This window comes from Congregibacter sp., assembly GCF_047617445.1.
Lineage (GTDB): Bacteria > Pseudomonadota > Gammaproteobacteria > Pseudomonadales > Halieaceae > Congregibacter.
This window is the reverse complement of record NZ_JBLGBE010000009.1, coordinates 1-57,671: the sequence shown is the minus strand read 5'-3', so window position 1 is coordinate 57,671 and position 57,671 is coordinate 1. Positions and strand designations below refer to the sequence as shown.

The following is a 57,671-nucleotide window of genomic DNA, read 5'->3' as shown; positions in this document are numbered from 1 at the left end:
GGCGCAACGACTGTCAGGATTCATTTACCGGTTACAACTCCGTATTCGGCGCAGCGTCATTTGGTGTGGTAGGTGGTTGCTGGAACGTTGATTCAGCAGGCGGCTATGCGCCGGTGCAGGATGGTCGCGTTGCCGGTAACTTCCAAGGCTTTGGTGGTGATTCGCTCAATACGATTCAGCAGTCGAATAGCTACCTGATTACACCGGAAGATAAAATTACCCTGAATATGGTCGGTCATTTCGACATTAACGAAAATATGACGGCATTTGGTGAGTTCAAGTACGGTTGGCAGGAAAACACCAACCAGGAAAGGCCTCAGTCTTTTTGGGACCTGTTGTTTGGTGCGCCGGACAACCCCTTCCTCCCCGCATTTATTCAGCCCGTCGCTGACGAATTAGGTGGGGTTGCGATTACGCTTGACCCCATTGGACTCGGACCTACTGAGCGTATTACGGAACGTGAAACCTTCCGCTTTGTGGGTGGACTGGAAGGCACCTTCTCCAATGGCTGGACCTACGAGGTCTCCGCTACCTACGGCAAATTTGATCAATCCATCCAACGTAGCAATGAGGTGATTGTTGATCGCTTCCTCTCTGCGATTGATGCGGTGACGGATCCTGCGACGGGCAGCGCCGCCTGCCGCTCCTCTGTGGATCCCAGTGCCCCAGTAGTGGCCACGCCCTTTGATATTCCAGTTTTTGATCCTGGGTATTATTCGTTCACACCCGGTGATGGCCAGTGTGTTCCACTGAATATTTGGGCGGGTGAAACAGGCATTACGCCTGAGGCTGTAGACTTTGTGACGCGCGCAACAAGTGAAGATGCGACCCTGGAGCAAACCGTGTTTGCGGCAATTGTTACGGGTGATTCCGCCGATTGGTTTGAGCTTCCGGCCGGTGCCGTAGGCTTCGCTGCGGGTATCGAGTATCGCAAAGAAGAATCCGAAACCTCCTTTGATTCCTACGCTCTGGGTATCATCCCCGAAGGAGCGCCCTTCGCGGCGGGTACAGAGCTTTCCGATGTAAGCGGTAATAGCAATCTCCTGTTCCGCCCAGCGCTGTCCAACAGTAATGAGGTCGGTGACTACGATGTAACGGATGTGTTCTTCGAAGTTAACGTTCCCTTGCTCTCGGGCGTGCCCTTCGCAGAGTCGCTGGTGTTCGACGCCGCTGTTCGGGCCTCGGATTACAGCACTATTGGCGAGGCGTACACCTGGAAGACCGGTCTTTCATGGACGCCTATAGAGGATATTCGCTTCCGCGCGACTGTCTCACAGGCGGTTCGCGCGCCAAACATCAACGAGTTGTTTGCGCCGACTACCGGTACTAACTTCCGTCCTATTGATCCTTGTGACGCCGCTCAGCTTGCAGCGCTGTCTGGCTCTATCGGTGCGCAGACCCAAGCGAACTGTGTGGCGGATTTCGCAACCTTTGGGCTGAGTCCTTTTGATGCTGAAGGTAATTACGTTTATGCAGATCCCTTGTCTGCATCGTTTGGTGGTACGCAAGGCGGAAACCAGGACCTGCAGGAAGAGACGGCTGATACCTACACCATCGGCGTAGTGCTCCAGCCAACGTTCCTTGAAGGGCTGACTATAAGCGTGGATTACTGGTCGATCGAGATCGAAGATGCGATCGAAGAAGTGACCGCTCAAAACATTGTGGATGCCTGTTACCAGGGCACCTCGTTGAACGAGGCCTTTTGTAGTCAGTTTTCACGTAATTCGAATTCATCTTCGGTGCAGTTTGGTGGCTTTAACTTCTTGCAGGTTTCGCCAATCAACTTTGCCAACCTTGAGTCGGACGGTGTGGACTTCCAGGCCGCTTACGACTTCTCTTTGGGTGAGCACGGCTTTAAAGCTTCTGTGGGTGGCACTTACGTGAACAGTCTGAACCGCTTCTCCGATCCTCTGGATTCCTCGGTGGTCGATGTCGAGTTGGGTGAGGTGAACCGACCCGAGCTCGCAGGTAACATCTGGCTGAACTGGTATTGGAAAGACCTTACGGTTCAGTGGCAGAGTCAGTATCAGGACGAGCAGCTGCTAGCATTCGTAGAGATTGACACTTTCCAAGAGCTCTACGGCGACTCGGTAATGCAGGATGAGTACTGGCAGCACGATATAGCCGCTACCTTTAGCATTAAGGAGACTATGAGTGTCTATGGCGGTGTGCGAAACCTGACTGACGAGCAACCGTTCATTACGAACCGAGGCTATCCAGCCAGCCCACGTGGAACCTACGTTTACCTTGGCTTCAACATGGTATTTGGTGGGTTCTAGTACACAGCCGGTCCTGTAAGCGACCTAAAAACCAGCCGCCTCGCGAAAGCAGGGCGGCTTTTTTTGTCTCGCGTTGAGTCTCTGAAGCTTGGGGTTAGTTACGCTAAACGACGGTAGACCCTGGTCACCAATTCTTCCGCAATGAGCATGCCTGCTACGACGGCGATAAAAGCCAGTACACCGTGCATCGCGCCGGCGAAGTGAATACTGTCACCGAGCACACGATCCACGGCGCCGAGCATGACGAACTTTGATCCGAACAATATTAGCCAGGCGCTGAAAAAGCGCAGGAAGGCCCACAGTCTGCCGCTGCGCTGATCAAACCATCCGGCGACGCGATGTTCCAGTGCCAGGGTTCCCTGCAGTAGTAGTTGTAGCAACACGGCAGCGATGAGCGAAGTGCTGAAGTTGTCGATGGATACCCGCGACCAATACTCGGCAAACAGATTGATGACTACAAGGTCCGCAAGTAATGCAATCAGATAGCGAGTAAGTAATCGCTGGCGCGTTGTTGGGATTTCCGCAGTCGCGGCGACTATGTGGTGATGAGTTTTGATGGGGTGACCCTATGTCGATGATTAGCGAATTGAGCTTAGGATATTAGCTGCGCATGCTTGTGCTTTGCCAGACCTTCCGAACTAAGCCATAAACAGTTTTGCTGCCACCACCGCTATGGGAAACCCCACGAGGGTGCGCATGACAAATATGCTCAGCAAAGTGAGCACATTGACCTTCAGAGCGCTGCGCAAGAGCAGTGAGCCAACTTCTGACAGATAAATCAGTTGAGTCAGAGATACGGCGGCGATGACGAAGCGTGTCAGTTCGCTTTCTACGCCTTGTCCAATAGCAGCGGGTAAAAACATGTCGAGGAACCCCACCATAAACGTGGGAGCTGCGGCGCGTGCATCCGGTAGGCCAAACCATTCAAGTACAGGAATGAGCGGCGCAGAAAGAATCTGCATTACGGGGGTAAACTCTGCAAGTGCCAGACCCAAGGTGCCGATGAGTACTACCAGTGGCACCAGTCCCATCCAGATATCCATCACGTGCTGTGCGGACGTAGCCAGGTACTCTGTTGGGTTCGGGCCGGAGGCTGCGCGTTTGCGCGCGGCCGACGTCGCTCTCGACAATAGGCTCACGCCCTCGGCGTTCTCTATGGGTTTCTCTTGCGCGGTAGTCTCGCCCGGGAGCGGACGGATGCCGCGCAGCGGCGGCAATCGGGGCAGTAGTATGGCGCAGCACAAACCGATGATCACGATGGTCGCGTACACCGAGAAAAAATGTTCACGCAAACCGATAAACTCAATCACGAACAAACAAAATGGCAGGCTGGTCACGGAGAAGTTGGTGGCAATAACGATGGCTTCTCGACGGGAGTAGTGGCCCTGTTCGTATTGACTAATAGTGATGAGTACGCCCACGGCAGCAGCGGCGAGCCAACTTGCCAGGGCATCCACCGCAGCGCGTCCGGGTAAGGTAAACAATCGGCGAAATAGCGGCTGCAGTAGCGTGCCAAAAAACTCCATCAGTCCGTAGTCTGTGAGCATGGGGAGTAGAAATGACGCGCACAGGAATATCGTGACGATTGTCCCGCCCAGAGAGAACAGGGCCACGGCGCCCGTATATTCATTCCAGACAAACTCTGGGCCCACTTTGAATACAATCAGCCAGGCACACAGAGTGCTCAGTAGTCGCAGTGCGATCCAAAAGAGCGGAACGCTGAAAACGCGCGTTATGCCATGTTCTCGATAGCGCGCCTGAAGATTGGGACTGAGTGCTCCAGCGATGGTTAGGAGTGCAGAGAGTGTGACAATACCGAGTAGCAACGCAGGCATCGCATCGCCGATAGCAGCCCTCAGTGCGTCAGCTGCGACACCCAAAAGTATTGTCCAGGCCCCATCGTGGTAAATGGGGCAGAGGAAAACGATCGCGCCAATTAGCGATGGGAGAAGAAACCGCCGCAGGGGCGCGAGCTCAGTACTTTGGAGTGTGGGCTCGCTCATGACGGCAGTGCCTCGGGGTCGCTGCAGCTCAGGTGGTGATTCAGCAAAGCGCTATCGCGCAAGATCCACGACGGCTCTTCCGCGAACCTTCCCCGCGAGGATGTCCGGGGCACGAGATAATACTTCGCTAAACGGTAGGTCGAAGGACAGAGCTTCCAGCTTATCCATGTCCAGTTCCTTTGCGAGACGGTTCCAGGCGATGAGTCTGCGTGCCATGGGGGCCTGCACTGAATCAACGCCTTGCAGACGAACACTGCGTAGAATGAACGGCATGACAGTGGCTGGCAGGTCGGCACCCTGGGCAAGGCCACAAGCGGTAACTACGCCGTCATACCGCGTTTGGGCGATGGCATTGGCTAAGGTATGGCTTCCCACACAATCAACGACGCCAGCCCATTGCTCTTTCTGCAAGGGCTTGCCACGCTCCGACAGCACGGCGCGATCGACTATGTCCGCTGCGCCCAGAGAGTCTAGGAATTCGGCTTCGCTCATTCGGCCGGTCGATGCTACGACCTCGTAGCCCAGGCCCGCGAGCAGACTGATCGCGATAGAGCCCACTCCACCGGCAGCACCTGTTACGAGAATGGGACCGTCGCCGGGCGCAGGGCCATTGCTCTGCAGTGCCATAACGCTAAGCATGGCTGTGTAGCCAGCGGTGCCAATTGCCATTGCCTGAGCATTCGAAATTGAGTCAGGTAGCTTCACCAGCAGATCTCCGCTGACGCGTGCTCGCTGTGCATAGCCGCCGTGGAGGTACTCAGACGCGCCGTAGCCATTCATTACGACCCTATCACCAGCGCTAAAGTCGGCGTGTTGCGAGTCGATGACAGTGCCTGAGTAGTCGATACCCAGTACCAGAGGGTGACGCTGCGCGATGGGCGCCGCGCCGGTTATCGCTAAACCATCCTTGAAATTTAGGGTCGAATAGTCCACGGATACCGTGACGTCGCCCGCGTCCAGGTCGTCGAGGGTGAGAGTTTCGTAATCGCAGCTGTAGGAGTGATCCTTGCGAGCGACAAGCGCGTTAAAGCTGTCTGACATGTTCAATCCTTAATGAAGGGCTACAGGGTCGCCCAGAGTTTGCAGCCACTGGGGAGCATTGAATACCGATTCTTTTTCGCCCAGTGCAATCTGATAATCGCGGGCGAGGTCATCAAGCGCTTCTTGCAAGAGGGCCGTCGCTGCTGCGGAGCGTTGTGCCGTAGCTCCGGCCAGATCATCAAGTCGTACACGTTGTCCAGGCTCGAGCAGGTAAAGTCGTACGCCTGAAGGGTCGGGGACCTTTGGCGCCAGTCTGACGCGATCCAAGTTGAGTTCAACCACCACCACACCGTTGCTGCCTATGGCTTCTATTTCATGCTCGTTGCCATGTATGATCAATCCAGCACCCTCGCAAAGGCCAAACCCAAAGCGCTGCTGCTCCGCGGTGCAGGCTATGAGGAGGCGCCCCAGGCGATGTCGGCGGAGGAAGTTCTGGTCAATGAGTCCCAAACGCGTAAGGCCTATGCCGCGCTCAACCACCACACCGGAGAAACTGGCATCCTCGGAACTGCCATAGCGCCAGGCCGCGACACTATCGCCTTCGGCAATCATGCGTGCGCCCAGCGCGGTTGCGGATGCGGCGACCGCTATCAACGGTGTGCCTCGTTCATAGGCCGTCACGATGCTGTGCAGCACTGGTGTGGCTTCTGCACAATGTAGCAATGCTTCTGTCACGCGTCGCTGATCACCGCCGGTAAATAATAGACTGCCCATGCGATCGATGGTTTTGAGTAGCGCCCGATCACGGCTTGCCCGTTCAATGTTGTGCAACGATATTGGTAAGAGCTCAGCCTGAATATTTTCTTTAGCCAGCCAGTCGAGGTAGCGCTGGGCCATCGCGGTAGGTTCGCCGGATGCGGTTGCAAGTACACCCACCGGTTCACGAAGCTCGCTCAATAGGGTGTTACGCGTGGCGCAAGGCCAGTTGATGGGCGTGCTGCCTAGCAGCACCAGGCGCGCCCCGGGCGAAGGATCCGGACGCAAGACCTGTGTGCTTTCGTTTAACGGGCATGCATCCAGCGCTGCGCAGTGAATATCCAAACCAAAATTCAGAGCGGTATAGCGAATCTCTCCGCTGCGCACCGCACGCAGCGCCCTGGAGCGTCGAGGCCGCCGTTGGATATGTAGCGTCACCTGGTTTCCCTGCGGTGCGTCAAACGCGCTGGCGCTGTCCTTGCTGTAAAACGTGGGATCGCTCTCCACGAGTCGCAGCATCAGGTCATGAAGTCCATAGCTGGCGAAAGCGTTCCTGCGCACCGGTGCTGGAGAGCGGTAGGATGCTCTTCCTACTCTGGTGCGGCGTTTGTCTGCTGCGGGTATGGGTCTGCCCCGCTGTAAGTCAATCGCATCGCCATCATCCAGAAATGACACTCGTGCACTGCGAACCGCAAACTCACCGTCTTCGAAGCTGGCTTTGCGCAGGTCGATAAACAGAATGCCGGTTTCGCCTACCACTTCGCCCCGGGAGCCCTGAACGATGAGTGCACTGTTCTCATCGATGCCGAACGCCAATGACTCGCCCGACAGTTGAGCGGCTTTGATAAGACGACCTACACGTCCGCGCTGTAAAAAATGCTGGTCGACCATACCCCAGCTAAAAAATCCAAGGCCTTCGCCGAGTCGAAACGCGTCAAAATCGTCCTTCGCGCTTTCCCGCATATCGACGCCGCGGCTGATTGCATTGAGGGATGTACCGCCGAGAATCATTGGGCCAGACATTATGGCCGCCCCTGCGGAGCTGCCGGCGATAAGCCCGCCAGTTAGGTAGAGTTCGCGAATTGCCTTGAGCGCAGGCGTTTCGATACCTTCTTGAATCAGCGTTTCGACGATTCGTGATTGATCGCCGCCAGTGAAGAACACACTTCCAAAAGCCTGGAGCCGTTCGATCAAGTGAGGGTCATGCGCAGACTCGCGACGGTTCTCGTAGAAAACAGGAATCAGTTCGGCGTAAAAGCCATGAGCTCGAAATTCATCCACGGTTTCGGCGCCTACATCTTCCGGAACGCCCGAAGCCATGGAGCAGATGGCAATGCGGCCATTGCAGCGTTCATACAGCGCCTTAAATAGCGCTGTGTTGTCCGCTTCGAAACGGCCGCCGATAAGAGCCAGGGAGCCCAGAGCCTGGCGGTCTTCTCGGTGAGTAGTTTGAATGAGATCGGGCGTCAATGTGCGTACCGGGATAGAAGGTTCGAATGTGATAAAACACGTTTCTCATTATCACCAATGTGGGGTGATTTAGCGAACATCCAGCGCTTTCAAGCGACCACTTCTGCGGTTAGAGTAGGCAATACCCAGAAGGATTCGGAGTTTTCCCATGCAGTTCCTCGATACCAGTGTGTACCGCGGCCCCAATGTTTATGCGCTTTTTCCAGTAATTCGGCATACGGTTGATCTTGGTGTGCTCGAGGAGTGGCCCACAGCGCGGCTAGGGCCTGAGTTTGTGGACGCGCTTGTTGCGGCTCTTCCCGGTCTTGCAGATCACGGATGTTCCTACCAGGAGCCCGGCGGATTGATCCGTCGAATGCTTGAGGATGAAGGCACCTGGCTGGGTCATGTGTTGGAGCACATGGTGCTGGAGTTGCAAGGTATTGCTGGCTATGAGGTGTCTTTCGGTAAAACGCGATCGACGGACGAGACCGGTGTCTACGATATGGTCTTTGAGTTTGAAGAAGAGTTTGCGGGTATTCAGGCCGGAAAACTCGGACTGGATTTGCTGCACTCGCTACTGCCCAGGGACCTGAGGCCAACAGACGCCCCCGAGGACTTTGACTTTGCTCAGGAACGTGATCAATTTATCCGTGCCTGCCAATCTCGTTCTCTCGGTCCGAGTACGCACTCGCTTGTAAAGGAAGCTGAGGCACGAGGCGTGCCCTGGATACGTTTGAACGAGCAGAGTCTTATTCAATTGGGACACGGCCGCTATCAGCAGCGATTACAGGCAACGATCACCAGCGCTACGTCACACATTGCAGTGGAGCTGGCTTCCGAAAAGAATGAAACCAATCGCATTTTGGGTAACCTGGGTCTGCCCGTTCCCCGCCAGGCATTAGTGTATCGCTTACGACGAGCCATCGCTGCTGCCGAGCGTATTGGTTATCCGGTGGTTCTAAAGCCCCTGAACGCGAACCATGGTCGAGGCGTGACCACCGACATACAAAATGAAGAGCAGGTTGAAAAGGCCTACGACAAAGCCAAAGAGCATAGTGACGGCGTCATCGTCGAAACTTTTCTGGATGGTCTCGATCATCGGCTGCTTGTGGTGGATGGACAGTTGGTCGCGGCCGCGAAGCGCGTACCCGCGCACGTGGTGGGCGATGGCAGCTCCAGGGTGGAAGAGTTAGTGGCCAAGGTGAACGAAGACCCTCGTCGAGGTGTAGGTCACGAGAAAGTGCTCACGCGGATATCGCTTGATGCGGCGGCTGAACGCATGTTGATGCAGTTGGGTATGAGCAGTGAAAGCGTTCCAGGAAAGGGTGACATTGTTTACCTTCAGCCTACGGCGAACCTAAGTACCGGCGGAACGTCTGTGGATGTCACAGACGTGATTCACCCGGACAACAAGAGCATGGCTGAGCGCGCCATTCTTGCGCTGGGCCTTGATGTGGGCGGCGTGGATTTTATTACCACTGACATCACGCGCTCCTACGGAGAAGTCGGTGGTGGTATTTGTGAGTGTAATGCCGCTCCGGGTTTTCGCATGCACGTCGCACCCTCACAGGGGGAACCTCGGAACGTGGCTGGGCCGGTCATCGATATGTTATTCCCTGAGGGGAGTCCTTCTTCAATACCTATCGCGGCGATTACCGGCACCAACGGCAAAACAACCACCTCACGGATGCTTGCGCACATCCTGAAAATGTCGGGGTTGACTGTAGGCCAGACGAGCACTGATGGAGTTTATATCGACGGTAGATTGACCGTAGCGGGGGATATGACAGGCCCCAAAGCTGCGCAGATCGTTTTGCGTGATCCCTCGGTGAATGCCGCGGTTATGGAAACAGCCCGGGGGGGAATTTTACGTAGCGGTCTTGGCTACCAACGCTCTAACGTCTCCGCCTGCCTGAACATCGCTGCCGATCATCTGGGCCTCAACGGCGTGAACTCCCTCGAGGACCTTGCCGAGGTCAAGCGTGTTGTCGTCGAAGTCGCCCGGGATGCGGCGGTGCTCAACGCTGACGATGTTCACTGTCTTCAGATGGCGGATCACTGCACGGCGAAGAAGCTCTGCTACGTCACCATGAATCGTTCGCACCCGCTGGTGCGCGAGCACATCAAGGCGGGCGGAACTGCATTGGTTCTCGAGCAGGGGATCAACGGGGGCATGATCACTCTGTACGATGAGCAGGGGCACAACCTTCCCTTGCTGTGGACTCATTTGATCCCGGCCACTTTGGAAGGCCGCGCGATGCACAACGTGCAAAATGCTATGTTTGCAGCGGCTCTGGCTTATCACATGCATGTTGACTTGGAGAATATCCGGCAGGGATTGCGAACTTTTGATAGCACCTTCTTTCAGTCGCCCGGTCGTTTGAATGTTTATGACAAGCATCCGTTCAAAGTGATCCTGGATTATGCTCACAACCCCGCGGCTGTAAAGATGGTTTGCGACGTCGTTGATCGTTACGAAATTGGTGGTCGTAAAATCGTGGTGCTGACCATGCCCGGTGATCGGCGTGATGAGGATATCGTGGAGGTTGCCGGGATCGCTGCCGGTCACTTTGACCACTATATTTGCCGACGCGATGATAATCTTCGGGGCCGCAAACCCGGCGAAGTTCCGGGTTTGCTCAAGCAAGGCCTTTTGGATGGTGGCGTTCCGGAAGACTGCATTCAAATTATTGAACACGAAGAAGAGGCCAATCAGGCGGCGCTGGATATGGCGCTAGGCGGTGACCTTCTGTTGATTCTCGCAGATCAGGTTACCCGGTCTTGGAAGCAGATTATTTACTTCCAGCCTGGAGAGAACGTTGTGAGCGAGCAGGGCGAAGGTCCCGTTGTTGAAATTCCTGAAGAGTTTATCGGTAGTTTCTCGTTCTCGGACGATCTGGAGTTGATCCGCGATGAGCGCGGTGTGCGCATAGCCCGGGAGAGCGACGACTAGATCCTCATGCGCTTGCTCGACTCTCGGCGTCTTACAGGCGCAAACTTTTTACTGCCAGGCCCCGGCGCGGTGCTGGATATCTCGGTCGCAGACAGTGATCGAGCGTTGCTAGTGGCCGCTTGGAGGCGCCACGCGCTACGTTTGCTGGCGGAGCTGGACTGGGAAGATCAGGAGTTAATAGCGAGGCCTTTTTCCGGTGGTGTCAGTCTTGCATTGTCCGGGCCGCTTGATGGCCTCTATACAGCAACAGAGCTTAACGAAACCGCTTATGAAGCGGCGCGAGACTTGATCGAGGGGGGGCAGCGACATCTTCTGGTGCGCGCAGCTCGCTCCTTGCGCGCGGAATATCGCGATGAAGAAAGGCCGAGACTACAGCGGCTATTGGCCGCTGCGACGGAACACTCCACGCCTGTCGTTGTGGACGAAGAATTACTGACCCTGGGTACCGGGCGTCACAGTCAAAGCTGGGATCTTTCTGACTTACCCCATCCGGAGGATGTGCCGTGGCGACGCCTTAAAGCGGTGCCTACGGCGCTCATAACCGGGACGAACGGTAAAACCACCACCGTTCGTCTGCTCGCTTCGATTGCCAAGGCCGCTGGGCGAGTCGCAGGTGTCAGTTCAACAGATTGGCTGGCCATGGGTGAGGAGTTATTGGATCGCGATGACTATGCCGGACCCGGAGGCGCCCGCATTGTGCTGCGCGATCAGCGTTGTGAATTGGCCTTGTTGGAAACAGCCCGGGGAGGATTGTTGCGACGAGGCCTCGCGGTAGAAAGAGCAGATGTTGCAGTGATTACGAATATTGCGGCGGATCATCTGGGTGATTTTGGTGTCGAGACTGTTGAAGATCTCGCGGACGTGAAATGGTCTGTCACCGCGGCACTCGACAAAAAGTCCCGCCTGGTTCTCAACGCAGAGGATCCCTTACTCATGCGCAGAGCACCGGGTTCTCCAGCGCCGCTGTCTCTCTTTTCCTTGTCTCCAACAGCGCCGGCGTTCAAGGCGCATGTGGCGGCTGGCGGCCGGGGCTTTACCTTGCGGCGTGGACGCCTGGAACGCATTGATGGGGCTGCGACTACCGGTTTTCTATCGGTGAAAAAGATGCCCCTGAGCTACGGGGGTGTGGCTAGACACAATATTGCGAATGCTCTGGCTGCGGCAGCAGCAGCTGATGCGCTAGGCATTGAGCTATCAGTAATCGCCAAGGGCTTATGCGCGCTTGGTAATGAGGATAATCCTGGTCGGGCCAATCTGTATACCGTGGAGGGGGCAACCTTCCTCGTAGATTTTGCGCATAACCCTGCAGGGCTTGAAGCGCTCATGCCACTGATTGAGGGCTTGCCGGCCAAGCGCAGAGCCTTGATTACTGGGCAGGCCGGTGATCGTGGTGACGGGGATATTCGCGCCTTTGCCGATGCGTCGTCTGCACTACATTTTGATCGCATATGGATCAAGCGTATGGATGGTCTTGCCCGGGGTCGGGCCAAAGGCGAGGTCGCGGCATTGATGCGTGATGCATTTATTGCTCAGGGCCACGCCGCCAAAAGTATTAGCGTTAGCAAGACAGAGCTGGATTCAACACGCGCGGCTTTGCGCTGGGCAAAGCCGGGTGATTTAGTGGTGTTGCTGTCCCACGAAAAACGCGACAAAACGCGGGAGCTGCTTGAGTCCCGGGTTTCCAAAGGAGTTGTCTGATGTATCTAATAAGCGGAGCTGAATGCTTCGATCCATCGCCGCGGGGACAGGTAGATGTTCTGGTTGCTGGTGGGGAAGTGATTGCCATCGTTGAGCCAGGGACGTTAAACGTTGACGCCGAGCGGATCGATGCCACGGGCAAGATACTTGTGCCGGGCCTTGTGGACGCACTCACCCACCCCTGCGGCGGTGGAGGCGAAGGTGGTTTTGCCAATCGCACGAAAGAGATCGATGTCGAGACCTTTGTTCGAGCTGGCGTCACTGCACCTGTGGGAGCTTTGGGCACGGATTCCATCGGACGCTCTCTGGATGTGTTGTTCGGTAACGTGATGGGCATGCGAGCGCAGGGTCTAAACGCCTTTATGTTGAGCGGTGCCTACCGCGTGCCCGCACCAAGTCTTACGGGAGATATAGCGCGAGATATTTATTTAGTGGGACCTGTTGTAGGTGTAGGCGAGGTGGCGATTGCCGATCACCGCGGTACACAGCCTACCGCGCAGGAATTGCGTCGTCTCGCCGCCGAAACGCAGCTGGGTGGCATTCTTGCCGGGGAAGGGGGCACGGTACTGGTGCACGTAGGTGCCGGCGATTCTCGCCTCGCATTGTTGCGAGAGACTATCGAGGGTAGCGATCTCTCGCCCTCGGTCTTGTATCCCACGCACGTGAACCGGTCTACAGCCTTACTTGATGAGGCCGCCGACTGGGCCCTGCGTGGCGGCTTTGTTGATATTACTGTGTCGACCACCAAGGAACTCATTGCTGCTGGCGATATCACCGCTGAGCAAGCGCTGCGCCGTTTGCTGGAAGCTGGCGCTCCTGCAGAAAAAATCACCATGTCCTCAGACGCAGGCGGGTCCCTGCCGGTCTACGTCAATGGGGAGCTTGTGGGTCTGACCGCGGCTTCACCGGGTTCGCTCCCTGACCTTCTTATTGGTTTGTTGGCTGATAACTCGGACCTTTTCCCGCTGGCGCTTGCGGCAATGACGCGCAACCCTGCTGCGGCATTACGACTCAACACTGGGGGTGAAATACGCGAAGGATGTCGAGCTGATTTACTGCTTTTGGACCCTGCTACTGGCGTAGATTCTGTGATGTCCGGCGGGGACTGGTTGCTTCGCAGCGGCGACTATTTGATTTGAGTGTCATCGACTAATGGGTACTTTGCCTGACCCACTGATTTTTTGTGGGTTTTGGGCTACCATTGTTAGATCGCACCGGCTGACCGTGCGTCAACATCGTCAGCAAAAAATCGTAGGTCTTTTGGGCTCTACGTAATGACCACTCAGTGTGCTGATGGATAGCTGACAATGAACTTTGACACTTTGGGCCTTTCGCCGGACCTAGCGAGAGCGGTTAACGACCGCGGCTATTTAAACCCCACGCCCATACAAATTAAATCGATACCTCTGGTGCTTGACGGTCGAGATGTACTTGCGGCTGCGCAGACGGGCACAGGGAAGACCGCAGCCTTTGTTCTCCCCATTCTTCAGCGTTTAGCCTTCGTAGGTTTAGCTCGGCGGAAGCAGGTTCGCAGCTTGATTCTGACACCAACACGAGAACTAGCGTCCCAGGTGCATGAATCCGTGGAGGCCTACGGCCAATATTTGGATTTGCGCAGTGCGGTAGTGTTTGGCGGGATAAGAGCTGAGCCACAGATCGCAGCCCTCGAGCAGGGGCTGGACACTTTGGTCGCTACCCCGGGCCGACTGTTGGACCTTGCGCAACAGGGTGCTGTGGATTTTAGTGCTCTGGAAGTACTGGTGCTCGACGAAGCAGACCGCATGTTGGATATGGGGTTTATACACGACATCCGGCGAATCGTTGATCAGCTCCCAAAAAACAGACAAACACTCATGTTCTCCGCGACGTTCTCCAAAGAGATACGATCGCTGGCCGCCCAGTATTTAGTGGATCCGGTAAGCGTCGAGGTGGCACAGGCAAACAGTACAACGGAATTGGTTGAACAGATGGCATACCCCGTTGATAGTGATCGTAAGACTGATCTGCTCATCCATCTGCTCAATGACCATCACTGGTCTCAGGTGCTGGTTTTTTGTCGCACCAAGCATGGTGCTAACAGCCTCTCTAAGAAGCTTGTGCAATCTGGGTTTAAAGCCGCGCCTATCCATGGCAATAAAAGCCAGAACGCCAGGCAGCGTGCGCTAGATGAGTTTAAGAGTGGGAAGTTGCAGCTTTTGGTCGCCACTGATATTGCTGCTCGAGGTTTGGATATTGATCAACTGCCAGAAGTAGTGAACTTCGATTTACCGTCAGTTCCAGAAGATTATGTTCACAGAATCGGGCGGACGGGGCGGGCGGGGGCGAGCGGACGCTCTCACTCTTTGCTATCTCCCGAGGACGTACCACTTCTTCAGTGCATTGAACGTCTGATTCGTAAGGCAATTCCCCGAGTACAGGTTGCGGGATTTGAACCCATCGATACGCCGCCGTCGCCAGAAAACAAGGGCGCGATCGCGGGCAGGGGCCTTGAATCAGTGCCGGTGACTCGGCCACAACAACGGCCTCGGCGTCGTCGTGGTGCTGCTGACACCTCACAAGGTGCGCTTAAAAGTAGCTTCGAAGCGCCTAAAAAAACCGGTTCTGTAGGCTAAGTTTTCCCTCCGTTCTATATGTGTTTTACTCTTTGATTATTGATTAATTTCTGGAGTGGCAACATGAAGACACGCGCGGCAGTCGCCCTGGGCGCAGGAAGGCCTCTTGAAGTAATGGAGGTCGATCTCGAAGGTCCTCGAGCAGGAGAAGTGCTGGTCGAGATCAAGGCGACTGGTGTGTGTCACACCGATGCGTTCACCTTGTCGGGGGATGATCCTGAGGGGGCCTTCCCCGCAATCCTTGGGCACGAAGGCGCCGGAGTGGTTGTAGAAACGGGCCCGGGTGTCAAAGGCCTGGTGCCCGGTGACCATGTTATCCCGCTGTATACACCTGAGTGTCGCGAATGCGACTTCTGCTTGAACCCAAAGACAAATCTTTGTCAGGCCATACGCGAAACCCAAGGCCAGGGTGTCATGCCCGACGGTAGCAGTCGCTTTTCTTTGCAGGGCAAACCTTTGCTGCACTACATGGGCTGCTCGACGTTTTCGAACTACACGGTGCTTCCTGAAATTGCTCTGGCAAAAGTTCGTAAAGACGCTCCCTTTGAGAAAATTTGTTACATCGGCTGTGGCGTGACCACCGGCATTGGCGCGGTCGCGTTCACCATGAACGTAGAAGCGGGGGCGACCGTAGCGGTGTTTGGTTTGGGTGGGATCGGACTCAATGTTGTGCAGGGCGCACGGATGGTTGGTGCGTCGCGAATCATTGGGGTTGATCTTAATCCTGATCGCGAAGCTTTAGGTCGTAAGTTCGGCATGACCGACTTCGTAAACCCCAGTGAAGTTGACGATATTGTTGGCCACCTCGTCGAAATCACCGGAGGCGGAGTGGATTACAGTTTTGAATGCATCGGCAACGTCAACGTGATGCGTCAGGCACTGGAGTCTTGTCATAAGGGTTGGGGGCAGAGTTGCATTGTCGGTGTCGCAGGAGCGGGAAAAGAAATCTCTACGCGGCCCTTCCAATTAGTGACTGGACGGAGTTGGCGCGGAACCGCATTTGGTGGCGCTCGAGGCCGAACCGATGTGCCTCGTATTGTTGACTGGTATATGGACGGACGTATCAATATTGATGACTTGATTACCCACACGATGCCTTTAGATGAGATCAACACAGCTTTTGATCTAATGCACTCCGGCGAGAGCATACGCTCCGTCGTGTTGTACTGAGGTCCATATGCAATTAGTTGCGTCGATACGAAGTTTTGCTGGGCAGCAGTTGCGCTTCCAACACCGTTCGGCGGTTCTGAATTGCGAGATGCATTTTTCGCTGTACCTGCCACCACAGGCTAAGAACGGTTCTGTGCCGCTGTTGACTTGGCTGTCAGGTTTGACCTGCACGGATGAGAATTTTGTGCAAAAAGCCTGCGCACAGCGTGCTGCTGCTGAGCACGGTGTGGCGATTCTTGCTCCGGATACCAGTCCCCGGGGAGACGGTGTTGCGGACGATGCAGAGGCGAGCTGGGATATGGGTTTAGGCGCCGGTTTCTATGTCAATGCAACACAGGCGCCTTGGGCGGAGCATTACCGCATGTACGATTATGTACTTGAGGAGCTCCCGACGCTTGTTGACGCTGAGCATCCCGTGGATCTTTCGCGTCACAGTATCTTTGGGCACTCTATGGGCGGGCATGGCGCCTTGACGATTGCCTTGAAGAATCCGCAGCGATACCGCAGCGTGTCGGCGTTTGCGCCAATCTGCGCACCTCTCGAGTGTCCCTGGGGGCATAAAGCGCTCTCGGCTTATTTAGGTGAAGACCGCAGTCGCTGGGCAGAGCACGATAGTTGTAGCCTGGTTCGAGCGGCAACTCAGCACTTACCTATGCTTGTCGATCAAGGTACCGGCGATAGTTTTCTAGAGGAGCAGCTAAAGACGCCGCTGTTACAGTCTGCCTGTACTGAAAGTGGCTATCCTACGACGATACGTATGCAGGATGGCTACGATCACAGTTACTTTTTCATCGCCAGCTTTATGGATGAGCATATCGCCTTCCACGCTAAACATTGCGTGGATACCGAATGACTCTTTCGCTTCTTTAGCTCGTCCAAAGGGCCGCACTTAGGCCGCGTCCGCTAGTGTGATAGCGGGGTTTGTTGGGCGCGTCGCGCTTGCCTCTGAGCGCTGTCATTTACGGTCTATTTTGCTAAATCCCCGGGTCATTGAGTGACCGGCATCGCACCGTCAGTATCCGGGTCCCCAGTTTTCTATCCAAGAGTTTTGCCATGCCTCATTCTGCTTTTATTTACGATGCCCTCCGTACCCCCCGCAGTAAGGGAAAGCCTGGCGGGAGTCTTCATGAGGTTAAGCCTCTTGATCTGGGCGCAGGCCTCTTACGAGCATTGCAGGAACGCCACGATCTGGACACCAGCTACGTCGACGATGTCGTGATGGGTTGTGTGACACCCATCGGTGAGCAGGGTTCGGATATCGCAAAAATGTTGGTACAGAATGCTGATTGGGACGAATCGGTCGCCGGTGTGCAGTTAGACCGTTTTTGTGCCTCAGGCCTTGAAGCCGTCAATATAGCGGCTCAGAAAGTCGCATCAGGCTGGGAAGATCTGGTGGTTGCCGGTGGCATCGAATCTATGTCTCGAGTACCCATGGGTTCTAACGGTGGACCTATGAGTTCTGATCCTGCCTTTGCGGCTAAAACAGGCTTCGTACCCCAGGGTATTGGTGCCGACACTATCGCAACACTGGCGGGCTGGAGTCGAGAAGATGTTGATCGCTTTGCGGTGGAATCTCAGCGTCGCGCCGCTCATGCCAGAGACAATGGCTACTTTGATAAGTCTGTAGTTCCGGTACGGGACGAGTCCGGACTGCTGATTCTCGAAAGAGACGATTTTATTAAGCCCGGCACTACCATCGAGACACTCGGGGGGCTCAATGCTTCCTTTGAGATGATCGGGCAGTTCGGCTTCGATGATGTGATCCTGCGCAAGTATCCGATGCTGGGCCATATTGATCACGTACATACGCCGGGCAACTCATCGGGCATCGTCGATGGCTCCAGTGCGGTACTGATTGGCAGTGAGAAGGCCGGTAAAGATCTGGGCCTGACTCCAAGGGCACGCATTGTCGCTACTGCGGTGCTCGCAACGGACCCCGTGATTATGCTGACAGGGCCCGGTCCTGCGGCCAAAAAGTGCCTTGAAAAGGCGGGTATGAAGAAAGAAGACATCGACCTGTGGGAAATCAATGAGGCTTTTGCGTCTGTGGCCCTGCGATACATGCAGGACCTGGGTATTGATCACGAGGTAACGAATGTTAACGGTGGCGCAATTGCCATGGGACACCCCTTAGGAGCGACCGGAGCGATGCTTGTGAGCATTATGCTCGACGAGCTGGAGCGCCGGGATTTACGACGCGGCATGTTAAGCCTCTGCGTCGGTGGTGGCATGGGTATCTCTACGATCATCGAGCGCGTTTAAGCGTCCATCAGCTCTAAGGATTGAATTTTATGACTATGCACTACGAGAAAGACGCTGACGGCATCGTTACCGTGACCATGGATATGTCCGGGCCCGTCAACGCCATGAACGCAGAGTTCCGAGAGGATTTTGGCGTCATCGTCGACAAGCTTGAGGCAGAGGAAAATTTGAGCGGTGTGGTTATCGCTTCGGCAAAAAAAGTGTTCTTTGCCGGTGGTGACCTGAACGATCTGGTCGCAGTCACTCCCGAGCGCCTGGGCGAGTTCATGGAGGGCATCGTGGCTATGAAAGGGACCATGCGCCGTTTTGAAAAACTGCCAGTGCCCACGGTCGCAGCGATCAATGGCGCTGCACTCGGTGGTGGCTATGAGCTGTGTCTGGTGTGTAAGCACCGCATCGCCTGGAACCACAAGTCGGTACAGCTAGGTCTGCCGGAAGTCACTCTGGGATTGCTTCCCGGGGGTGGCGGTGTTGTTCGTTTGACCAAGCTCCTGGGCTTTGAGAAAGCCGCGCCCTTTTTGCTTGAAGGCAAGCGTGTTCCACCGGTACAGGCCCTCGATGCGGGTATGATTCATGAATTGGTGGCGGATCGAGAGAATCTCGTCGCTAAAGCCAAAGAGTGGATCAACGCCAACAAAGGCAATGCTGATGCGGCGATTCAACCCTATGATCAAAAGGGCTACAAGATTCCTGATGGAGACATTAGCTCACCAAAGATCGTGCAAGCCATTACCGGTGCGACGGCCATGCTCACGCAAAAGACCCGCGGCTTGTTGCCTGCGCCGGCGAAAATTTTGGATGTTGCCGCGCAAGCGTTGCGCCTTGATCTGGATACCGCATTGATGGTCGAGTCCCGCGCTTTGGCGGCGCTGACTATCACGCCGCAAGCCAAGAACATGATTAGCACATTCTTCTTTGGCCTGAATAAGGTTAACGGTGGTGCCAGCAGACCAAAAGATGTGCCTCCTCAGAAGACCGAGAAGCTGGGTGTGCTGGGGGCAGGAATGATGGGGCAGGGGATCGCCTATGTGTCTGCGATGGCAGGCATCGACGTAGTTCTGAAAGATATCAGTGTCGAGGCTGCACAAAAGGGTAAAGCGTATTCCGAGAAGCTGTTGGATAAGCGCGTTGCGCGCGGACGCCTAAGCACTGAGGAGCGCGAGGAAATTCTTGCGCGTATCACGCCCACTGCGACCGATGATGATCTGGCAGGCTGCGATCTAATTATCGAAGCGGTGTTTGAGAACATACAGCTTAAACATCAGATTACGGCGCAACTCGAAGGACAGCTGTGTGACGGCGGTATTTGGGGTTCAAACACCTCTACTTTGCCAATCACACAGCTCGCAGAGGGATCTAAGAATCCTGCCAATTTTGTGGGCATCCACTTCTTTTCTCCCGTAGACAAAATGCCTTTGGTTGAAATTATTGTCGGAGAGAAGACTTCTGATGTGGCCTTGGCTAAGGCCTTCGACTTTACCCAGCAAATCAAGAAAACGCCTATCGTGGTAAACGATTCGCTAGGGTTTTTCACTTCGCGCACCTTTGGCACTTACCTGGATGAAGGCGTGCACCTGCTTCACGAAGGTGTACACCCGGTTCTCATCGATAACATGGGTAAGGGCGTCGGCATGCCTGTAGGTCCTCTTGCTGTGTTTGACGAAGTGAGCATGGAGCTATCTCGCAAGGCCCAGGAAACCTGGAAGGAAATGGGTGTTGTGGACAAGTGGGGTGACGGTACGGTGCTCAGGCAGGTTATCGACACCATGGTGGTCGAGAATGGTCGGGGAGGACGTCATCATGGCGGCGGTTTCTACGAGTACAGTGAGGACGGCAGTAAAGCGATTTGGCCACCGCTCTTTGATCTCTACTACAAGTCTGATATTTGCCTTCCAGAGTCTGACCTCAAAGACCGTTTGTTGTTTCGGCAGGTGATCGAGGCTCTCAAATGTCGCGAGACTGGAGTATTGCGCTCGGACGAGGACGGAAACATAGGCTCTATCATGGGTATCGGCGCACCCGTATGGACCGGTGGTTTGATCCAGTTCGTGGAAACTTACGGCTATGAGCGTTTTGTAAGGCGATGCCGCGAGCTGGAAGCGACCTACGGCGCACGATTCGCGCCGCCGCAGATTGCCATCGAGCGCGCGGCCAGTGCGGAGCAGGAAGCGGCCTAAGCAAGGCCTTCGATTATAAAAGAACAGTAGCTAATCTAGGAGTAGCACAAACATGGATATCAATGGAAAAGTTGCGATCGTTACCGGCGGTGCCTCGGGACTTGGTGAGGCGACGGTTCGTCGCTATCACTCACTCGGCGCCAAGGTGGCGATTTTCGATATGAATGAAGCTCGCGGTACCGCGTTGGTAGAGGAGCTCGGTGATGGAGTGCTGTATCTCCAGGTCAATGTTGCCGATGAAGATCAGGTGGCTGCGGCTGTGACGGCGACGGTTGAAGCCTTCGGTGGCGTACATATCTGTAACAACTATGCAGGTATCGGTGATGCCGCTAAAACGGTCAGTCGTGGCGAGCCTGTGGAGTTGGCGCGCTTCAAAAAAGTCATCGACGTAAACCTCATTGGCACGTTCAATGTCTTGCGGCTTGCCGCTGCTCAGATGGCCAAGCAGGACCCTGTCAACGATGATGGCGCTCGCGGGGTCATTATCAACACGGCATCTGTTGCTGCCTATGAGGGCCAGATTGGCCAAGCCGCCTACAGTGCGTCAAAAGGTGGAATCGTCGGGATGACTTTGCCCATTGCCCGGGATCTTGCTTCTTTGGGTATTCGCGTAAATACCATAGCGCCAGGGCTTATACATACGCCGCTATTCGAGACCTTGCCCAAGGAAGCTTACGATAGCCTGGCGGCTCAGCCAGTGTTTCCGAAACGACTGGGCAAGCCCGATGAGATAGCGCATCTGTCCCAGTACATTGTAGAGAACGATTACACCAACGGTGAAACAATCCGTATGGACGGTGCAATCAGAATGCAGCCTCGTTAACTGGCGCTGCGCATGCGAGTTTCAAGGGTCTTCGCTAGGGGGCCCTTGTTATCGATAATTTCCTGCTGGGTGAGTCCCACGAGTTCATGGGGAAAGACCAGCCAGGCATCGGTTTCGTGAATATAAAAGTCTGGTGTGATGTCGGTGACGTTCTTGGAGGGTTTGTACCAAGGCGTCGCCACCTTCATGTTTTGCGGCATATTGCGTCGACACTTCGCGTTCATTTTGTCGAAGATAGCCTTCACACTGCGACCTGAATCAAACACGTCGTCTACCAGTAATACATCATCATTGGCATTTACATTGTCGATGATGTAATCCAGTCCATGCACCCGAACGGTCTTTTCCTGCTGGTTAATCCCGGTGTAGGACGATGTGCGGATAGCGATGTGGTCGGACTCTACGCCCACATACGCAAGATATTCTTGAATGGCGATGCCCACCGGCGCTCCACCACGCCACACGCCGATAATAAAGTCAGGTCGAAAGCCGCGGGCAAAGATTTGCTCGCCTAGACGAAAGGAATCAAGCAGCAAGTCATTGGCTGAGATATAGACTTTATCCATCTGTGTGTGTGGCCATGCTCAGGAAAGGAAGCCGAACTTTAGCATAAAGATCCCAGCAACCACGTAGACCGCCATGGGGCACCGGCTTGCGTGACCTGAGGCAATTTTAATCAATGCGTAGGTGATGAAACCAAGACCAATGCCGTCGGCGATGGAGTAGCTCAGAGGGACCGCAATCGCGGTAATAATCGCGGGGGCACTCTCCGCTACGTCACCCCATTCCAGATCCTCAAGCGCCCTTGCCATGATGGTCGCCACGAAAAGCAGTGCTGCGCCGGTAGCAAAGCCTGGCACGCTTTGAGCCAGAGGGGCCATAAACAGGCATAGCAGAAACAAGCCCGCTGTCGTTAGTGCAGTCAGTCCTGTGCGCCCCCCGGCTTCAACGCCCGCTGCGCTCTCGATGAAGCTTGTGGTGGAGGATGTACCCAGTAGCGCACCTACGGCCGTGGCACTGGAGTCCGAAAGAAGCGCGCGACGCAGGCGCGGGAGGTGCCCGCGCTCATCGAGCATACCTGCCCGATTTGCTACGCCGACCAAGGTGCCCGCCGTATCGAACACGTCAACCAGCAGTAGGGTGAGGATCACCGTCACCATGGATAGATCAAGCGCGCCTACGATATCCAGTTCCAGAAAAGTAGTCATGGGAGGCGGCATAGACACGAAGCCTTTGAATTCGGCCGCGCCGGTGAGCCAGCCCAGCACAGTGACAACCAGCATACCTATGACCACAGCGCCGACCGTGCGGCGTGCGGAAAGAGCGGCGATTAAAACAAATCCCAGTATCATGAAGATAGCCGGCATTTTCGTCAGGTCGCCCAGGCCCACGATTGTTGCCTCATTGCTGACGATGATGCCGCTTCCGGTTAATGCGATGATGCCGAGAAACAAGCCAATGCCTGCAGAAATCCCCAGCTTGAGTGATCGAGGAATTGCATTGATCAACCATTCCCGTATGGGCAGCACTGACAACAAGATAAAGATCAGTCCGGATACAAATACGGCGCCTAGAGCGCTTTGCCAGGTGTGTCCGAGACCTAATACCACACCGTAGGTAAAGAAAGCGTTTTGCCCCATGCCGGGTGCCTGAGCCACGGGGTAATTCGCATATAGACCCATGATGGCGGTTCCCAGGGCTGCCGCCAGACAAGTGGCGACGAACACCGCCCCAAAGTCCATACCGGCTGCCGACAGAATGCCGGGATTGACCACGGTGATGTAGGCCATGGCGAGGAAGGTCGTTACGCCGGCAAGAACTTCCTGACGTATGCTGCTGTTGTGCTCTGTGAGCCCAAAGAATCGATCAATCGCGGCACGCATGATCTATTGCACCTGCTCGAGACGCGCGAGGTAGTCCGTTTTACGCGCATCGCTCATCCAGCTCACTTCAAAAGCATTTCGGGTCAGCGTCATAAGCTCATCCTTCGAAAAATCCGCATCCTCAACCAGTGCCATGAGATTCTCGTTCATATACGCCCTAAAGTAAGCAGGGTCGTCAGAGTTAATGGTAGCTTTCATGCCCCGGGCGAGCATGTCTCGAATCTCATTAGCGGTGAGACTTTGTACAACGAAACGATTTGAAACGGGACACACGGTCAGGCCTAGGCCACGCCGCGCTATCTCGGTGCATAGGGCGTCGTCTTGCAGTGCATTTACGCCGTGATCAATCCGATCCACGCCGATGAGATCCAGACACTCACCGATGTGTTCGAGAATGTTTTTCTGATTGACGTCGCAGTGCATTGTCAGTTTTAGGCCCAGGTTCCGAGCTCTCGCGAACACATCCGCGAACTTTGCCGGAGGATTGTCTTTTTCGTCCGAATCCAAGCCGACGCCGATAAGCTTATCCAAATGCGGGATGGCCATATCCAAATGCTCTGAAGCGGAGTCTGCGCTCAGGTCCCTAAGAAAACACATGATGAGGTTACTCTCTACGCCCAGAGAGCTTGCCGCATCCTGTTGCGCTCTGAAAATCCCGTTGATGACCGTATCAAATGCGACGCCCCGGCTAGTATGCGCCTGTGGATCAAAGAATGGCTCAACGTACACGACATTTTGAGCAGCGGCACGCTGGAAATAGTGCATGGCGAGTTCGTAGAAATCTTCTTCCGTTCTTAGCACGTTCATAGCGGCGTAGTAGATCGACAGGAATGACGGTAAATCATGAAAATCGTAGGCAGCGACTACTTCCGCGGGAGTTTTGTACTCAAGCTCGATACCGTTGCGCTTGGCAAGACTGAAGATATGTTCGGGTTCCAAAGTGCCTTCAAGGTGTACATGAAGTTCGGCTTTCGGTAATTGTTGGACAAAATCGAGCATGGATTCTTTACCGGGCGCCTGCATGTTTACTCCGTAAAATGTGATTCAGTCTGGATCGATGATCGTGACCACGCATCGCGGTGCCGCGATCAGCTCCAAGAACAGTGCCAAGATAAACGCAAGGAGTATGCCATCGAAATTTCCCTGCTGGTAAATTCGCCGAGTCTCCCCCAAGTATTTGTGAGTAGGGGGCAACAAGCAACGCACGCTCATGAGGACATTGGGTTCAAGCTGAGCGCCCCGGAGACGCTTTTTTCTGTGGAAGACTGAGTTATAGCTCTCCACAGTTCACGAGCATTCCGACGATCAGGGATTGTGTTGCCCTCACCGTACGCATGCTCCAACAGTTGCCGCAAACTGTGCTCCGGGATCTGCGCAGTACCAGTGGCTTGGGTGGTATAGGTTTTGTGGGTCAGCAAAGCGTCGTGGAGTTGTCGCTGCGAACCTGATTTCGTCAGTTGTTCGTAGAGCAGTTGGATGCAGCGGCCACTATTTTTCTGCCGCAATGCCTGCAGATAATTCGCGTAGGAGCGCTTTTGCTGGAACCGCGTGTTGAGCGTTTTGCGAAGTTGTCGAGATAGGGTGGTACTTCGGACAGCCCACAGCAGTATCACTATGAGCAGGGCAACGCCAGATCCGAGGAGAATAGGACTGCTCATTGGTAGCTCTAAGCGCCTCTTTTTAGCCGGCGTTGCGGCCTCTGCCGCAATCACCTCAACGTTTAGCGCTGGTAGCGATAACGTTTCGAGTGTCCCCGTCTCGGTGTTGAACCAGACATAGTCGAGTCCGGGTATCTGATAGCGTCCGGGGGTTTCAAAGGTGACTACTACGCTTTCTTCCCGGGTGCCTGTGAGTGTTCCTCGATGGCTTTCATCAAGAACTGTTGATGGCGCCTCATAAAAGGATAAGCCGGCGATTTCGTCCACATCTGAGGCCTCAATCATCATCCCCGGAGCGTCTTGTGCGACGAAACTTCGTGTCCGAGTGATCGCGTCGCCGGCGATGAAGCTGTCCATTAGCCCTTCCCAGCGCTGTTCTATGGTCAATGAAGGGGTGGCGATCCATGTGCTCACACGCGCAACGCCGGGCGGGGGAATGATCTGAGCCGACGTTCCGTCCAGCAGCAGGTCACCCTCAACAGCCCCATCGGTCGCGGTATTAACCGAGATAAAAACGCGGAGCCCCGGAATAGCTAACAGGCCGGCGTCTTGCGGAAATACTCGAAAACGCCAGCGCTGCACGCTCCAGGTCTCGCCCTCAATTCTCCGTGATGAGTTGTCGGCAAAAGTCGATACAGGGCGGACCACAGCCCCCGGGATGCGCAGGTCTCTAACCTGAGTTCCCCGGCTGAACCAGCGGGCCGTAGCAATCTCAACGGAGAGGAAGAATGGGGCACGTTGATAAAGCTCGCCCTGGGTCTCAATACCCACGCTTGCTCGAAGTTGATTGTCGGCTACTAACTCCCGCAGATTTGTTGCCGCATTAACTACGCTCGAAACACACATCGTCGCCGGGAGAATAACGAGAAGTAATGACCTTGAAACAATACCCGGGGTCATCCTCATTCGATGCCTCCCTCTCTGCGACGCAACTGCATATCAAACTTGGTGCTCAAAAACTCCGAGGGGTTTCTTTGTACCTGCCGGAGCCACATTTCAGTGAGTGCGGGATCCTCGAGTAATTGCTCCGCGGTCAGTTGTTCCCTTTCTACTGTGGTCAGTCTTTCGTCACCTTCTGAGGATCGAGGCCCGTTATCATCGTCAGAACTCAGCTCACCGGATTCAGAAACCTGACTCTCTGACAGTTCGCGATTGGCATCAATGAGTGCCTGAATAATAGGGATGTTCACTGGCGGCGCAGGATGCTGTGGATAACGCTCTGCCAGCTCCTTGTAAGCATCTCGCGCATCTAGGTACTCTCGGGACTGAGCAAGGGCATTTGCCCGTGCCAGCAAGGATTCCGCATCCTGGTACTGCGAGAAGTACTGCGCGGCGGCGGAAAAGTCCTGAGCTGCATACAAACTCATGCCGCGCCACCGCGGATTTTCAAAACGTCGAGCGGCGCGTTCATAATCTCCGTAGCTAAACCACAAACGACCCTGCTGGTCGGGTGTCAGCCACAAGTTAAGGAACCCCTGAGGATTAGCTACAGCCCATGCTATGCAAAGCCCCATCAATAACAGCAGCATGCTATGAGTACGAATCGTCACGCGTAGGCTGGTGATCCAATTCACCATCTCAGCACCCATCCGGTGCGAAACCACAGCAGAAAAAACAACATGATGAGAGGCAGTAGATAAATGCCGCCATCAAGCCAGGGTCGGGCGCTGTCCTCGCTGAGTCGATAATGACGGTTGATCCGTCTAAGTAGATTCCGAAGGTCATCATCGTCGACGCTGACCCGTTCATAGTGACCGTTAGCGGCTTTGCTGATGTTACGAAGTTGGGCTTCTTGCAGGGGTTGCGCCCGGGCGTTCAAGCCGCGCGCCGTATCTTGATCCAATTGTTCTTGAGTCTTGCCCATTCCCCAAACCAACAACTGGGTGTCATTCTGCTTCGCCCAGTCGGCAAACACCGCAGCGGATTGGTCGCTGGCACCGTCACTGACGATCAGCAGGCTACCGCCGTTGCCTCGGGCGGCAAGCAAGGTGTCTGCAATCGGAAGCACGCTCTCTGGTGCCTTTCCCCGGCGCGGAAGCATGCCGACAGACAAGGCATCCAGATAGTGCAGCAACATATTGGAGTCATTGCTCAAAGGCAGCACTGTGTGTGCTGTACCAGAGTAGGCAACTAGTGCCGTGTAGGCATCGCCTCGGGCTTCAGCGAGTTTTAGGATTTTGTCCCGAGCACGTTGCAAACGACTGGGCTGCAGATCCGACTCGTTCATAGAAGCAGAGAGATCAATCGCGATAATTAGGGTGGCGGAGTCCTGAGCAAAAGGCGAGTCACCTCTCTCCCAACTTGGGCCCGCCACGGCTATGGCGAGAAGGGGCCCTAGAATGATCGAAACCCACAGTGGAGAAAACAGTCGGCGCTGACTCCCGGGAACAATCATTGAGGGCAGTAAATGGGCCGCGATAACAGGCTCCCACTGTCGGCCCAGATCACTGCGACGCCATTGCAGCACACTAAGGATCGCGAAGGGGACAACGAGGAACAGCCAGTACGGTCTCAGAAAGTGAAACTGCAATAGTACAGACCAATCAAACATGGACAGACTTCAGGCGACGCCAGCCCAGTAATGCGAAGAGTGGCAGGGCAATCAAGTATAAAGCCGCAAAAATCCCGAGGGGAACATGAAACAAACTGCTCCTGGGACGATAGGACAGGGAGTCATACTGCGCGGGCTCAAGTCGATTGATTTCGGCGTAGGCTTCTTGAAGCGCATTTTTATCCAGTGCCTTGAAGCTGGCGCCATTTGTACTCGCTGCTATGGCATCGAGTGTTTCAAGATCCAGGGCTTCTTCACCGATGGTTGAGGGGTCGCCCACGGCAACGGTGTAGATAGTGACCTCGTTTGCCGCGGCGATACTGGCGGCATCGATAGGCGGTACCCGAGAGCCTGTGTCATTCCCATCAGTGAGGACAATTAACACGCGGTTTTTAGTTTCGGACGCCTGGAAAAGCGATATCGACAGCCCTATGGCGTCGCCTAAAGCAGTGCTTTGCCCGGCCATGGCGACCTCGCTCTCTTCCAGTAGCGTAAGCCAGGTGGCTATGTCGTCGGTGAACGGAGCCTGTAAATAGGCCGCATTTCCAAAGACAATCAAGCCAAGACGATCTCCATCGCGCTGTGCTGCAAAGTCTTGAAGGACTTGCTTGGCGGCGGTGAGTCGATTCATTTGTTGTCCGTTCTCGTCACTGAAGTCTCGGGCATCCATAGAGCCAGAGAGATCCAGCGCTAGCATTAGATCCCTGGCGGATTTTTCTACGCTAATAGGTTCACCGACCCATTCGGGACGCGCGGCGGCTATGACTAAAAGACACCAACCCACGACGCTGATGACGCCCTGTATGCGCCGACGGCGGAGAACACTGGCACCCGAGCGAGGGGTCTCGCCACTGAGAAGCACCAAGCGCTGAAAATAGGGGACTTGCAGGGAGTCCTGACTCTCCCGGTGGGGGGGGGTAAGCCAGCGCACCAGTAGAGGTAAGGCTAAGAGTGCGAATGCCCAGGGTAAAGTGAATTCAAGCATCGGGAAGTTCGTGAAGCGCGATCCAGTGCCGCAGTTCTGTAAACAGTGAGTCGAGCCCAGGGCTCCCGTCGCTTAGCGGACGGTAAGCGAGGGCCTCCAGTTGGGGTATCGGAAGCGGCGGTAGTTTAGGTGCCATGTCCTGTAAGGCCTGCTGCCAGGCTTGTCCGCTAACACTGGCAAGTTCCTCACGCTGTCCCGTTGCGTGAAGCGCCGTAGCTCGCAGAAGAGGCGCTAGCTCTCTAAGGCATTCTCGATCGCCCCCTTGATAGTCGGTTTCAAGTTTGTCGAGAGCAGTCTGGGCGTCGCGACGATAGCGATTACGAAGATGCTGCTGCCAGCGTTTCCAGATGACATAGATGACGCTGCACCCGAGAAGCCCGAGCAGAATCCACCATCCCGGCGTGGCGGGTCGCAGGGATACCTGCTCTGGAATGGAGGTTTCTATGATGCCGCGAATGGCGTAATTGCCCCATCCGGGACCAAAGATTTCGGTCATGGTCCTGAACCAAGGGCTTTGAGTAACTGGTTCACGGGATCTTCCGCTGCGTTGACCGCAATCCGTGGCAAACCGTAGCGGCGCAGAACTTTATGCATATGCTCCACATGCTCGTTGTAGCTCGCGCGAAAACGCTCGTCCAAACGTGCGCGATTACCGGACACGGCTATCTGCATTTCTCCATCGGAGACGATGAGCTCGTCCAAGCGAGGAAGTTCAATCTCTGCAGGATCAAAGATGTTGATGACAATGACATCGTTATGCATGCTCATCTGCTTGAGTAATTCGTCGCTGCGATCATCCCAGCCAAAGCCATCACCAATGTAAATGACCAGTGCGTCGTGTGAGAGCCGACGAGCCAGATTGTCCATGGCAACGTTGAGCTGCTGCGCTTTTGATGGTTGACCTGCCGCGAGCGCGGCATTGGTCTTTACCAGTCGCGAGAGCATATCGACCACGCTGTCCCTGCTGCGTCTGGGAGGTATGGTGTAGCAGTCATGGTCATCAAAAATAAGGCCACCTAATCGATCGCCAGAGGACAGCACCCTCCAGGCCGCTAGGGCGGCGACTTCAGCCGCGACGACAGACTTCATGGCGTTCTGGCTGCCGAAGAACATGCTCACACGCTGATCGACAAGCAAGTGAACGCGGCGCTCACGCTCTTCGGTGTAGACGCGCACATGGGGTTTGCCAGTGCGATTAGTGACCTTCCAGTCCATGCTGCGAATATCATCACCAGGCTGGTAGTGTCTAAGTTCTTCAAAGTTAAGTCCCCGGCCCCGAAGGCGAGAACCGTGTCTGCCTGTAAGAATACTTTGCACGGGTTGGCGTGGCAGAAATGAAAATCCTCTAGCCTTAAACTCCAGTGCACGCAGATGCGCAAGGCTTACGGCAATGCGATTGTCATCGGCCGTTTTCTGTTTTTTGCGCGAGAGCCAGGGCATGTTATCTGCCTCAGGCAGCAGCCACCTGACGGAGTAGTTCGTCGATAACCGTATGACTATCGACGGACTCGGCGAGGGCGTCATAGCTGAGTATCATCCTGTGACACAGCACTGAATGCGCGACAGCGCGAACGTCTTCAGGATCTACATAGTCCCGGCCCCTTAACCAGGCGTTAGCCCTGGCGCACTTGTCCAGGGCGATACTGGCCCGGGGGCTGGAGCCCACGCGAATCCAGTCTTTGAGGCGCGACTCGGGGTAGCGAGCGGGATCACGCGTCGCCATTACCAAGGCAACAATGTACTTGTCGATATTGGGCGAGACGCTGATCGCCGACATCGCCTTGCGGGCTTCAAAGACGAGTTCCTGTGAAAGTCGTGGCTCTTCGATCTGTGAGTCAGTGTTTTCTTCGCCGCGCACCAGACGAATAATGGCTTCCTCAGCACTGTCATCCGGGTAGTCCACGGTGATTTTCATGATGAAACGATCCATCTGTGCTTCTGGCAGTGGATAGGTGCCTTCCTGTTCGATGGGGTTCTGGGTGGCCAGGACCATAAACAGTGGGGGCAGGGCATAGCTTTTGCCCGCGACTGTGACTGTGCGCTCTTCCATGGCCTCTAACAGGGCGGCCTGTACTTTGGCCGGAGCCCGGTTGATTTCATCAGCGAGAACGACGTTATTGAAAATCGGGCCTTGTTGAAAGCGCAGTTCCTGGCGGCCTTCAAATTCCTGGTAAATCTCTGTCCCGGTCACATCAGAGGGCAACAGATCGGGGGTAAATTGGATACGTCCCAGGCTCGCGTCGAGCACTCGTGCCAAGGTTCTTACCGAGCGGGTTTTTGCTGTTCCTGGCAAACCTTCAAGAAGTACGTTGCCGTTGGTGAGCAGCGCAATGATTAGCGTTCGAACAACGGACTCTTGTCCGATCACGGCTCGATTGATGGCAGCATCGAGTTGCGCAAAAGCCTTATGTAGATCACTGCTCATGAAGTGTGTCCGGCATGAATGAGATCGCTAGTTTCACAGACCAGCGAGACAAAAAAAAGCCCTCCGAAGAGGGCTTATTTCTGAGGCCATTAGGCGCTCGATACTGCCATCAGAACTTGTAGGCCACGCGCGCCTGGAAGTTCCGGGTAAGCTCCGGCAAAACGATCTGTGAGCCGAAGAGATCCGGGAAGTTGGATCGGAAGTACCTTTCATCGGTCAGGTTTTTCGCATTCAGCTGGAAGGTCCAGGACTCTGTTTCGTATACGATGCCAGCGTTGAGCAGCGTATAAGATGGGAGTATGACGGCCCCGGAAGATCCTGATGCAGTTTCCTCGACACTAATGACGCTGCCGCTGATCGCGAGGTTGTCATTAAAGGAATAAGTCCCCGTCAGTGTGTAAATATTCTCCGGAATACCGGCTCTGCGTCCATCTGGCGACGTCGGAATACCAATGATTTGACCACCGAACACCAGTGTAGGATCGATCTGCGGGATATCATCCGCACCGTAGAAACCGAACTGGCCGCCGTTTACTTCGGCCTCAACAATGATGACCTCCATGTTGGTCCAGCCACCGGTAACCACGAGATCCTGGTTTACTACCCAGCGCAATTCCGCTTCGATACCTTCGGTACGACTGGTTGGGTTAGTTACGATCGCCTGGGCGTTAAAGTCGACACGCTCCTGCTCGTAGTAGTTAACCGCGAAGTACAGTGAGTCGTCCAGGAAGCTGCCCTTTAGGCCGACTTCCCAGAGATCCGAGGTATCGGTCCAGGATCCGCTGGCCACCTGAGCGGTGGGAAGATCGCCCACTTGGCCTGCAATCAGCGTCGCTTGCTCGGCGATGGTGAAGTACGGAGTCAGACCAAACTCAGTCGTCCAGTTGATACTCGCAGACCAGGACAGCAGGTCTTCGGAATCCGAAGCCTCGGGAATAGCCCCATCCGGGAAGAGCAGCAGCTCAACTGGAGTGGTCACGTCGGCTTCCACGTAATCCTGACGTATGCCCAAAGTTACAGCTATGCCGTTATCGAAGCTGAAGTCGCCCAAGAAGGCGAGGCCATACATAGTGTAGTCACCGCTCTGGTATTCAGAGTAGTCAGCGTTGATCTGCGTCGCCAGTAATCGTGTGTCCAGCGAAGGATCGCGTTCTGCATTCGACTGGCTGAGGTCCCGACGATCAAAGTATTCGTTAATGAAATCCTGCCCACGCAAAAAATCGGTATAACGAATAGACGGAGATAGCTGGAAATTCGCCGTCATGGAGCCGAAGTCTTTTTCAAAGGCAAAGACCAATTTATCTTCGATGACATCCACTTCACCGAACTGAGCAAAGCCGTAGGCGTTCTCGTTGATGTTGTCGATTGTCTCGTAAAACAGCTGATTGGTAATACTAAAGCCATTATCGGTTTCGTAAACGAAATCGAGGTACAGCGTGAGGACCTGATTATCCAAGGTGTCGTTGGGATCTACCAGAACATTGCTTTCGTCCAGCTGGGTGGTGCCCGGGTTTACCAGTGCCATGGCGGGGTTGAGGCTGTCGTTGCCGACAAACTCGGGACGAAACACGAAATTAGACAAAGGGGGCGTGCCATCAGAGCCAACAGAGTTGTATTCCTGATGCGAGATTTTGCCGTCTCCGTCAAAGTCGAGAGGGCTTGCAGTACCAGTAATATAGGTACCGTTATCGATTAGATCCTGTGTGAGTCGGTTCCAACCCGCCACCTGATTACCGTCAAAGTCGTGATACATACCACCAAACTTTATGAGCAGGTTGTCGTTGATATCGACGTCAAACGAGGCCTGGACAATATTCTGCTTGGTTTCGCTATTGTCGTAGAAGCTCTCCGAGTCCTCGAGCTCTCCATAGATGTAGTAGCCCATACGATCGTTGATGGGGCCGCCTACCTCTGCGGTCACGACGTTGCGGTTCCAGCTGCCGGTCTCGTAAGAGAGTGCCCCGGTAGTCTCGGTGAGGTAGTCCCCGGATTCGGCACGCGCCGACTTGGGGTTGAAGTTCAGATAGCCGCCGATTTTAGAGGGACCGTAAATAGGTGATGCCGGGCCGCGCACGATGTCGATGCGGTCTGACGCGCCAATAGGCGTGGGATAGTTGCCCGGGTTGTCGATGCGACGTACACCGCGGAAATAGGTTTCACCGGCCGTTCCCCGCACGTCCAGTGATCCGGCTACTCCAAAGAAAGACTGGGTAAAGGTGCCTGGCGCAAACGCCACCAATTCATCGATGTCTGTGATATTGAAGCGGTCGAGCTGCTCAGAACTGATTGTCGATGCCGAACGTGGTGTCTCCAGTAGCGACTTACCAAAGCCAAAGATTTGTACATCTTCGCCGGGCAGTGATCCGAGCGATCCGGTGACAACGATTTCTTCCATCGCCAACGCTGGGTCATCTTGCGCTTGTGCCAATGGCATGGATGCAAGTATTGCCGCGATGGAGGCTGCCAGTGGCAGCCGACGGGTGGGGAATTGCTTCATGACTTCTCCTCAAAATACATGATGCTGTCTCGCGGCATGGGCTGCGGGACAATGGTTTTACATACTTAGGCACTGCTCCGAACAGAGGTGCAGGATTGATGCCAATTCACGGGCTATTCAGTAGTAAAAAAATCGTTATATTTATCAGGAGCTTATGTCACCCGCAGGCAACACCAAAACAGCATTTGAGCCTGTTTGGCGCTCACGTTCTCGGTACGCCGAGCGATTATGCACCGCGATGGTGCGCCGGTAAGTCTGGGTCGTCAATTATTGAATCCGCGGATTATTACCGCTCTGGTGCTGGCTCTCTGCTCAGAGCTTCGATGTAGCTGCGGTGCTGGGGGAACTCTGCAAGTAGTTCCGAGGTGATGCCAAGCTTCATATCCCGGTAGTCAAACCCCGGGCTGACCGCTTCGCTGATCAGGCCATAACTCTGCGCGCCTTGGAGATTGAGCCGCGAGGCTTTCCAGACGCCGCCGGCAACTGTGAGTTGCAAATGATGACCCTGGCGCGGGTCAGGCCCCATGATGACTGTTTGCAGTTCCCCGTCGGGATGAATCAAGACATATTCGATAGGGTCGCCCAGATGAAAGTAGTGAACGATGTTGGACCGATTGCGGTGGAAATGTCCTACCGGCCCGCCGGACGTGAGTAAGTAGTAGATAGAGGTCATGCGGAAGCGCTCGCCGTCCTCGGTGTGTACCCGGGGTTGATCACTGGCCTCGTAAGTACGCCGATAATACCCACCCTCAACATGTCCCTCAAGGCCCAGGCTTTGGATGAGTTCGTCGGCACTCGGTTGAGTTGCTTCAGCCATGAGGCGCGAGCTTTCTAAGGATAGCAGCAACACTGCCAGCATAGAGAGTATTCGCACTCCCGACGATCTGGCAGACGCTGCTGAGATTGTTGGCGTGGTGGTAGCCGGATTCATTGTCTGGCGTCCTCATTGAGGGTTGGGGTGGTAGTGCTCGTGCCAGTGACGCGCTATATCTACCCGGCGACACAACCAGGCATCGTCGTGCTGCTGGACGTAGTCCAGGAAGCGCTGGAGCGCTAGAAACCGTCCGGGACGCCCTACCAGTCTGCAGTGCAGGCCAATATTCATCAACTTTGGCTGCTCACATCCCTCTGCATACAGCACGTCAAAAGTATCGCGCAGGTAGCGATAAAACTGGTCTCCTTCAGCAAAGCCCTGGGCGCTCGAAAAGCGCATGTCGTTGCTGTCCAGTGTGTAGGGAATGATGAGATGGGCGCCGCTAGGTGTGTCTATCCAGTAGGGTAAATCATCAGCGTAGGAATCCGAGTCGTAGAGAAAGCCGTCGTGCTCTAAAAGCAGTGTTCGCGTATTGGGGCTGTCGCGGCCTGTGTACCAGCCAAGAGGTCGCTCACCGGTGAGTTCTGTGTGCCATTCAATGGCCCTTTGCATGTGCTCACGCTCGACATCGACGGGGGTCTCCTGGTAGTTGATCCAGCGAAGGCCATGGCAGGCAATCTCCCAGTGCGCAGCGCGCATGGCCGCTAGGGCTTCAGGGTTTCTGGCCAGCGCCATGGTGACACCAAACACCGTGATCGGAACCTTGCGCTCAGTGAAAAGCCGATACAGCCGCCAGAAACCGGCGCGGCTGCCGTATTCGTAGAGTGACTCCATGCTCATATGACGGTCAGGGAAAGCCCCGGGATTGAACATTTCCGACAGAAAGACTTCGGAGAGGGGGTCTCCGTGGAGTACCGAGTTCTCGCCACCTTCTTCATAGTTGACGACAAACTGAACGGCGATGCGTTTGCCATCAGGGAGCGCGAACTTGGGTGGGTGCTGACCGTAGCCGCGCATGTCTCGGGGGTAGGGTGATGTGGGTTCCACGGGCTCTTCCGGTACCAGATAGAACTGCAAGCATGCATCGGCAGTGCTAGCTCAGCAAGTATCAGTGCGTGCTTTGCGCCAACGACCGTAGCCTCTTACGCACGGCACTGTTTTAGGGCTATATTTGCACCAATTGGGTGCACCTCTTTTCGGATTTACCGCGGTTGTTCAATTTCATAGCCCCAGAGTGCTCGCCTAGACTGTTTCGGCGCTTAGATTTGGGGACGGGGAGCGTGGCACTGAACTTGCGTTGCCCAATGGATAAAACTCGCGGATGATGCCGTGCTTTACCGATTGATGAGAGTTAGGGAGTTATGCGTTTGACAGCGATTCAGAGGCTTATGTCGGTGATCTGCCGCATGTCGCAACGCGGCCGGCTCTTCCGCCTGCTCAACATTATCCTAATGTTGGTGGCTACAGGGACAGCGCAGGCTGCTGTGCCTCCGCCGTCGGACAGCGTCGCCACCTGGTTTGAGGCTTTCAAGCGTGAAGCGAGTGATGAAGAGCTTTATCGCTTTCTTTACGCTATGCCCAAGGGAGGCGATCTACACAATCATCTTTCTGGTTCAATCCTCTCTGAATGGTTTTTTGATCTGGCACTCGCTCAGGGCGAGCGTGGTTACCACTATTACACGCGGGTAAAAATCAATAACTGCCGGGCATTTGGGGGCAACGCCTTTGTTGAAAACCCGTACCTGCTGCTTTTTACCAACATTCAGGAGAGCGCTTACACAGCCCTTAGTGCTTGCGAGAAAGAGGAGTACCTTCCTCTGAATGAGCTGAACGTAAATCAAAAGGACGCTTGGCTGGACAGCTTGAGATTGGACAAAGCGCATGAAGGTCGTGAGGAGTTTTTTCAGACCCACTGGCAGCGTATGGGGGACTTGTATCTGAACCCCTATCTTGCGGCAGATGCTCTGGTGCGCAATATGCAGGCTTTTGGCGCTGAGGGACTGATGTACATGGAGAGCATGATCGGGGTTCTTGGCTTCATTGACGCTGAGGGCCAGCAGATCTCTCCCGATGACGTTGCGGACATTTACCGATCTCGACTCCGAGACGAAGACGCGCTCGCCACCGGTGTTGAAGTGCGGCTACAGGTCACTATCCTGCGTTTTTTGCCGACGGCAGAGGATGACCTTCGCTATTTGTATGACTTTGTTAGTCGCCATAACGACGTGTTTGTAGCAGTGAACATGGTGGGCCGTGAGGATAATGACAAAGGTTATCCCCTGAGGTTTCTTGACACCCTTAGAGATCTGCGACGGTCCTACAACAACGTGCGCCTCTCGATTCACGCCGGCGAGGTTGATGAGCCTAATAGCCATGTCCGCGATACTTTATTGCTCGGTGCGGATCGCATTGGGCATGGCGTTAACTTAATCAGCGACCCGGATACCATGCGCCTCATGCGCAGTGGCCCGTATCTGGTGGAAATCAACTTGGTATCCAATCTGCTGCTTCAGTACGTCAACGACTATAGTGAGCATCCGTTCCCAGAGTATTTGCGCACGGGTATACCCGTCGCCTTGTCCACAGACGATAGAGGGATGTGGGACAGTAATCTTACGGATGAGTTTTTTGTTGCCGTCAAAGCGTTCAACTTAAGCTGGGAGGAGTTGCTGCTGCTCAGTCGTAATTCCATTGCGCACGGATTTTTGCCTGAACCAACGAAAGCCCGCCTACTGACTCGCTTCGCCACGCGGATTGATGATTTTGCGCGACAGATTGCAGCACGACCCTCGGCAGCTTTGTCTCCTGAGGCCCAGAGCTATGGCTTTATTTGCGACCGTTACCAACTCTGTGAGTGGTAAAGTCAAAATCGCCTTAATTTTTGAATGATCACTGAGAGGATTCCCATGCGAATTAAACTCGTCTTGTTTTGTCTGCCCATGCTGAGTGTGCTGCTCAGCGCTTGTGGTGCAGAGTCGCCAACTGCGGTCGTTGCTGCTTCGGACGTTGCTGAACAACCCATTCCCGTGAAGGTGGTAGTGGTGACCATGTTTGAAATCGGTGAGGACAGCGGTGACCAGGCTGCAGAATTCCAACTCTGGAATGAACGTCGTAATCTGGATCAGGTGTTTGAGTTTGGCGCGCATCACGATCTGCATTTTGACAGTGAAAACGGTGTGATGGTGATGGTCACCGGCATTGGTACCGCAAAATCTACGGCCTCGGTAATGATGCTCGGCATGGATCCACGCTTTGACCTCAGCAAGGCCTACTGGCTCGTTGCAGGGATCGCGGGTGTGGACCCTGAAGATGCATCCATTGGCAGTGCTGCCTGGGCGGAGTATTTGGTGGACGGAGATCTGGCCCACGAGATTGACCCCAGGGAGATGCCTGAAGACTGGAAGTACGGCTATATTGCGCGCAACACGAAAAAGCCCTTTGATGAGAACAAACCGGAGCCCACCGGTGAGATGTTTCGAACGAATCCAGCGCTCACTGAATGGGCTTTTCAGTTGACCAAGGATATAGAACTACCGGACTTTGAGTCTCTGGATGAAACTCGCGCGCTATATACCGAGCACCCTAACGCCCAAAGACCGCCGTTCGTACTTAAGGGCGATCACCTCGCAGCCATGACCTTCTGGCACGGCACAATGATGAATGATTGGGCGAATGACTGGGTGGATTACTGGAGCGAGGGTAAAGGTAATTTTGTGACTTCGGCGATGGAAGACACGGGCACCATGCAATCTCTGACTTGGCTGACCAACGCCGGTCGCGCGGACCGCGATCGACTCATGGTGCTACGCACAGGGAGCAACTACACCCTGCCTCCACCCGGTGTCGATGCAGCCACTAATTTGCTGTCTGAGAATGAGGGTTATGCGGGTCTGGATGCATCGCTGGAGTCGGCGTACGTCGTCGGTTCAAGAGTCATCGATACTTTGGTCGCAGGCTGGGATGTATACCGGGATCGCACACCGACGGTCGAAGATATTATTGCTCCCTAAGGTTTAGCAGCGCGGCGTGACGACCAGTCTACTGATCTTGCTCCCGGTGCTGCTGGGAGCTGGTTGCCTAGCGTAGCCAGCCTCTGAGCTCTTTGCGGACTTTCCGCTCTTGGTTCGACTGCCTATGCTGTTGCGACGGTTTTTTTGTGCTGAATTTTACGACTGAGGTTCACAGAATGTTTGACGCCCATTTCCGAGTATTTTTCGTCCGCGCCATTGTGACACCGTTCTTGCTGCTGTTGGGCTTGTTAGCGCAGCCGGTCTGGGCTGCCGAGCGGCTGCCAGTCAAGGTGGTTGTGCTGAGTATGTTTGAGAACGGCGAACCTATCGGAGACAAGCCCGGAGAGCTGCAACTGTGGCTGGAGCGCAATCCGGGTCTTAAGGAAATGCCTTTTGCGTTGGGTGAGTACTCCCTGTACTACGGCGACAACGGATTGTTGCTTGCCTGTCTCGGTGGTGGTATCCCCAATGCTACGGCATCGACCATGGCCCTGGGTCTGGATGAGCGCTTTGATCTTAGTAAGGCTTATTGGTTGATCGCCGGTATCGCCGGCGGGGATCCCGAGGATCTGTCTTTGGGATCAGCCGCCTGGGCGAGTGCGGTGGTTGACGGTGATCTTGTTTACGAGATCGACGCCAGGGAGATTCCCGATACCTGGCCTTACGGATTTATTCCCTTGGGCGCCACAGAGCCAGCAGATGGCCCTCAGGATGTGTCGACAGGTTGGACCTTGGATACCATTAGTTTTGAGCTGGATAAGGGACTCACCGAGTGGGCCTATCAGCTGACTCGTAACACAGCACTGATGGATACTCCGGCTATGCAGACGTTTCGCGCAGAGTTTGATGGCTATCCTTTGGCGCAGCGGCCGCCCTTCGTGACCAGGGGTGACACTTTGTCGGCGAGCACCTATTGGCATGGTGAAAAGCTCAATGAGTGGGCTAACGACTGGTTACGGGTGTATGCCGGTGAGTCTGCAGAGTTTATGACCTCGAATATGGAAGATACGGGAACACTCACGGCGCTACATCGCTTGGGACGCATTGATCGCGTAGACCCGCAGCGGGTGTTGGTTTTGCGCACGGCAAGTAACTACACCATGCCTCCCAAAGGGCGCAGCGCGGCCTGGAGCACTACCGCCGATTACCCTGATGGCGGACTTGGAGCGCTGGAGACGGCTCAGCGAGTAGGGCAGCCCGTGGTAGATGCGGTAATCGAAAACTGGGCGACCTACCGTGATGAACTGCCTAAAGTCGAAGCCCGGATTCCTGTGGTGTTCGATACGGATATGGCGATCGATGACTGGGCGGCATTGCTGTTTTTGGCGCGGCATCCGCGCATCGATCTCCTGGCGGTCACCGTTGCAGCAAGCGGTGAAGCACACTGCGAGCCCGGAGCGCGTAACGCGCTTGCTTTGTTAGATTTGGTGGATCCGCACAACCAAGTGCCTGTGTCCTGCGGTGACGCCTATCCCATGGACGGCTACTTCGTGTTTCCTGTGCCTTGGCAAAAAGACATGGACACACTGTCCGGCGTAGCTATCACGCCCAGTGTGCGTGAGCCTGATTCCCGACAGGGTGTTGAGTTGTTGCACGACATCGTTGCTGCGGCGACTGCGCCGGTCACTATTCTCGCGACCGGCCCACTAACCAATATTGCGCAGTGGCTAGAGCGTTATCCCAAGGACAGCAGCAAGACAGATCGTCTGGTAGTTATGGGGGGTGCGCTGGATGCTCCCGGTAACATCATCGTGCCTGGCTTCACTGACGATAATCCCAATACGCAGGCCGAGTGGAATATTTATGTGGATGCCCTGGCCGCTGACGAGGTTCTGCGTTCGGATCTTGCGATTGAGCTAGTGGGTCTGGACGTTACAAATCATGTCAAGGTCACCACAGAGTTTGCTGCGCAGTTCAAGCAGCGAGTAGACAACCCGGCCGCCGCATTCTGGGATGCAGTCCTGGATGCGAATCAATGGTTCATTGATTCTGGTGAGTACTACTTTTGGGATGTACTGGCAGCACTGGCTGTTATTGATCGCGAGCGATTTTGTCAGGGCGATATGCTGGGGCTGGCGGTAACGTATGAGGAAACGGATCAGCCCTGGTGGGCCACCTCTGATAAGGCCATGCCCAGCGCTTCGTCCATGGGCACGCCCCGGCGTCACTTTGCAGCGAAAAGTGCCGGTGTCATCGAGGAGCGAGACGGGCCCAAAAACACCTTGTTCTGTCGCGACACGGATCCGGAAGCGGCTTTTGGCTTGTTCATAGATACTTTGACCAGTGGGGATACAGTAAGTGACTGAGCAACATTTTGGCCCGGTAACCCAGTGGCTTTCAGGGATGCCAAAAGCGGAGCTCCATCTGCATATTGATGGAAGCCTGCGCGCTCCCCGGTTACTGCAACTCGCTGCTAAGCACAGCGTGTCGCTTCCTTATAGCTCGGTGGCAGAAGTTGAGGCTGCTTACGACTTCAGTGACTTGCAGAGTTTCCTGGATCTCTATTATCTCGGTGCTTCGGTGTTGCGCGACCAAGAGGACTTTTATCTGCTGATGAAGGATTACCTCGAGGTGTGCCGGGTCCAGAATATTGTGCACTGCGAAATTATGGTGGAGCCGCAGACATACCTACCGCAGGGCGTAGAGCTGGCTGTGGTGCTGGAGGGCTTTGATCGGGCCATTGCTGAGGCGAAGTCTGATTGGGGGCAGTCCGTGGGTTTGATCCTCAGTTTCCTACGACACTTACCGGAAGCGGATTGTATTGCGATGCTCAAAGCTGCAGATCCTTATCGAGAGCATTTTTGCGCCATCGGTTTGGCGAGTGCCGAGCGGGATTTTCCGCCGGCGAACTTCCAAGCGCTGTACCGCGAAGCGGCAGAGCGAGGCTACGCGCTCACTGCCCATGCGGGAGAAGAGGGGCCGCCCAGCTTTATTCGCGATGCGCAGCAACTCTTGTCGGTTACTCGCATTGATCACGGTGTGCGTGCTGTAGAAGACGAGGATTTACTGAATCAACTCGCAGCGGACCGGGTGCCCCTTACCGTCTGCCCGTTGTCGAATGTACGTCTTTGCGTATACGAGAACATGTCGGAACATCGTATTTTCGATCTCCTAGATCGCGGATTGTGTGTCACGGTGAGCTCCGATGATCCTGCGTATTTCGGTGGTGATTTACTCGAGAACTTTGCAGCGCTGGAATCAGATTTGGCGATGACAAAAGATCAGGCTTTGTTGCTGGTGCGGAACTCCTTCGAAGCGGCATTTCTGCCCATTGCAGAGAAGATCGCCCTCGATGACCGACTTCAGGATTACCTTGCGCGCAACCCCTGAGTCTCGCAGTTTTCGCGCCATCGGTGTTGCAGCACTACTTGTCTGCTGCACTGTGTTGGGACTGGCAGGTACCGACCTTGTGCTTCCGGCAGTGCCTGGTTTGCCCGATTCGCTCGGTGGAACGATAGCCCAGGCACAGTTTGTCCTGGCGACGTTTGCTGCCGGCGTTGGTGTGGGTTTGCTTCTGTTTGGGGAGCTGGGCTCGGTTCTCGATCATCGCAGGATGCTCGCGACCTCACTTCTGGCTTACGCACTGCTATCGGCGGCTGCAGCAGTTGCTGATAGCCTTGAGCTTCTTATCGCGCTGCGGTTTCTGCAGGGCGTTGCGGCCTCCTGTGCGGCAGTGGTGACTCCGGGTATGGTGCGGGCACTGTTTGACGAACAAGGCGCTCTGCGGGCGCTAGGAGCGCTGGGCAGCATTGAGTCTCTGGCACCGGCGATTGCGCCGATTATTGGTGTGTGGTTATTGAGCGCCTATGGTTGGTCCGCGTCATTCTGGGTAACGGCAGTGCTCGCACTGTTGCTCAGCATGCTGGTGGCTCTGTCAAAAGCCTATATTCCGACCGTATCTGGCAACCCATCCCGATTTGGCTACTGGGTGCTTCTTCGAAGCCCCGTGTTTCAGCGCTACGCGCTCAGCCAGGGCTTTAGTCTGGGTTCTTTGCTCGCGTTCGTGTTTGCTATGCCCACAGTGTTTGTTATTGCCTTTGAGGGCGAAATCCGTCAGTTCATTGTGATGCAGCTTCTGGGAATATCGACCTACATCGTTGCGGCGAACCTCTCCAGTCGGCTTGTGCAGCGTTTTGGTGCGGAGGCCACAATCTATGGAGGAAGTGTTCTGGCGCTGTTGGGGAGCGTTGGAATGCTAGCCTATGGTCTCTTCGGCGGTAGTGAGCCTTGGGTGATTTGGATGTTGTTTTTGCCCTTCAATATGGGGTTTGGGTTCCGCGGGCCACCGAGTTTTTATCGTTCGCTGCAGGCTTCAGAGGGCGATGACGCTCGCGCATCCGCATTGGTGATCTTGTATGTGATGCTGATTACCGCCGCCGCCACAGCATTGATTTCACCTTTTGTTGCAAACGGTCTATGGCCTGCAGCGCTTGCGGCGACCCTCCTGGGCGCTGTATCACTGCTGATACTACCCTTGCTGCCGCGGCTAGCTGAGAGCTAGCACACGATAAGGTGTTTGGACGCGTTCTTATTGCCGGTCGTTCAGACGCCAATCGTAGTCAAGGAACGCCAGGTCAATGTCACCCTCACTGAGCGCCTTGTTCTGAGTCGGTGTGAGCATTAGTGAGTCTCCGTAACGGCTCAAAAAGTGATGTAGTGAATCGATGCCTCGCCAGCCTTGCTCGAAGTCGTCCCGGTACCACTTAAAGATAGATGAGACTCCCAGTTCGTCGCCCTGCAAACGATTGCGACTCGGGTCGGCGAGAAAGCTTTGCGTCTGTTCCTCAAGCTGCAAGTCGATATTATTGCCGTCATAGGCTTCCTGGCGCAACGCCGGGCAACCGATGCTTGCGCAGTTCACCGCAAAGTGAATTCTCGGGTCGTCAAAGCGGCCGGGAGCGCGGATCATGCCATGCTCAATATCGTCCAGGCTCACCGTGTCGCCGAGAAATGGAATGAAGGACTGCTTCCAGGGAGAACGGAGGATGCTGCCAAGATCGCGTATAGACTCAAGTCCCGGCCAATTGTTGAGAATCAAGGCCACAGTCCAGGCGTTATAGGCATTGATCAGAAGTGCGAGCTGCACATCCTTTGGCTGCGAAAGAAGCGTCGCTTCGCTGAAGTCAGAAAGATCATTCAAATAGCTGTCGAGAAGTTCTCGACGCTGGGCAAAGCAGTCGTAGTCTGCCGCGGTGCTGTAGCCATCAGTTGTTTTAACAACACAGGCTTTTAGCAAAACATTCCAGCTTTTATGCGAGAACTGGCTGCTCGCCGCGATGGATGTCGTAGTAAACCCCAGCAAAAGACAGCAGGCGAGGAGGACGACGGTGCTTGCACGCGTGCTTTCCGATTTGCTCTTCGCCAAAAGTGTTGTCCTTGAATTGCCGTATTTACGTCTTGTCACATTAAATTCCATTAGCCAAATCTACCTTTCCTGGTTGCTCTTTTGGTCTCCCATAGCATCTTTGGTTCAAAACCTCCTGTGGAGATGCACAAGCGCCGTTCCCACTGTACTGCGCCGGCTACCGGTGAGGAAGTGTCCGTTAGCTTGTTGCCTTAATTGCGACGGTTCAGAGACTGTGCCATCGTGAGCGACCTTGTTGATGAGGCCCGTTGGGAGTCATTGTGGAAGTACCTGTCGTGGATTGTGATCAGGTGATTCGGTCTGATCTGGAAGTTGCTCGAGATATCGATTCAGCGCTACGTAACGTCGGTTTTATGGCGGCACGAAATCTCGGTGTTTCTCCCGAACGGATTATGGATGTGTTCAGTACGGCGCAGAGCTTCTTTCATTTGCCGGTGCAGGCAAAGCAGCATTGCGCCTACGAGGCAGCCATGGAGAACTTTGGTTATCAGGGTTTAGGTCAGGAGAGCCTGGATCCCAGTCGCCCCGGTGACTTGAAAGAAACGTTTACTATGCGCAACCTTCTTGCTGACCGCGTAACGGCAGAACGATGGCCCAATGTCGAGTTTCGTCAATCTGTGTCAGCGTTTTACCAAGATGCTTTGTCTGCAGCGCAGCGGCTCCAGAGGCTCCTCGCCTTAGCGCTGGACGTCCCTGGGGATTATTTTGTAAAACAGCACAGTGGTGAAAACATCACTCTGCGGTTGTTGCACTATCCGACAGTCACCGCTGATACGGTTAATCCTGAACAGATGGGTGCCGGTGCGCACACAGACTACGGCATGCTGACCCTGCTGTTTCAAGACGCTGTTGGGGGCTTGCAGGTGCAGTCAGAAGATGGTGCCTGGCATGATGTGCCGCCACGCCCGGATGCGATTGTTATTAACTCCGGTGACTTGCTAGAGCGTTGGAGCAACGGACGTTATCGCTCGACCTGTCATCGCGTACTCCCCCGAGAGCAACCTGCAGAGCGCTATTCGATCGCGCTGTTTGTGGATCCGGACAGTGACACGGTGGTGGAAGCCTTGCCCTCCTGTATCGAGGTTGGTGCGGGTGCACTGTATCCCCCGATCACCGCAGGTGAGCATGTACAGGCAAAAATAGAAGCCACTCACCGTGCCTGAGGAGTTCCCTGGGGCCGCGGTATCTCCCGGGTTGTTTTCACATCCTGGTCTTCTCGTGGCAGGTGCAGCAGCTTTTGGTATGTCGACGCTATTCAGTGCCTTACAGCCCGTGTTGCTCACCCGACTACTGGAGGAAACTACCTGGGATGCCGCCATGGCCGGGGTCGTCGTTGCGGCGCCGTTTTTGGGTATTGCTCTCTCATCCTTGTTGTTTTTTATGCGTCCCCCGCGGGCATCCCTAAGAAAGCTGGCCTTGGTGTTTGGCGGCGCCCTCGTGCTCTTGGAGTTATTGAGCGCCTACCTGTTTGAGTATCGGTTGCTCTTGTTGGGTTTTCAGTTTGTGGCCGGCTTTTGTGTCGGGGCTCTCATGGCAGCTACGTCGCGCCTGGTAGCGGTGAGTGATGATCCGGATCAAAGCTTCGGATTCATAGATATGTCTGCGGTGATTTTGATGTCGGCCATGGTCGTTGGAGCGGGTGCCGCTGTTGCGGCCGCAGGTGTGATGGGCGGATACGGTTTTGCGGCACTCGTGGCTCTTCTTTATGCATCAGCCATCGCCAGCTATCGAGAGAGCCCTTCGCTGATGGCTCACCACGATCATCAGCCAGAGCCTCTGGATGTCAGTGTTCGATCTCTGGCCGTGATTGCTATGGGTATCTTGTTCGTGACCAGCAGCGGTCTGGGCTTTGCCTTTATGTTTAGTTTTGCCGCGCGTTTGGGTCTTGGCTACGAGCAAGCGGGCTCCAAGATTGGACTATTGCTCTTGGCGTCAGCATTGGCTTGCCAGCTCGGCGGGTGGTGCAGTGCTCGCTTTGGTCCCCGCTTCCCTTTGCTCGGGGCTTTTGTTGCCTGCGCCGTCGGGTGGTGGATTGTCGTCCATGCGCAAAGTCCTGCAATGTTCTTCGTAGGTCTGGTGCCGGCTGTGTTCTCGCTGCAGTTTAATTTCCCTATTTTGCTCGCGCTCTCGGGTTCCTTGGACGCCCATGGACGCTGGGCGGGTATTGCAGCTCCCCTTATCACCAGTGGTTTTGCCTGGGCTGCCATATTATCGGGACAGGTGGTTCAGTATCGAGGGCTGGAGGCGCTGGCAGGTGTCACAGCGGTCGGCATGTTGCTGTGCGCTGCATTACTGTGGCCAGCAACGTCGTCGACACAGACGCCCGTTAGCACTGCAGCATGATCTCCATAGCAAGTTTGGTGTCAGCGTTGTGCGTGCGCTGTTTCCAGCTGCGCCGCAATAGCCGCCAGTTTGTGATCTTGCCAACGCTCTCCGATCAGGGATATCCCCAGCGGTAAGTGTGCGACTTTCCCCAGGGGCACAGTAATGTGCGGATTGCCGGCGACGGCGGCTTGTCCGGCCATGCCCGGGCCAAAGTTTGCATCGCCATTTACCCAGTCAATCATCCAGGCCGGACCTTCGGTTATCCCGACAATAGCGTCCAGCTGGTGCTCGGCAAACAGTCGATCCAGGCCGTCTTCACGCATGGCTTTTTGTGTGGCTAGGCGTTTTTGACGATAGTCCTCTTCGGTGTCTGCGAGATTCTGGGACTTGAGAAAAATGGATTGGTCGAAATGGCGAAGCTCCTGGGTGGCATGTTCTTCGTTAAAGGCGATGAGCGATGCAAGCGTCATGTTGCTGAGCGCATTAGGTAGCTGAGCGAGATAGGCGTTGAGATCGCGACGAAATTCGTAAAGCAGAACATCATAAGAGTCTTGCCCATAGCCTTCATAGGGCTCTATATCTAGTCCAGGGACCAGTAAAGCACCGTTATCTTTGAGTGTTTCTAGTACGGTATCGAGCTCTGTATCACGCCGGGGGTCAAAGCCCTGGGTCCGTGAGAACACTCCGATTTTTAACCCCTTCAGACTGGAGACCGCATCCAAACTAATGAGGCCCTGGCGTATAGCTTTGCCGTCTTGCGCAGTATCGCTGCTGATTACCGCCAGCGTACGTGCAGCGAGGCTCACGCTGTTGGCGATAGGGCCAGCAGTGTCTTGAGTGCTCGCCAGCGGCACTATCCCTGAGCCGTCTACAAGGCCCTGGGTGGGTTTGAAGCCTACAACGCCGTTGATCGATGCGGGGCAGACAATGGACCCCGACGTTTCGGTGCCGATGGCGACATCGACGTAGCCCAGGGCTACTGCAACCGCGGAACCGGAACTTGAGCCACAGGGTGTACGTTCGGGGTCGTGTGCATTACGTGTCTGACCACCAACGCCGCTCCATCCCGAACTTGAGAACTCTGATCGGAAGTTTGCCCACTCGCTTAAATTGGTCTTGCCTAAAATGACCGCGCCAGCGCGTCTAAGCTTTGCTACCAGTGGCGCGTCGCGGCCCGTGTTGTTGTCTGCAAGTGCCAACGAGCCGGCCGTTGTAGGTAGGCCTTTGGATTCAATATTGTCTTTTAGAAGTATCGGTTCGCCATGCAGCGGCCCCGGAGCCTTGCGCTGAAGATCGAGCACACGAGCCACGTTGGTGGCGTCTGGATCGATGGCAATGACCGCATGGTATTGCTGATCACGCTGCTCGATATCGGCAATCGCGGCCGCAATGCGAGTCTGGACTGGTCCATACTCTACTGCGCCGGTAGAGCTATTCGTAAACATGAGTAGTGTGAGTCCGCTGGCAATAATGCCGCGTCGCAAAGTAGTTTGAAGTCGAATCATGGTTCGTGGCTAATCCCTGGCAAAGTGTCTGTTTGGCTCCGTCTTTGTATTTGTATGGAGCGTTGTCTGAAGTCACTGTAATCCCCTGATACAAGAATACTCAAATCGGCAGGGGAATGAATACCGAACTGGCTGTGTGCACGACCTTGGTAACACGGCGGTCGCCAGCATCGCCCGCTATCCGCGCCATCATGTCCTGTAGCGCGATGAGTTTTCCGAATATGCGTTCAAAGCTGAGGTTGTCGGTTTTTCCCCGGTATTCGCTGGAAATCAGGAATGGCTCTCCGCTGCCCTGGCGGTTGTTTTTCAGGCGCCAAAGCAAGATTTCAATGTTGCGGGCGCTGGTACTAAGCGCCTCGGAATCCAGAGAGTCGAAGAGGAACGACTCAGTGTTGTACCCGTAGGCGCGACGCAGCATACCCCCAAGCCCCACAATCACGGCAAAAACCCGATCCCCCGCGAAGTCATCCTGAAACACCAGTTCGAGTGCGGCTATTTCCTGAGCGTAAGAGAGCTCCCGAAAAGAAAGCGTCCCGGGGGTGTCTCGCAGCTGGTCCAAGCGAGCGTCGACCGTGTTAAGGGAGCCACGTAGAAGCTGATCTGGATTGCGGGCGTAGAATTTACTCATAAGCTCTCGAACAAGCAGCCGCGTTTCTGTGATGAACTCGTCGGTGACAAGATCAATGTCTGACTTTGCGAGATTCTTGACTTCATAGCGGGCACAGCCGCCCAGGAGAGATCCCAGGAGGAGGGCGGCAAAGTGCCGGCGACTTACAAGAGCCATAGCTCTGTATTAGGTGGCTTGGCGGAGTTGTGCTGCCATTTTCTCCAGCGCCTGAAATGCGGCAATGGGGTTTTCGCGCTTGAGTTGCAATAGACCCATCTCCGGACCACTGCCCACAGCGATTTCCGGATCACCGTTTTCAAAGCCGGCGATAATTACATCCGCACAATCGTCAACACTCATGCCGCCGGCTATGTCATCGTCCGTGGTGCCGGTTGGTTTACCGTCACCTGCTAACGCGTTTTTAGAGACATTGGTTTGGATGAAACCTGGCGTAATGGTTGTGACCTGCAGGCCATCTGCGGCGACTTCTGTGCGAAGGGAGTCAAAGAAGCCCATAACCGCATGCTTGGCGGCACAGTATCCGGTCCTTAGGGGTGCCCCGACCTTGCCCGCAACACTTGCAGTCACCGAGAGGTGGCCCACTCCTCGGGCCACCATGGCGGGGAGAACGGCTTGGGTGAGAGCAATTTGCCCCAACACATTGATGTCCATCATCTGTCGGTAGACCTCGAAATCCGTGTCTACGCAAAACGATCGCTGCGACACGCCAGCATTGTTAACAAGCAAGTCGATCTGTCCAAACTGTGCCAGCACCTGTTGTGCAGCCGGCTCCATAGCATCATGTTGGGAAACGTCTAAGGGCAAGACCAGAACGTCACCTGCACCTGCATCACGGCAGAGTGTTGCTACGCGTTGTAGCTCCGACTCGTTGCGTGCAGAGAGTACAAGAAGGCTGCCACGAGCCGCCATTCGCAAAGCGAGTGCTTCACCAATACCCGACGATGCACCGGTGATCCATACGACTTTGCCATTGAATTGTATGCCTGAATACATGAGTTTTTGCTCTCCGAAGAATACTGGGTCCAAGCTTAACGCGAAACTGAATCAGCTGAATCAGCTGAATCAGCTGTATCGTTGTGTTGAGCGTGGACGTGCACAATGCCAAGAGGTAAGTTAGCCATTCGAGTTGATCTTTCAACCGGGCTAATCTAACTGACATCCTGAAAACACAAGAGTCCCTCGCTATGTCAACACCCAATACCATCAAAGACTGCATGCGCCGCAATCCGCTAACGATTAACTGTAATTCGAACCTCGTTCAGGCTGTGGAGACGTTGGTGGAGTACAAACTTACCGGCGTAACTGTCGTAGACGACGACGGCAACCCCGTAGGCGTGCTCTCAGAGATTGATTGCATCAAGTCGGTGTTGAACGCGATTTACAATGAGGGCGATCCAGAGCACGCGTTGGTCCAAGACGCCATGACACGCAGTATCGTGAGTTGTACCCCAGGTGATTCGATTGTTGAGGTGGCTGCAGACATGCTGGCTACTCGACAGCGTCGTCGTCCGGTGATCGAGAATGGCCGTCTGGTGGGGCAGGTGAGTTCCAGCAACGTGTTGTGGGCTCTTATGGAAAATTCCCGTCGCCGCGTTCACCCAAAAGGTTCTTAAGAAAAAAAGTAAAGAAATCGGGAATAAACCCGGTGCCGTCAGCGTCATCATGTCAGTAGTGGAGTGAAACACCCCATTCGAGGTGGTGCCGACGAGTATATTGGGAGCGATAGTGATCCAGCATAGGAACGCATCGCGACTCTCGGCACCAGCCTCACACCCCTCCAGTTTGTAGTTAGACCTTTCTTACTTACGCTTCTTCAAAAATCCATTGCTTACTTTCGGGCACACAGGGTTAGCCGCCGTGCGAGTGTTTCTATGCCCGAATTTTGCGGGCTTGTGTGCGCGTGTGGGAGCAGCTAAATATTAGGCCTACTTAGCTCCCACAGGCCCGTGGGCGTGGAAACTGCGAGGGGACGGTTACTTCTGCCAGCGGCTATTGATAAGGGCGCTTTCGGCATCTCGGCCGAGCGCTATATCGCCGGCGTGCTGGCTGATGAAGCTTGCTACGGGAGCTGAATCATTGGCACCGGCAGGGCGGTAAGCGTCTGTAGGCTCTAGGTATGATTCCAGACCCGCTGCTTGAGTGATCCAGTTATCCTGTTCGCGACAGGCGACTGCTCTCCAATCGGAGTCGCCACCTCGCAGAAGATACTCTCGACACCAACGACCATCTTCATGAGGAAAGCTCAACACGGGCTGAATTTTTCGCCCATCTTTCAATGCGGCCCAACCATCACCGGAAGGAAGCTCGTCGAGTGCAGCGGTCACGAGAGCATCGTTCCCGGGCAAGCTGTTTTGTGGTGATTGGCCTAGATCCGTCAACAGAGTGAGGGCAATGGCTCCGACAAAGGAGGCTGCCAACGTGTACATCCAAACGGGCGTTGCACTGGCGGCTGGAGCTTGAGTGTGTCCTGGAAAGGCAAGCACCGTCGCACTTGGGAGGGCGTCAACATCAGCCGTCGGTTCTTGTAGAAGCGACTTGACGGCTTCGGGAATGTAGTCACGCTCGGCAAGAGCGTCCCGTAGGCGTTGGTTGAGTTCCTGCATTCGCAGCAGCCCTGCTTGAAGAGCAACTTCGCTGTGCAGCCTCGTCTCAAGCTCCCGGGACAATACCGGTGCGAGTTCGCCGTCAAGGTACTGCGATAACAGTTCAATGTCCTGGTCACTCAATACCTGATTCATGCCTGTGCCCTTCATACTTTATGTTCACCCATATCTTTTTCGCACGGCTACTCTAACGCCGGTAGTAGTTGCTTTCTCGCCCGGGCAATTCGACTCATGATGGTGCCTATGGGCACCTCTAAAATCTCTGCTGCTTCGGCATAACTTCTGCCCTCGACTGCTACCAGCGTCAGGGCCATTCTCTGTTCTTCGGGCAATTTCGCCATTGCCTCGTTTACCGCCGCCAGACTTCGCTCGCCGGCAGACTGTGTTTCTGCAGAAGGCGATAGATCTCGTGCTTCGCCTGTCTGCGTGACTGTGTTCGCGTGTCGGGTGCGAACTTCTCTGGACCGCAACTCATCGATCCATAGGTTCTTGCATACCCGATACGCCCAGCGTGCAGTGTGTGCATCATCGGGAATGCCTCGCTCCAGCAGGCGCTCAACCGTGCACTGAAGTAAGTCGTCAGCGTCGGCGTCGCTGCCTGTCAGAGACAGGCAGAACCTTTTGAGGCCTTTAAGCTCCGCCATAAGCTCCTGGCGTTGCCGTTTGCCGAGTTGTCTATCACTGAGCGACGTCATTCATTCCCTGTTAGAATCTAAGACGCTTGCGAAGGCACTTTTATTCCCTTTTTTTTATATGGAACTAAAAGGTGCTTGAGATCGTTAGTATAAGGAAGCGGGAGTCTGGCATACAGAGATGCTGTGCTATTAACGTAATTTCTTCCCAAAGCATTGGTAACGCTATGAACTTATTGAATATTATTGCACACCGTAACGTCGCCGAGGTCTCGAATATGGGCCGTCGGGCCGACGCCACACACCAGACTGGGAATTTTCCGGGTTATTTCGCCTCGAACTTGATGACGATTTTTTCTGGTATTTGTGGCGCGCTGCTGCTGGCAAGCTCCCTGAACGTTTCCGCGCAGCTACCTGTGGGCGGCTTTTTGGGTGCGGATCCGGCGGAGCAGGAGATCGATGAGCGGGTAGAGCAGCAACTGGAAAAGCGTGTCGAAGACAATGTCGAAGAAAACATTGAGAACGTTGTCGAAATAGCGACCGAGCTGAATATTCAGGAAAACATCGAAGATAATATTGAAGAGACAATTGAGCAGACCGTTGATGCCTCTGTCGAGGGCACGATCGATGATGCGGTAGCACAAACGGTAGAAGAGCGCTTAGAAGAGTCTGTTGAGTCTTCTGTCGAAATTGGCGTGGCCGAGGCCGTTGAGTCCTCCGTGGAAGATGGCGTGGAGGCTAGTGTCGAGGAAGTCGTCGCCGAGACCGTAGAAGAGAGCGTTGAGGAGGCGGTGGAGAGCGAGCTCGTTGCTAGTGTTGAAGCCTCGATAGAGGAGTCTGTTGCTGACTCGGTAGAAGCGGTGCTTGAAGAAACTGTGGCGGACGCCGTGGCAGGCGATGTTGAGGACAGTGTTGAAAGCTCTCTTGAAGCCGCGTTGGAGTCATCTGTTGAAGACGATGTAGAGCAGCGAGTCGTTTTAGCAATAGAAAACCGCCTGGAAACAGAAATAGACGAGATTCTGGATGACCTTGAAAGTGATCTTGAGGTTGATGAACGCCGAATTCTAAAAGAGCAGTGGCTAGTAATGGCCGAGCCTGCGGTCTTTGAAGAGCTGACCTCACAGGGATATCTGTTCGACACCGTCACGGAGTTGCCCGGACTGGGGCTTAGACTTGCCGAGGTTGCAGCGCCATCCACGTTTGATATCACTCAGATTCGCGATGGAGTTCTGGATGTCGTGGGTAAAGATCGAGCGGAAGTCGATCTCAATCACATATACACCGCGGGCGTGCCGGAGATGGCCTCAGGTGCTGGCGTGATGCCTCGAGCTGCCATGGTGTTTCCCTCCGATCTCGATACGTTGGATCTTCGCGTGGGCATGATTGATAGCCGAGTGGATACAGAGCACCCGGCTTTGGTTAATTCCAATATTCACACCCGGTCTTTCGCGAGACCCGGTGCTGAGGCCCCGGAGTTTCATGGGACTGCAATAGCGTCAATTATTGCTGCGAATTCTCCGGAGTATCGAGGCCTCGCACCCATGGCTGAGGTGTACGCTGCGTCGGTGTTTGAGCTGGACGCTAAGCGTGGCGAAATAGCCAGTACGGTCAGTCTGATCCGAGCGCTTGATTGGCTGATTTCCTCGGGCGTTGACGTGATTAATATCAGCCTGGCGGGACCGCCCAATCGATTGCTTGAGAGGGCTCTGGATCGTGCTAGTTCGCAGGATATGGTGGTCATGGCCGCTGCGGGGAATGGCGGGCCGGTGGCGCGGCCTATGTATCCCGCTGCTTATGACAGTGTCGTAGCAGTCACGGCAGTTGATTCAGCACAGCAGGTGTTCCGTCTTGCGAATCGCGGGGACTATCTCGCTCTGGCAGCACCGGGTGTGGATTTACGCCACGCGCAGTCTGGAGGAGGCTATGCCGCGTCCTCTGGCACCTCGTTTGCGGTGCCCTTTGCCGTTACGGCGGCGGCACGTTTAAGTCGACTGAGTCCTAAGTCAGACATCATCACGATGTTGCTTGAAAGCGCCATGGATCTTGGTCCCCCTGGGCGAGATACGATCTACGGTTACGGGCTACTGACCTTAGGCAGTCTTTGATTAACTGAGCTTTTTCTGGACTGTTCGGGGCTTGGCTGAGGCGACCGCGCCAAGGGTTCACCAGGTATATTGCAACCGTGTTCCGAAAATGGTTTGGGTGAAATCTGCCCGGGGCAGGTTGGAGATGTAATCTCCGTAACTCAGATACCATTGCCAGGTGAACTTTTGGGTAAGGGGTATCTCAAGATCCAGCTTTAAGCGCATGCGGTCATCCGTGCGAGGCTCCCCAATAGTGGGTTCCGCCGAATTGTAGTTGCGTACCTCATATCGTAATGCCGCCTCGAGTTTTACTTTTCTCTCCATCAAATCAACGCGTCTGATGTAGCGCAGTTTTAGTGAGTGCGCATCAAAGTCGAGCTCATCGGCGACGGCATCCTCATCCCGGTAACGATAGCCTAGATTAAAATAGCTCCGCAGTCCGCGGTGAAAGAAGTAAAGGTCCAGCTCTCCGGTTTGGGTCTCGGCATCACGTTGGGCGCGGTTATCGATCTCACGCTCGGAGTACACATAGGCCCCCCGTGCAAACCAGCGACGAGACAAGAACCCCGACAAAGATGGCGATATGCGGATATATTTTAGGAAGGCTTCGCCATCGAGCTGCGAATCAATATAGTAGGCTGACAGCGACGCGTTACTGCTTCCCACGTCGGTGCTAATGTCTGCGCCGACAATATGCGTCAGACGATCCACCGCGGAAAACTCCTGGTAGCTGCTTTTGCTGACGTCGTAGTTCAGGGAGGCTTCGGTACGCTCACTAAAAGTGCGCTTTACGCCCAGCTCCAGATCAATGATCGTGGCGTAGTCACTCTGGCCACTGGAGAGATCAACCTCATCAACGGAGACATTAGTATCGTATTCTCCCCCCACACCGACTTCGGCGCGCCAGCGGGTTTTGCTCACACTATCGTCTGATTCCTGGGCGACAGCAGGCGACGTCACGAGCAAGCAAAGAATTGCTAGTGAGGCGCAAGCTTGTCGAGGGGCAGTTAGGAACACGGATGAGCTCTGGGTGACAGTAGGGGGCGCAGCCTAATCAAAGGCTGCCTGCGGCTCAAGACTGCCGTTTAGCGGCTGTCTGTGTTTACGATCCAATGGTAAACTCCAATAGCTTTATCATCGTAATATTTAAGGAATATCTGTGAGCGACGATCAAACACAGCAACACGACGACTGCATGCAGCGTTTTATCGATTTGGCCAATGAGATGAAGGACGAAGGAGTTCCGATTAACGTTGTGTCCTGGTCTTTGATGACGGCATCGGGCATTTATTCTACCTACTCGGTAACGGGAAACAGCGGCGGCTTGAATCCTTCAGGTATTGATAAGGTCGTTGACGCCTATAAGCAGAACTTGACAAATATTCAGGCATTGAAAGAGGCTGAGGACGAGCAGACAAAAGCGAGTAACTGAGGCTTTTTCAAGCCTTCTCGAACTTAAAGCCAGCTTCTTCGTCGCTGTTACTGCTACTGCTACTGCGATTTAGCAGCTCTAGCTGACGAGTGAAGTGCTGCGGCGCAAGCAATTCCCGAAGACGGGCCACTGGAACGGGTTGGCTAAACAAGAAGCCCTGAATGATATCTGCGTCCTGGTCGCGAAAGAATTCGAGTTCTTCCATGCGCTCGACGCCTTCGACGACCAGTTCTAAGCCCAAGCTTTTGGCCATAGCAATGATCGCTCGTACGAGCTCAACGTTCTGCTTGCCTTTTGCTAGCCCCAAAACGAAGCTGCGGTCTATCTTGAGCTCGTCCAGCGGGAAGCGAGTGAGGTAGCTAAGGGATGAATATCCTGTCCCAAAATCATCGATAGACAGTCGTACGCCCAAGTCCTTCAGGTTTTGCACCATGCTGACGATGCTTTCCTGATTACTGACCATAATCCCTTCAGTAAGCTCTATCTCCAGAGATTGTGGTGGTAATCCGGACTCTTGCAGCACTGACTGAACGGTGCCTACAAATTCGCCGTTAAACTGTAAAGCGGATACGTTGACGGATACTTTTGGAAGGGTGTGCCCGGTCTCTCGGAGTTCGACTAGATCAGCACAGGCTTTGCGCAAGACCCACTCGCCTACGTCTTCGATGAGCCCTAACTCTTCGGCGATAGGAATCCACTTGAAGGGAGGTATAAGTCCCTGGTCGGGATGATTCCAGCGTACCAAAGATTCCGCGCCTGTTACTTCGCCGGTGCGGGCATTTACCTGGGGCTGATAATGCAGAAGCAGTTGATCCAACTCAACGGCACGACGTAGATCATTTTCAAGCTGCAGGCGCTCGCGGTTCGCGCTTTCCATGGTGTTGTCATAAATAACGATGCGGTTTCGGCCGCGTTTCTTTGCAGTGACCATTGCTGTATCAGCTGCACGCAGCAGTGTTTCAGCAGTTTCTGCGTGATCCGGCGCGAGCGCGATGCCAATGCTGGATGTGACGATTATCTCCTGATGATCGACAAAGTAAGGCTTTGCCACGGAGGAGGAGAGACGCTCCGCTACCCGCTTCGCCATATGGATGTTCTCGACTTGGTTGAGCACCACGGTGAATTCGTCACCCCCAAGTCGGGAGAGGTCCATGAGTGAGTTCTCCTCATCAGATCGACGATGAAGCACATCACTGTCTCGTACTCCGGCGGCCAGACGTTTCGAGATCTCCCTAAGTAAGCTATCTCCAGCAGTCGAACCCAAAGATTCGTTAATGCGTTTAAAGTTGTCGATATCTACATGCAAGAGGCCTACGTTTTGGTTGCCGCGCCGGGCAAGGCGCAGTAATAGCGTCAGCTGCTCGGTGAAAAGTTTTCTATTGGGGAGCGAGGTCAGATTGTCGAAGTACGCCGCATGTCGCAGTTTGCCGCGAGTCTCTGTGACCTTCAGCTCCGCGCTATCTAGTTCTTCCTTGCGACGGCTCAGCTGCGCTGTACGTTCCTCGACCTTCATGCTGAGCATTTTTCGGTCAGTATCCATTTGCTGGGTATAGGTGTGTAAGCCGGTGATGATGCCGTTGAGGACTTCGGCAATGTCCCGAATTTCGCCACTGCCCCGAATTCGCAGCGGCTCACTTTGTTTCCCCGACGCGATATCGTCGGCGACGCTGGCCAGCATCCCTAGGGGTGCGGTAATACGCCGCGTAATGATGCGCGTGAGGAGCCAGAACAAAAACACTACCGCGAGGCCGATGCCAGCTGACAAAGCTACTGTAGGCAGGGTGAGGCTCCAGAGAACCGTGCTGCTGATGTCGACGCCTATATAGGCCGTAACGTAAACGCTACTCACCAATTCTGGATAGACGAGTGCTGCGGCAAAATCTTCGCGACCGAGGTTCTTCTTGGTCGGGTCAACTACGGACACGATCGGGAGTGTTACTGATGTGGTTTGCTCGCCGAAACTCAGAGTACTAAGTAATTCAAGCCCATCAGGTACCGAGCCACCGGCGAGCGTGACAATGCCGCGGTCTAAAGGGGATAAGCTTTTGCGCAGCTGTGAGAAGCGGGGTAGTTGATCGTTCTGGACCCAGGGTTGTCTCTGTTCGCCGACCACGCCACCGTCAGTGTCGTAAAGAATGACTCGCTTCACCGCCGGAGAGAGATTGAGGAACTCGTCCAGCGTGTTCTGTACGTCGGCCGGCTCTCGGTAGTACGCGGTCAGTTGAAGATGCGGCTGGCTGCCCACAAGGCTGGTCGCCGCTAGAAACAGCGCGTCGCGCTGGTAGCTGTAGTCTCGCTGTCCAACAAAGAGAGTGAGCATGAGACCCGCAAGAACAGCCAGTAGCGCTATCAAAGCGTTGATTTTACTTGCGATACTCATCAGCGGAGCTGCGCTCCGTTTACGTTTTTATAGTTCATAGCGAACCCCAGTTCCCGGGACAGTTTTTAGGGGTTGTCGACTTATCGAAAGCCGCAATCTGCGGTAACGAATCGATCAACAGAAATAAAATCACTCATCGTCTAGCGGTCCCTGCGCTCGTGACAATGCTATACATAGACGCTATCACGCATCTGAAGTGGTGACTAGACTGATATCGATAGCAAAACTACTGCTGCTTTGCCTGGGTTCGAGCGTTTTGGTATTGCAGAAGAGCTGTTGGACTAATTGGCTTCGAGAAAAAGCACCCCCGGCGCAGATAACAGCAATCTTTGACGAGCATTGCACGTTGCTCTTCAGTTTCTACGCCTTCTGCGATGACCTCCAGGTTCGGGGCATTAGCTAAAGCAATGATAGTTTGTGCGATTGCTCGGCCATCGGGGTCCACGACGATGTTACATGCAAACGAAGCATCGATTTTGAGACGGCTTAGTGGGTACTGCTGCAAATACGCCAGTGAGGAGTCGCCCCTGCCAAAATCATCAATAGAACTGGCGATACCCAATTTACGAAAAGCCTGCATCGCCTGCGCAGCCAGAATTGGCTCGCCGAGCAACACGCTTTCGGTAATCTCCAGCTCCAAATGGCTGCCGCTGCAGTCTGGGATGTTAGCAAGCATGTAGTCTCGCGATGCGCATAGTGTGAATCCTGCGCCGCCATCGAGCTTAGCG

At 54.8% G+C, this 57,671-nt stretch carries 47 protein-coding genes (1 of these 47 running past the window's edge); 21 read left to right on the top strand and 26 right to left on the bottom strand.

Going from position 1 to position 57,671, the window contains the following annotated elements; all coding sequences use genetic code 11:
* A protein-coding gene (locus ACI9KD_RS04100; protein WP_414979885.1) for a TonB-dependent receptor domain-containing protein crosses the window boundary here: on the top strand, positions 1 to 2,279 show its 3' portion. 1,057 nt of this gene lie to the left of the window's left edge; the window shows 2,279 of its 3,336 coding nt (coding positions 1,058-3,336); its start codon lies beyond the left edge, outside the window; the stop codon is at positions 2,277 to 2,279.
* Positions 2,280 to 2,377: 98 nt separating this feature from the next.
* Here the strand turns inward: ACI9KD_RS04100 and ACI9KD_RS04095 are convergent, their stop codons facing one another.
* The 4 genes from ACI9KD_RS04095 to ACI9KD_RS04080 all read right to left on the bottom strand — a co-directional run bounded on the left by ACI9KD_RS04095 (position 2,378) and on the right by ACI9KD_RS04080 (position 7,489).
* Positions 2,378 to 2,662, bottom strand: a complete 285-nt coding sequence (locus tag ACI9KD_RS04095; RefSeq protein ID WP_414979884.1) for a hypothetical protein — start codon at positions 2,660 to 2,662, stop codon at positions 2,378 to 2,380.
* A 255-nt stretch (positions 2,663 to 2,917) separates the two neighbouring features.
* Positions 2,918 to 4,282, bottom strand: a complete 1,365-nt coding sequence (locus tag ACI9KD_RS04090; RefSeq protein WP_414979883.1) for a YjiH family protein — start codon at positions 4,280 to 4,282, stop codon at positions 2,918 to 2,920.
* 51 nt (positions 4,283 to 4,333) lie between these two features.
* Positions 4,334 to 5,323, bottom strand: a complete 990-nt coding sequence (locus tag ACI9KD_RS04085; RefSeq protein WP_414979882.1) for an MDR family oxidoreductase — start codon at positions 5,321 to 5,323, stop codon at positions 4,334 to 4,336.
* 9 nt (positions 5,324 to 5,332) lie between these two features.
* A complete protein-coding gene (locus tag ACI9KD_RS04080) occupies positions 5,333 to 7,489 on the bottom strand; it encodes a cyanophycinase (RefSeq protein WP_414979881.1) in 2,157 nt (718 codons plus the stop codon).
* A 148-nt stretch (positions 7,490 to 7,637) separates the two neighbouring features.
* Here ACI9KD_RS04080 and cphA point away from each other — a divergent pair, with 148 nt between their 5' ends.
* From cphA to ACI9KD_RS04035, 9 genes are all read left to right on the top strand, one after another.
* The gene (gene cphA, locus ACI9KD_RS04075; protein WP_414979880.1) at positions 7,638 to 10,424 is read left to right on the top strand and encodes a cyanophycin synthetase; all 2,787 of its coding nucleotides are present in this window, start codon (positions 7,638 to 7,640) and stop codon (positions 10,422 to 10,424) included.
* Positions 10,425 to 10,430: 6 nt separating this feature from the next.
* Positions 10,431 to 12,122 carry a Mur ligase family protein gene (locus ACI9KD_RS04070; protein ID WP_414979879.1) on the top strand — a complete coding sequence of 564 codons (1,692 nt, stop codon included), beginning with the start codon at positions 10,431 to 10,433 and terminating at the stop codon, positions 12,120 to 12,122.
* Positions 12,122 to 13,261, top strand: coding sequence for an amidohydrolase family protein (locus tag ACI9KD_RS04065; RefSeq protein ID WP_414979878.1), 1,140 nt, complete (start codon positions 12,122 to 12,124; stop codon positions 13,259 to 13,261). The genes ACI9KD_RS04070 and ACI9KD_RS04065 overlap by 1 nt, the downstream gene beginning before the upstream one ends.
* 168 nt (positions 13,262 to 13,429) lie before the next feature.
* A complete protein-coding gene (locus tag ACI9KD_RS04060; protein ID WP_414979877.1) occupies positions 13,430 to 14,734 on the top strand; it encodes a DEAD/DEAH box helicase in 1,305 nt (434 codons plus the stop codon).
* A gap of 63 nt (positions 14,735 to 14,797) precedes the next feature.
* The gene (locus ACI9KD_RS04055) at positions 14,798 to 15,904 is read left to right on the top strand and encodes an S-(hydroxymethyl)glutathione dehydrogenase/class III alcohol dehydrogenase (RefSeq protein WP_414979876.1); all 1,107 of its coding nucleotides are present in this window, start codon (positions 14,798 to 14,800) and stop codon (positions 15,902 to 15,904) included.
* A gap of 7 nt (positions 15,905 to 15,911) precedes the next feature.
* A complete protein-coding gene (gene fghA / locus ACI9KD_RS04050) occupies positions 15,912 to 16,757 on the top strand; it encodes an S-formylglutathione hydrolase (protein WP_414979875.1) in 846 nt (281 codons plus the stop codon).
* A 200-nt stretch (positions 16,758 to 16,957) separates the two neighbouring features.
* Positions 16,958 to 18,166 (top strand): acetyl-CoA C-acetyltransferase, encoded by a 1,209-nt coding sequence (locus tag ACI9KD_RS04045; protein ID WP_414979874.1) that lies wholly within the window; start codon positions 16,958 to 16,960, stop codon positions 18,164 to 18,166.
* Between the two features lie 29 nt (positions 18,167 to 18,195).
* A complete protein-coding gene (locus ACI9KD_RS04040) occupies positions 18,196 to 20,343 on the top strand; it encodes a 3-hydroxyacyl-CoA dehydrogenase NAD-binding domain-containing protein (RefSeq protein ID WP_414979873.1) in 2,148 nt (715 codons plus the stop codon).
* A gap of 52 nt (positions 20,344 to 20,395) precedes the next feature.
* Entirely contained in the window at positions 20,396 to 21,166 is a 771-nt protein-coding gene (locus tag ACI9KD_RS04035) for an SDR family NAD(P)-dependent oxidoreductase (protein ID WP_414979872.1), read from the top strand.
* Here the strand turns inward: ACI9KD_RS04035 and ACI9KD_RS04030 are convergent.
* The 12 genes from ACI9KD_RS04030 to ACI9KD_RS03975 form a co-directional block, all read right to left on the bottom strand.
* A complete protein-coding gene (locus ACI9KD_RS04030; protein ID WP_414979871.1) occupies positions 21,163 to 21,732 on the bottom strand; it encodes a phosphoribosyltransferase in 570 nt (189 codons plus the stop codon). The two genes, ACI9KD_RS04035 and ACI9KD_RS04030, sit on opposite strands and share 4 nt — an antisense overlap.
* 18 nt (positions 21,733 to 21,750) lie before the next feature.
* Positions 21,751 to 23,049 carry an NCS2 family permease gene (locus ACI9KD_RS04025; protein WP_414979870.1) on the bottom strand — a complete coding sequence of 433 codons (1,299 nt, stop codon included), beginning with the start codon at positions 23,047 to 23,049 and terminating at the stop codon, positions 21,751 to 21,753.
* Between the two features lie 3 nt (positions 23,050 to 23,052).
* Positions 23,053 to 24,072, bottom strand: a complete 1,020-nt coding sequence (locus tag ACI9KD_RS04020) for an adenosine deaminase (protein ID WP_414979869.1) — start codon at positions 24,070 to 24,072, stop codon at positions 23,053 to 23,055.
* A 185-nt stretch (positions 24,073 to 24,257) separates the two neighbouring features.
* Positions 24,258 to 25,613, bottom strand: a complete 1,356-nt coding sequence (locus ACI9KD_RS04015) for a hypothetical protein (protein ID WP_414979868.1) — start codon at positions 25,611 to 25,613, stop codon at positions 24,258 to 24,260.
* Positions 25,610 to 26,284 (bottom strand): tetratricopeptide repeat protein, encoded by a 675-nt coding sequence (locus tag ACI9KD_RS04010; RefSeq protein ID WP_414979867.1) that lies wholly within the window; start codon positions 26,282 to 26,284, stop codon positions 25,610 to 25,612. The genes ACI9KD_RS04015 and ACI9KD_RS04010 overlap by 4 nt, the downstream gene beginning before the upstream one ends.
* Entirely contained in the window at positions 26,278 to 27,258 is a 981-nt protein-coding gene (locus ACI9KD_RS04005; protein ID WP_414979866.1) for a vWA domain-containing protein, read from the bottom strand. Before ACI9KD_RS04005 ends, ACI9KD_RS04010 begins: the two co-directional genes overlap by 7 nt.
* Positions 27,251 to 28,243, bottom strand: coding sequence for a vWA domain-containing protein (locus ACI9KD_RS04000; protein ID WP_414979865.1), 993 nt, complete (start codon positions 28,241 to 28,243; stop codon positions 27,251 to 27,253). The genes ACI9KD_RS04005 and ACI9KD_RS04000 overlap by 8 nt, the downstream gene beginning before the upstream one ends.
* Positions 28,236 to 28,739, bottom strand: coding sequence for a DUF4381 domain-containing protein (locus tag ACI9KD_RS03995; protein ID WP_414979864.1), 504 nt, complete (start codon positions 28,737 to 28,739; stop codon positions 28,236 to 28,238). Before ACI9KD_RS03995 ends, ACI9KD_RS04000 begins: the two co-directional genes overlap by 8 nt.
* The gene (locus ACI9KD_RS03990) at positions 28,736 to 29,683 is read right to left on the bottom strand and encodes a DUF58 domain-containing protein (protein WP_414979863.1); all 948 of its coding nucleotides are present in this window, start codon (positions 29,681 to 29,683) and stop codon (positions 28,736 to 28,738) included. The genes ACI9KD_RS03995 and ACI9KD_RS03990 overlap by 4 nt, the downstream gene beginning before the upstream one ends.
* A gap of 10 nt (positions 29,684 to 29,693) precedes the next feature.
* Positions 29,694 to 30,668, bottom strand: a complete 975-nt coding sequence (locus tag ACI9KD_RS03985; protein WP_414979862.1) for an AAA family ATPase — start codon at positions 30,666 to 30,668, stop codon at positions 29,694 to 29,696.
* 109 nt (positions 30,669 to 30,777) lie between these two features.
* Complete coding sequence (locus tag ACI9KD_RS03980) at positions 30,778 to 33,165, bottom strand: TonB-dependent siderophore receptor (RefSeq protein WP_414979861.1); 2,388 nt, start codon at positions 33,163 to 33,165, stop codon at positions 30,778 to 30,780.
* 286 nt (positions 33,166 to 33,451) lie between these two features.
* Positions 33,452 to 33,982, bottom strand: coding sequence for a cupin domain-containing protein (locus ACI9KD_RS03975; RefSeq protein WP_414979860.1), 531 nt, complete (start codon positions 33,980 to 33,982; stop codon positions 33,452 to 33,454).
* Between ACI9KD_RS03975 and ACI9KD_RS03970 the strand changes: the two genes are divergently transcribed.
* Positions 33,981 to 34,115 carry a hypothetical protein gene (locus ACI9KD_RS03970; protein ID WP_414979859.1) on the top strand — a complete coding sequence of 45 codons (135 nt, stop codon included), beginning with the start codon at positions 33,981 to 33,983 and terminating at the stop codon, positions 34,113 to 34,115. The two genes, ACI9KD_RS03975 and ACI9KD_RS03970, sit on opposite strands and share 2 nt — an antisense overlap.
* Here the strand turns inward: ACI9KD_RS03970 and puuE are convergent.
* Complete coding sequence (puuE, locus tag ACI9KD_RS03965) at positions 34,109 to 35,026, bottom strand: allantoinase PuuE (RefSeq protein ID WP_414979858.1); 918 nt, start codon at positions 35,024 to 35,026, stop codon at positions 34,109 to 34,111. The two genes, ACI9KD_RS03970 and puuE, sit on opposite strands and share 7 nt — an antisense overlap.
* Positions 35,027 to 35,346: 320 nt before the next feature.
* Here puuE and ACI9KD_RS03960 point away from each other — a divergent pair, with 320 nt between their 5' ends.
* The 5 genes from ACI9KD_RS03960 (at position 35,347) to ACI9KD_RS03940 (ending at position 42,490) form a co-directional block, all read left to right on the top strand.
* Positions 35,347 to 36,840: an adenosine deaminase family protein gene (locus tag ACI9KD_RS03960; RefSeq protein WP_414979857.1), complete on the top strand. Its 1,494-nt coding sequence runs from the start codon at positions 35,347 to 35,349 to the stop codon at positions 36,838 to 36,840.
* Between the two features lie 45 nt (positions 36,841 to 36,885).
* A complete protein-coding gene (locus tag ACI9KD_RS03955) occupies positions 36,886 to 37,989 on the top strand; it encodes a purine nucleoside permease (protein ID WP_414979856.1) in 1,104 nt (367 codons plus the stop codon).
* Between the two features lie 176 nt (positions 37,990 to 38,165).
* Entirely contained in the window at positions 38,166 to 40,295 is a 2,130-nt protein-coding gene (locus tag ACI9KD_RS03950; RefSeq protein ID WP_414979855.1) for a nucleoside hydrolase, read from the top strand.
* Positions 40,288 to 41,319, top strand: a complete 1,032-nt coding sequence (locus ACI9KD_RS03945; RefSeq protein WP_414979854.1) for an adenosine deaminase — start codon at positions 40,288 to 40,290, stop codon at positions 41,317 to 41,319. The genes ACI9KD_RS03950 and ACI9KD_RS03945 overlap by 8 nt, the downstream gene beginning before the upstream one ends.
* A complete protein-coding gene (locus tag ACI9KD_RS03940; protein WP_414979853.1) occupies positions 41,282 to 42,490 on the top strand; it encodes an MFS transporter in 1,209 nt (402 codons plus the stop codon). Before ACI9KD_RS03945 ends, ACI9KD_RS03940 begins: the two co-directional genes overlap by 38 nt.
* Before the next feature lie 27 nt (positions 42,491 to 42,517).
* On the opposite strand, the gene ACI9KD_RS03935 is transcribed toward ACI9KD_RS03940, so the two are convergent.
* Positions 42,518 to 43,354, bottom strand: coding sequence for a DUF547 domain-containing protein (locus tag ACI9KD_RS03935; protein ID WP_414979852.1), 837 nt, complete (start codon positions 43,352 to 43,354; stop codon positions 42,518 to 42,520).
* A 260-nt stretch (positions 43,355 to 43,614) separates the two neighbouring features.
* On the opposite strand from ACI9KD_RS03935, the gene ACI9KD_RS03930 reads away from it, so the two are divergent.
* Positions 43,615 to 44,517, top strand: a complete 903-nt coding sequence (locus ACI9KD_RS03930) for an isopenicillin N synthase family dioxygenase (protein WP_414979851.1) — start codon at positions 43,615 to 43,617, stop codon at positions 44,515 to 44,517.
* Positions 44,510 to 45,697 carry a hypothetical protein gene (locus tag ACI9KD_RS03925; RefSeq protein ID WP_414979850.1) on the top strand — a complete coding sequence of 396 codons (1,188 nt, stop codon included), beginning with the start codon at positions 44,510 to 44,512 and terminating at the stop codon, positions 45,695 to 45,697. The genes ACI9KD_RS03930 and ACI9KD_RS03925 overlap by 8 nt, the downstream gene beginning before the upstream one ends.
* A 20-nt stretch (positions 45,698 to 45,717) precedes the next feature.
* Here the strand turns inward: ACI9KD_RS03925 and ACI9KD_RS03920 are convergent, their stop codons facing one another.
* The 3 genes from ACI9KD_RS03920 to ACI9KD_RS03910 form a co-directional block, all read right to left on the bottom strand.
* Entirely contained in the window at positions 45,718 to 47,184 is a 1,467-nt protein-coding gene (locus ACI9KD_RS03920; RefSeq protein WP_414979849.1) for an amidase family protein, read from the bottom strand.
* Between the two features lie 100 nt (positions 47,185 to 47,284).
* Positions 47,285 to 47,968: a hypothetical protein gene (locus tag ACI9KD_RS03915; RefSeq protein WP_414979848.1), complete on the bottom strand. Its 684-nt coding sequence runs from the start codon at positions 47,966 to 47,968 to the stop codon at positions 47,285 to 47,287.
* A 9-nt stretch (positions 47,969 to 47,977) separates the two neighbouring features.
* Positions 47,978 to 48,805, bottom strand: a complete 828-nt coding sequence (locus ACI9KD_RS03910; RefSeq protein ID WP_414979847.1) for an SDR family oxidoreductase — start codon at positions 48,803 to 48,805, stop codon at positions 47,978 to 47,980.
* Positions 48,806 to 48,996: 191 nt separating this feature from the next.
* Between ACI9KD_RS03910 and ACI9KD_RS03905 the strand changes: the two genes are divergently transcribed.
* Positions 48,997 to 49,425: a CBS domain-containing protein gene (locus ACI9KD_RS03905; protein ID WP_414979846.1), complete on the top strand. Its 429-nt coding sequence runs from the start codon at positions 48,997 to 48,999 to the stop codon at positions 49,423 to 49,425.
* A gap of 360 nt (positions 49,426 to 49,785) precedes the next feature.
* Here the strand turns inward: ACI9KD_RS03905 and ACI9KD_RS03900 are convergent, their stop codons facing one another.
* Positions 49,786 to 50,550, bottom strand: coding sequence for an anti-sigma factor family protein (locus ACI9KD_RS03900; protein WP_414979845.1), 765 nt, complete (start codon positions 50,548 to 50,550; stop codon positions 49,786 to 49,788).
* A gap of 47 nt (positions 50,551 to 50,597) precedes the next feature.
* Positions 50,598 to 51,110, bottom strand: a complete 513-nt coding sequence (locus tag ACI9KD_RS03895; RefSeq protein WP_414979844.1) for an RNA polymerase sigma factor — start codon at positions 51,108 to 51,110, stop codon at positions 50,598 to 50,600.
* A 164-nt stretch (positions 51,111 to 51,274) separates the two neighbouring features.
* Here ACI9KD_RS03895 and ACI9KD_RS03890 point away from each other — a divergent pair, with 164 nt between their 5' ends.
* Positions 51,275 to 53,152, top strand: a complete 1,878-nt coding sequence (locus ACI9KD_RS03890; RefSeq protein WP_414979843.1) for a S8 family serine peptidase — start codon at positions 51,275 to 51,277, stop codon at positions 53,150 to 53,152.
* Between the two features lie 57 nt (positions 53,153 to 53,209).
* On the opposite strand, the gene ACI9KD_RS03885 is transcribed toward ACI9KD_RS03890, so the two are convergent.
* Positions 53,210 to 54,052 carry a surface lipoprotein assembly modifier gene (locus tag ACI9KD_RS03885; RefSeq protein WP_414979842.1) on the bottom strand — a complete coding sequence of 281 codons (843 nt, stop codon included), beginning with the start codon at positions 54,050 to 54,052 and terminating at the stop codon, positions 53,210 to 53,212.
* 238 nt (positions 54,053 to 54,290) lie between these two features.
* Here ACI9KD_RS03885 and ACI9KD_RS03880 point away from each other — a divergent pair, with 238 nt between their 5' ends.
* Positions 54,291 to 54,563 carry a DUF3144 domain-containing protein gene (locus ACI9KD_RS03880; RefSeq protein WP_414979841.1) on the top strand — a complete coding sequence of 91 codons (273 nt, stop codon included), beginning with the start codon at positions 54,291 to 54,293 and terminating at the stop codon, positions 54,561 to 54,563.
* Between the two features lie 7 nt (positions 54,564 to 54,570).
* Here ACI9KD_RS03880 and ACI9KD_RS03875 read toward each other — a convergent pair whose 3' ends face one another.
* Both ACI9KD_RS03875 and ACI9KD_RS03870 read right to left on the bottom strand, forming a co-directional pair.
* Positions 54,571 to 56,943 (bottom strand): putative bifunctional diguanylate cyclase/phosphodiesterase, encoded by a 2,373-nt coding sequence (locus ACI9KD_RS03875; RefSeq protein WP_414979840.1) that lies wholly within the window; start codon positions 56,941 to 56,943, stop codon positions 54,571 to 54,573.
* Between the two features lie 226 nt (positions 56,944 to 57,169).
* Positions 57,170 to 57,671: EAL domain-containing protein (locus tag ACI9KD_RS03870; protein ID WP_414979839.1), on the bottom strand; the 502-nt coding region annotated here is incomplete at its 5' end.

Bases quoted from the DNA above. Each gene is read 5' to 3' on its own strand.
- ACI9KD_RS04090 (WP_414979883.1), bottom strand. From the start codon at position 4,282: ATGAGCGAGCCCACACTCCAAAGTACTGAGCTCGCGCCCCTGCGGCGG.
- ACI9KD_RS04085 (WP_414979882.1), bottom strand. From the start codon at position 5,323: ATGTCAGACAGCTTTAACGCGCTTGTCGCTCGCAAGGATCACTCCTAC.
- cphA (WP_414979880.1), top strand. From the start codon at position 7,638: ATGCAGTTCCTCGATACCAGTGTGTACCGCGGCCCCAATGTTTATGCG.
- ACI9KD_RS04070 (WP_414979879.1), top strand. From the start codon at position 10,431: ATGCGCTTGCTCGACTCTCGGCGTCTTACAGGCGCAAACTTTTTACTG.
- ACI9KD_RS04065 (WP_414979878.1), top strand. From the start codon at position 12,122: ATGTATCTAATAAGCGGAGCTGAATGCTTCGATCCATCGCCGCGGGGA.
- ACI9KD_RS04060 (WP_414979877.1), top strand. From the start codon at position 13,430: ATGAACTTTGACACTTTGGGCCTTTCGCCGGACCTAGCGAGAGCGGTT.
- ACI9KD_RS04055 (WP_414979876.1), top strand. From the start codon at position 14,798: ATGAAGACACGCGCGGCAGTCGCCCTGGGCGCAGGAAGGCCTCTTGAA.
- fghA (WP_414979875.1), top strand. From the start codon at position 15,912: ATGCAATTAGTTGCGTCGATACGAAGTTTTGCTGGGCAGCAGTTGCGC.
- ACI9KD_RS04045 (WP_414979874.1), top strand. From the start codon at position 16,958: ATGCCTCATTCTGCTTTTATTTACGATGCCCTCCGTACCCCCCGCAGT.
- ACI9KD_RS04040 (WP_414979873.1), top strand. From the start codon at position 18,196: ATGACTATGCACTACGAGAAAGACGCTGACGGCATCGTTACCGTGACC.
- ACI9KD_RS04035 (WP_414979872.1), top strand. From the start codon at position 20,396: ATGGATATCAATGGAAAAGTTGCGATCGTTACCGGCGGTGCCTCGGGA.
- ACI9KD_RS04030 (WP_414979871.1), bottom strand. From the start codon at position 21,732: ATGGATAAAGTCTATATCTCAGCCAATGACTTGCTGCTTGATTCCTTT.
- ACI9KD_RS04025 (WP_414979870.1), bottom strand. From the start codon at position 23,049: ATGCGTGCCGCGATTGATCGATTCTTTGGGCTCACAGAGCACAACAGC.
- ACI9KD_RS04020 (WP_414979869.1), bottom strand. From the start codon at position 24,072: ATGCAGGCGCCCGGTAAAGAATCCATGCTCGATTTTGTCCAACAATTA.
- ACI9KD_RS04015 (WP_414979868.1), bottom strand. From the start codon at position 25,613: ATGAGGATGACCCCGGGTATTGTTTCAAGGTCATTACTTCTCGTTATT.
- ACI9KD_RS04010 (WP_414979867.1), bottom strand. From the start codon at position 26,284: ATGGTGAATTGGATCACCAGCCTACGCGTGACGATTCGTACTCATAGC.
- ACI9KD_RS04005 (WP_414979866.1), bottom strand. From the start codon at position 27,258: ATGTTTGATTGGTCTGTACTATTGCAGTTTCACTTTCTGAGACCGTAC.
- ACI9KD_RS04000 (WP_414979865.1), bottom strand. From the start codon at position 28,243: ATGCTTGAATTCACTTTACCCTGGGCATTCGCACTCTTAGCCTTACCT.
- ACI9KD_RS03995 (WP_414979864.1), bottom strand. From the start codon at position 28,739: ATGACCGAAATCTTTGGTCCCGGATGGGGCAATTACGCCATTCGCGGC.
- ACI9KD_RS03990 (WP_414979863.1), bottom strand. From the start codon at position 29,683: ATGCCCTGGCTCTCGCGCAAAAAACAGAAAACGGCCGATGACAATCGC.
- ACI9KD_RS03985 (WP_414979862.1), bottom strand. From the start codon at position 30,668: ATGAGCAGTGATCTACATAAGGCTTTTGCGCAACTCGATGCTGCCATC.
- ACI9KD_RS03980 (WP_414979861.1), bottom strand. From the start codon at position 33,165: ATGAAGCAATTCCCCACCCGTCGGCTGCCACTGGCAGCCTCCATCGCG.
- ACI9KD_RS03970 (WP_414979859.1), top strand. From the start codon at position 33,981: ATGAGGCGCGAGCTTTCTAAGGATAGCAGCAACACTGCCAGCATAGAG.
- ACI9KD_RS03975 (WP_414979860.1), bottom strand. From the start codon at position 33,982: ATGGCTGAAGCAACTCAACCGAGTGCCGACGAACTCATCCAAAGCCTG.
- ACI9KD_RS03955 (WP_414979856.1), top strand. From the start codon at position 36,886: ATGCGAATTAAACTCGTCTTGTTTTGTCTGCCCATGCTGAGTGTGCTG.
- ACI9KD_RS03950 (WP_414979855.1), top strand. From the start codon at position 38,166: ATGTTTGACGCCCATTTCCGAGTATTTTTCGTCCGCGCCATTGTGACA.
- ACI9KD_RS03940 (WP_414979853.1), top strand. From the start codon at position 41,282: ATGACCGACTTCAGGATTACCTTGCGCGCAACCCCTGAGTCTCGCAGT.
- ACI9KD_RS03920 (WP_414979849.1), bottom strand. From the start codon at position 47,184: ATGATTCGACTTCAAACTACTTTGCGACGCGGCATTATTGCCAGCGGA.
- ACI9KD_RS03915 (WP_414979848.1), bottom strand. From the start codon at position 47,968: ATGGCTCTTGTAAGTCGCCGGCACTTTGCCGCCCTCCTCCTGGGATCT.
- ACI9KD_RS03910 (WP_414979847.1), bottom strand. From the start codon at position 48,805: ATGTATTCAGGCATACAATTCAATGGCAAAGTCGTATGGATCACCGGT.
- ACI9KD_RS03905 (WP_414979846.1), top strand. From the start codon at position 48,997: ATGTCAACACCCAATACCATCAAAGACTGCATGCGCCGCAATCCGCTA.
- ACI9KD_RS03900 (WP_414979845.1), bottom strand. From the start codon at position 50,550: ATGAATCAGGTATTGAGTGACCAGGACATTGAACTGTTATCGCAGTAC.
- ACI9KD_RS03895 (WP_414979844.1), bottom strand. From the start codon at position 51,110: ATGACGTCGCTCAGTGATAGACAACTCGGCAAACGGCAACGCCAGGAG.
- ACI9KD_RS03890 (WP_414979843.1), top strand. From the start codon at position 51,275: ATGAACTTATTGAATATTATTGCACACCGTAACGTCGCCGAGGTCTCG.
- ACI9KD_RS03875 (WP_414979840.1), bottom strand. From the start codon at position 56,943: ATGAGTATCGCAAGTAAAATCAACGCTTTGATAGCGCTACTGGCTGTT.